General features: G+C 55.3%; 49 protein-coding genes and 1 pseudogene (1 of these 50 running past the window's edge). 40 read left to right on the forward strand and 10 right to left on the reverse strand.

Annotated features, from left to right (window positions below; genetic code table 11):
* Positions 1 to 444 precede the first annotated feature (444 nt).
* From DRW39_RS21265 to DRW39_RS21275, 3 genes are all read left to right on the forward strand, one after another.
* Positions 445 to 1290, forward strand: coding sequence for a hypothetical protein (locus DRW39_RS21265; RefSeq protein ID WP_157976286.1), 846 nt, complete (start codon positions 445 to 447; stop codon positions 1288 to 1290).
* Between the two features lie 241 nt (positions 1291 to 1531).
* A complete protein-coding gene (locus DRW39_RS22405) occupies positions 1532 to 4252 on the forward strand; it encodes a hypothetical protein (RefSeq protein ID WP_157976287.1) in 2721 nt (906 codons plus the stop codon).
* Positions 4237 to 5283 (forward strand): NAD(P)/FAD-dependent oxidoreductase, encoded by a 1047-nt coding sequence (locus tag DRW39_RS21275; protein ID WP_157976288.1) that lies wholly within the window; start codon positions 4237 to 4239, stop codon positions 5281 to 5283. Before DRW39_RS22405 ends, DRW39_RS21275 begins: the two co-directional genes overlap by 16 nt.
* A 293-nt stretch (positions 5284 to 5576) precedes the next feature.
* On the opposite strand, the gene DRW39_RS22815 is transcribed toward DRW39_RS21275, so the two are convergent.
* Complete coding sequence (locus DRW39_RS22815; RefSeq protein ID WP_255419274.1) at positions 5577 to 6002, reverse strand: transposase; 426 nt, start codon at positions 6000 to 6002, stop codon at positions 5577 to 5579.
* A 211-nt stretch (positions 6003 to 6213) separates the two neighbouring features.
* Positions 6214 to 6447, reverse strand: a pseudogene (locus DRW39_RS22965) (hypothetical protein); the annotation flags it as partial.
* Positions 6448 to 6567: 120 nt separating this feature from the next.
* Between DRW39_RS22965 and DRW39_RS21290 the strand changes: the two are divergent.
* From DRW39_RS21290 to DRW39_RS21325, 8 genes are all read left to right on the forward strand, one after another.
* Positions 6568 to 7383 carry a helix-turn-helix domain-containing protein gene (locus DRW39_RS21290; protein WP_116109174.1) on the forward strand — a complete coding sequence of 272 codons (816 nt, stop codon included), beginning with the start codon at positions 6568 to 6570 and terminating at the stop codon, positions 7381 to 7383.
* A gap of 206 nt (positions 7384 to 7589) precedes the next feature.
* Positions 7590 to 8054 carry a hypothetical protein gene (locus DRW39_RS21295; protein WP_116109175.1) on the forward strand — a complete coding sequence of 155 codons (465 nt, stop codon included), beginning with the start codon at positions 7590 to 7592 and terminating at the stop codon, positions 8052 to 8054.
* A 181-nt stretch (positions 8055 to 8235) separates the two neighbouring features.
* Positions 8236 to 8694 carry a hypothetical protein gene (locus DRW39_RS21300; protein ID WP_116109177.1) on the forward strand — a complete coding sequence of 153 codons (459 nt, stop codon included), beginning with the start codon at positions 8236 to 8238 and terminating at the stop codon, positions 8692 to 8694.
* Between the two features lie 92 nt (positions 8695 to 8786).
* Complete coding sequence (locus DRW39_RS21305; protein WP_198664975.1) at positions 8787 to 9821, forward strand: TlpA disulfide reductase family protein; 1035 nt, start codon at positions 8787 to 8789, stop codon at positions 9819 to 9821.
* A 246-nt stretch (positions 9822 to 10067) separates the two neighbouring features.
* Positions 10068 to 10748 (forward strand): DUF2625 domain-containing protein, encoded by a 681-nt coding sequence (locus DRW39_RS21310; RefSeq protein ID WP_116109269.1) that lies wholly within the window; start codon positions 10068 to 10070, stop codon positions 10746 to 10748.
* Positions 10749 to 10947: 199 nt separating this feature from the next.
* Positions 10948 to 11829, forward strand: coding sequence for a hypothetical protein (locus DRW39_RS21315; RefSeq protein ID WP_157976289.1), 882 nt, complete (start codon positions 10948 to 10950; stop codon positions 11827 to 11829).
* Between the two features lie 229 nt (positions 11830 to 12058).
* Complete coding sequence (locus DRW39_RS21320; protein ID WP_116109181.1) at positions 12059 to 13039, forward strand: hypothetical protein; 981 nt, start codon at positions 12059 to 12061, stop codon at positions 13037 to 13039.
* Positions 13040 to 13116: 77 nt separating this feature from the next.
* Positions 13117 to 14388: a serine hydrolase domain-containing protein gene (locus DRW39_RS21325; RefSeq protein ID WP_116109183.1), complete on the forward strand. Its 1272-nt coding sequence runs from the start codon at positions 13117 to 13119 to the stop codon at positions 14386 to 14388.
* A gap of 287 nt (positions 14389 to 14675) precedes the next feature.
* Here the strand turns inward: DRW39_RS21325 and DRW39_RS21330 are convergent, their stop codons facing one another.
* Positions 14676 to 16043 (reverse strand): rhamnogalacturonan acetylesterase, encoded by a 1368-nt coding sequence (locus DRW39_RS21330; RefSeq protein WP_116109185.1) that lies wholly within the window; start codon positions 16041 to 16043, stop codon positions 14676 to 14678.
* Between the two features lie 521 nt (positions 16044 to 16564).
* On the opposite strand from DRW39_RS21330, the gene DRW39_RS21340 reads away from it, so the two are divergent.
* On the forward strand, positions 16565 to 17182 hold the full coding sequence (locus DRW39_RS21340) for a hypothetical protein (protein ID WP_116109188.1): 618 nt from the start codon (positions 16565 to 16567) through the stop codon (positions 17180 to 17182).
* Between the two features lie 100 nt (positions 17183 to 17282).
* Here DRW39_RS21340 and DRW39_RS21345 read toward each other — a convergent pair whose 3' ends face one another.
* A complete protein-coding gene (locus DRW39_RS21345) occupies positions 17283 to 19310 on the reverse strand; it encodes an ArnT family glycosyltransferase (RefSeq protein WP_116109190.1) in 2028 nt (675 codons plus the stop codon).
* 239 nt (positions 19311 to 19549) lie between these two features.
* On the opposite strand from DRW39_RS21345, the gene DRW39_RS21350 reads away from it, so the two are divergent.
* The 5 genes from DRW39_RS21350 to DRW39_RS22410 all read left to right on the forward strand — a co-directional run bounded on the left by DRW39_RS21350 (position 19550) and on the right by DRW39_RS22410 (position 22893).
* Positions 19550 to 20836, forward strand: coding sequence for a serine hydrolase domain-containing protein (locus tag DRW39_RS21350; RefSeq protein WP_116109191.1), 1287 nt, complete (start codon positions 19550 to 19552; stop codon positions 20834 to 20836).
* Entirely contained in the window at positions 20836 to 21276 is a 441-nt protein-coding gene (locus tag DRW39_RS21355; protein ID WP_116109193.1) for an FKBP-type peptidyl-prolyl cis-trans isomerase, read from the forward strand. Before DRW39_RS21350 ends, DRW39_RS21355 begins: the two co-directional genes overlap by 1 nt.
* A gap of 293 nt (positions 21277 to 21569) precedes the next feature.
* Positions 21570 to 22103: an Hcp family type VI secretion system effector gene (locus tag DRW39_RS21360; RefSeq protein ID WP_116109194.1), complete on the forward strand. Its 534-nt coding sequence runs from the start codon at positions 21570 to 21572 to the stop codon at positions 22101 to 22103.
* 68 nt (positions 22104 to 22171) lie between these two features.
* Complete coding sequence (locus DRW39_RS21365; protein ID WP_157976290.1) at positions 22172 to 22594, forward strand: T9SS type A sorting domain-containing protein; 423 nt, start codon at positions 22172 to 22174, stop codon at positions 22592 to 22594.
* Positions 22595 to 22743: 149 nt separating this feature from the next.
* Entirely contained in the window at positions 22744 to 22893 is a 150-nt protein-coding gene (locus DRW39_RS22410) for a hypothetical protein (protein ID WP_157976291.1), read from the forward strand.
* Positions 22894 to 23035: 142 nt separating this feature from the next.
* Here the strand turns inward: DRW39_RS22410 and DRW39_RS21370 are convergent, their stop codons facing one another.
* The gene (locus tag DRW39_RS21370) at positions 23036 to 23695 is read right to left on the reverse strand and encodes a hypothetical protein (RefSeq protein WP_157976292.1); all 660 of its coding nucleotides are present in this window, start codon (positions 23693 to 23695) and stop codon (positions 23036 to 23038) included.
* A gap of 397 nt (positions 23696 to 24092) precedes the next feature.
* On the opposite strand from DRW39_RS21370, the gene DRW39_RS21375 reads away from it, so the two are divergent.
* The 7 genes from DRW39_RS21375 (at position 24093) to DRW39_RS21405 (ending at position 32795) form a co-directional block, all read left to right on the forward strand.
* Positions 24093 to 24731, forward strand: a complete 639-nt coding sequence (locus DRW39_RS21375) for a CPBP family intramembrane glutamic endopeptidase (RefSeq protein WP_116109200.1) — start codon at positions 24093 to 24095, stop codon at positions 24729 to 24731.
* Positions 24732 to 24856: 125 nt separating this feature from the next.
* Positions 24857 to 25555: a hypothetical protein gene (locus tag DRW39_RS21380; protein WP_157976293.1), complete on the forward strand. Its 699-nt coding sequence runs from the start codon at positions 24857 to 24859 to the stop codon at positions 25553 to 25555.
* Between the two features lie 428 nt (positions 25556 to 25983).
* On the forward strand, positions 25984 to 27177 hold the full coding sequence (locus tag DRW39_RS21385) for a thioredoxin family protein (RefSeq protein ID WP_157976294.1): 1194 nt from the start codon (positions 25984 to 25986) through the stop codon (positions 27175 to 27177).
* A gap of 252 nt (positions 27178 to 27429) precedes the next feature.
* Positions 27430 to 28560 (forward strand): alkaline phosphatase, encoded by a 1131-nt coding sequence (locus DRW39_RS21390; protein WP_116109204.1) that lies wholly within the window; start codon positions 27430 to 27432, stop codon positions 28558 to 28560.
* Between the two features lie 3 nt (positions 28561 to 28563).
* Complete coding sequence (locus DRW39_RS21395) at positions 28564 to 29016, forward strand: hypothetical protein (RefSeq protein ID WP_116109206.1); 453 nt, start codon at positions 28564 to 28566, stop codon at positions 29014 to 29016.
* A gap of 71 nt (positions 29017 to 29087) precedes the next feature.
* Positions 29088 to 29732 carry a class I SAM-dependent methyltransferase gene (locus DRW39_RS21400; protein WP_116109207.1) on the forward strand — a complete coding sequence of 215 codons (645 nt, stop codon included), beginning with the start codon at positions 29088 to 29090 and terminating at the stop codon, positions 29730 to 29732.
* Positions 29733 to 30020: 288 nt separating this feature from the next.
* On the forward strand, positions 30021 to 32795 hold the full coding sequence (locus DRW39_RS21405; protein WP_116109209.1) for a TonB-dependent receptor: 2775 nt from the start codon (positions 30021 to 30023) through the stop codon (positions 32793 to 32795).
* A gap of 161 nt (positions 32796 to 32956) precedes the next feature.
* Here DRW39_RS21405 and DRW39_RS21410 read toward each other — a convergent pair whose 3' ends face one another.
* Positions 32957 to 33601 (reverse strand): hypothetical protein, encoded by a 645-nt coding sequence (locus DRW39_RS21410; RefSeq protein WP_116109211.1) that lies wholly within the window; start codon positions 33599 to 33601, stop codon positions 32957 to 32959.
* A gap of 227 nt (positions 33602 to 33828) precedes the next feature.
* On the opposite strand from DRW39_RS21410, the gene DRW39_RS21415 reads away from it, so the two are divergent.
* The 5 genes from DRW39_RS21415 to DRW39_RS21435 are packed head-to-tail and all read left to right on the forward strand — an operon-like array spanning position 33829 to position 39297.
* A complete protein-coding gene (locus tag DRW39_RS21415; protein WP_157976295.1) occupies positions 33829 to 35073 on the forward strand; it encodes an efflux RND transporter periplasmic adaptor subunit in 1245 nt (414 codons plus the stop codon).
* On the forward strand, positions 35073 to 35804 hold the full coding sequence (locus DRW39_RS21420; RefSeq protein ID WP_116109215.1) for an ABC transporter ATP-binding protein: 732 nt from the start codon (positions 35073 to 35075) through the stop codon (positions 35802 to 35804). Before DRW39_RS21415 ends, DRW39_RS21420 begins: the two co-directional genes overlap by 1 nt.
* A complete protein-coding gene (locus DRW39_RS21425) occupies positions 35804 to 36157 on the forward strand; it encodes a PadR family transcriptional regulator (RefSeq protein ID WP_116109216.1) in 354 nt (117 codons plus the stop codon). The genes DRW39_RS21420 and DRW39_RS21425 overlap by 1 nt, the downstream gene beginning before the upstream one ends.
* Entirely contained in the window at positions 36157 to 36615 is a 459-nt protein-coding gene (locus DRW39_RS21430; RefSeq protein ID WP_116109218.1) for a toxin-antitoxin system YwqK family antitoxin, read from the forward strand. Before DRW39_RS21425 ends, DRW39_RS21430 begins: the two co-directional genes overlap by 1 nt.
* An 18-nt stretch (positions 36616 to 36633) precedes the next feature.
* Positions 36634 to 39297 (forward strand): FtsX-like permease family protein, encoded by a 2664-nt coding sequence (locus tag DRW39_RS21435; protein ID WP_116109219.1) that lies wholly within the window; start codon positions 36634 to 36636, stop codon positions 39295 to 39297.
* An 834-nt stretch (positions 39298 to 40131) separates the two neighbouring features.
* On the opposite strand, the gene DRW39_RS21440 is transcribed toward DRW39_RS21435, so the two are convergent.
* Positions 40132 to 40662, reverse strand: coding sequence for a hypothetical protein (locus tag DRW39_RS21440; RefSeq protein ID WP_116109221.1), 531 nt, complete (start codon positions 40660 to 40662; stop codon positions 40132 to 40134).
* A gap of 686 nt (positions 40663 to 41348) precedes the next feature.
* On the opposite strand from DRW39_RS21440, the gene DRW39_RS21445 reads away from it, so the two are divergent.
* From DRW39_RS21445 to DRW39_RS21455, 3 genes are all read left to right on the forward strand, one after another.
* Positions 41349 to 42152 carry a ParA family protein gene (locus tag DRW39_RS21445; protein WP_116109222.1) on the forward strand — a complete coding sequence of 268 codons (804 nt, stop codon included), beginning with the start codon at positions 41349 to 41351 and terminating at the stop codon, positions 42150 to 42152.
* A 10-nt stretch (positions 42153 to 42162) separates the two neighbouring features.
* Complete coding sequence (locus tag DRW39_RS21450) at positions 42163 to 42585, forward strand: hypothetical protein (protein ID WP_116109224.1); 423 nt, start codon at positions 42163 to 42165, stop codon at positions 42583 to 42585.
* Positions 42586 to 43159: 574 nt separating this feature from the next.
* Entirely contained in the window at positions 43160 to 46732 is a 3573-nt protein-coding gene (locus tag DRW39_RS21455) for a hypothetical protein (protein WP_116109270.1), read from the forward strand.
* A 1097-nt stretch (positions 46733 to 47829) separates the two neighbouring features.
* Here DRW39_RS21455 and queA read toward each other — a convergent pair.
* Positions 47830 to 48894 carry a tRNA preQ1(34) S-adenosylmethionine ribosyltransferase-isomerase QueA gene (gene queA / locus DRW39_RS21460; protein WP_116109226.1) on the reverse strand — a complete coding sequence of 355 codons (1065 nt, stop codon included), beginning with the start codon at positions 48892 to 48894 and terminating at the stop codon, positions 47830 to 47832.
* A 499-nt stretch (positions 48895 to 49393) separates the two neighbouring features.
* On the opposite strand from queA, the gene DRW39_RS21470 reads away from it, so the two are divergent.
* Together DRW39_RS21470 and DRW39_RS21475 are read left to right on the forward strand one after the other, a co-directional pair.
* Positions 49394 to 50644 (forward strand): ABC transporter permease, encoded by a 1251-nt coding sequence (locus DRW39_RS21470; RefSeq protein ID WP_116109229.1) that lies wholly within the window; start codon positions 49394 to 49396, stop codon positions 50642 to 50644.
* A 39-nt stretch (positions 50645 to 50683) separates the two neighbouring features.
* Entirely contained in the window at positions 50684 to 51145 is a 462-nt protein-coding gene (locus DRW39_RS21475; RefSeq protein WP_116109231.1) for a DMT family transporter, read from the forward strand.
* Between the two features lie 3 nt (positions 51146 to 51148).
* Here the strand turns inward: DRW39_RS21475 and DRW39_RS21480 are convergent, their stop codons facing one another.
* Positions 51149 to 51901, reverse strand: a complete 753-nt coding sequence (locus DRW39_RS21480; protein ID WP_116109233.1) for a septal ring lytic transglycosylase RlpA family protein — start codon at positions 51899 to 51901, stop codon at positions 51149 to 51151.
* 343 nt (positions 51902 to 52244) lie between these two features.
* On the opposite strand from DRW39_RS21480, the gene DRW39_RS21485 reads away from it, so the two are divergent.
* From DRW39_RS21485 to DRW39_RS21505, 5 genes are all read left to right on the forward strand, one after another.
* Entirely contained in the window at positions 52245 to 52805 is a 561-nt protein-coding gene (locus DRW39_RS21485) for an RNA polymerase sigma factor (RefSeq protein WP_116109234.1), read from the forward strand.
* A 5-nt stretch (positions 52806 to 52810) separates the two neighbouring features.
* Positions 52811 to 53566, forward strand: coding sequence for a tetratricopeptide repeat protein (locus DRW39_RS21490; protein WP_116109236.1), 756 nt, complete (start codon positions 52811 to 52813; stop codon positions 53564 to 53566).
* Between the two features lie 9 nt (positions 53567 to 53575).
* A complete protein-coding gene (gene folB / locus DRW39_RS21495; RefSeq protein WP_116109238.1) occupies positions 53576 to 54052 on the forward strand; it encodes a dihydroneopterin aldolase in 477 nt (158 codons plus the stop codon).
* 81 nt (positions 54053 to 54133) lie between these two features.
* Positions 54134 to 54853, forward strand: a complete 720-nt coding sequence (locus DRW39_RS21500) for a DUF4197 domain-containing protein (protein WP_116109240.1) — start codon at positions 54134 to 54136, stop codon at positions 54851 to 54853.
* A gap of 18 nt (positions 54854 to 54871) precedes the next feature.
* Positions 54872 to 55762: a neutral zinc metallopeptidase gene (locus DRW39_RS21505; protein ID WP_116109241.1), complete on the forward strand. Its 891-nt coding sequence runs from the start codon at positions 54872 to 54874 to the stop codon at positions 55760 to 55762.
* On the opposite strand, the gene dusB is transcribed toward DRW39_RS21505, so the two are convergent.
* Positions 55759 to 56748 (reverse strand): tRNA dihydrouridine synthase DusB, encoded by a 990-nt coding sequence (gene dusB / locus DRW39_RS21510; protein WP_116109243.1) that lies wholly within the window; start codon positions 56746 to 56748, stop codon positions 55759 to 55761. The two genes, DRW39_RS21505 and dusB, sit on opposite strands and share 4 nt — an antisense overlap.
* A gap of 116 nt (positions 56749 to 56864) precedes the next feature.
* Here dusB and DRW39_RS21515 point away from each other — a divergent pair, with 116 nt between their 5' ends.
* A protein-coding gene (locus DRW39_RS21515) for an L-dopachrome tautomerase-related protein (protein WP_116109245.1) crosses the window boundary here: on the forward strand, positions 56865 to 57671 show its 5' portion. The gene runs 270 nt beyond the window's last position; only the first 807 of its 1077 coding nucleotides appear in the window; it begins with the start codon at positions 56865 to 56867; its stop codon lies beyond the right edge, outside the window.

Genomic DNA, 57671 nt, shown 5'->3' on the forward strand with positions numbered 1-57671 from the left:
CTGGCGAGCCTCTGCGTTGAGATCGGGGAAGGCACGTAGAAAGGAGAGGAAGCGGGTCAGGGCGCGGGTCATCCGTCTAAGATCAGGAGAAACCTAATGTTGTGAAATAACTTAGCTTAATGGCCGTGTAAACCGCATAGGTGTAAATTAGGGAGACAACTATCTCACAATTCTTGTAGTCGTCACTTTCTTATCCGCTACCTTAAAGTGAAGACCAAATTAAGCTTAATCAATATGCATAAAGTCGAATCTCTATAAGCAATATGTTTATGCATTCAACATTTGTTCAACACCCTAAAAATTTTTCAGGCCAAAGGGTTACAAATATTGTTGACTAGAATTAACTTATACGTTGGATTGAATGCAATTCTGATCACACTAGTTAAAATGGACTGCGATCGAACGCAGTACTAAAATTCTGAACCTTTTTAACTCCATACTACGATGGCTAATTTCGAAAAACGATTTTTTAAAGATATCTATAAAAATTCAGGTGGATTCTTGCCAACTTGGCCATTAGGTAGACAAGTAAAACTTGGCGATGTGGTTGACATCAAGCATCGACGAATGGACTATCTGGGGAATTTGTCTGACCCATTGCTCGATATTAAAATTACCCCTGGGCCTGATGAATCTCAAGATGAGACCAAATGGCAAAGCTCTAAAAGTGTTACAATTACGTTGAAGGCAGCTGGTGAAACAAATCCTGAAGTATCAAATTTACCCATTGATAAAGCTGGGATCAAAGTTGAATTCAGTAAATCCGGTGGCTTTTTATTCCAGCCTAAGGGAATGAATATAAACCGAATTGAGAATCTTGTTTCAGTTCGTAGCGAAGCAATTAAAAAGTTAAGCGCCGAATTGTTCAGTATGAGATCAATATTCATGATAGTTGAAGTCGGTATAGTTGAGTCTTATGCGCTGACGATATCAGAATCTGATTCCAGTCTATTAGAACTATCAGTCGAGGGTGAGCAGTCAATCTCTACTAAGGATTTGGCAAGGACGGATTTAAATTTTCAGTATAAAACTGAATCTCAATTGGACTTTAATAATATTGGTGCCGAAGGTGGATCGATATTTTTTAAATGCGAAAAAATGCGGGTGAGAAGAGACAAAGTAGTAGAATTGAGGCAGGAGTTACCTTCTTTTTTGGAGGCTCCTGATGATGTTCAGGCAATGTTAATTCCTAATTCAAGAATTACTCCTGAAAACGCTTTGGAATATTTCGAATTTACACCTTTAACCTTGGATGACTTGGAAGTTTTTTTGGGCACATTAGATGAATAGATAGATTTTATAAATTAAGTGATTTAATATGATGCAACTTCATCTCAAAGAGAACCTATTTCAATTTGCTCGAAGTTGCCAATAGAGTCAACATTCGACACAATTGCTCAACGACATTTCACCTTGCGTAACTTAGTTAAATATTGTATCTAACGCTAATTCTAAAATCTGAATTCGAAACTGGCATTTATCGCTCTTCATCCGTCAAAATATTATTGTAATTTAGGCTAAATATCTTACCATGGAAAGACGAAGGTTTTTGAAGGATTCACTTCTATCGTTAGGCGCACTTACCAGTCTACCTGTTCTGTCCATGAATGAGGTCTGCGGAAATCCATTTATACCGTATGTACTAAGGGATATGCCAGATTACTTACAAGATAAATTTTCAAATGTACTTGAATGGCTAAAAAATAACGGTTGGGGTGAATTTATTGCCGATGAATTGTCAATTTCCGCCACCCTAAGCATAGATAGTTTCCAAAGTTTAACAAACGAGGTGGACCATATTTCGGATGTTAAACTCCTTAGTGGATTTGAAGACTTTGGCGGAAATAAATTAGTCGAGCCTGGATATCCCAGTTTAAGCTTGTTGTATCATATGTTGGCATCAGCAAAGGTAAGGCCCGCATCTGTGAAAGAATATCCGCCATTAGAAATTCTAGATCAGTTAGAAGACGTGATATACGGTTTTATACCTACTGATGAGTATGTCAATAATAATAGTATCGATAAATCGAAAATATTTGTAGCAATGTTAGCCTACGAATATAGATCTGGGGCAAATACACCGCCATTTCAAGATGATAAGAATGGTAAAGGAAAGAGTGCTGGTTTTGTTTTTTCTCGATGTGGTATAGCAAGAATTGGCGAACTCCCATACTCATTTAGCAATATTGACAGGTGTTTTACAAACTTACCGGATAAAGGCTCCGAAGCAAAAAATGTTGCAGCTATGCCATGCAGGTATGGAGTGTTTGTAGTCGAATTAGTTGATACATTTGATTCTATTAATGTAATGAATAGGTTGAAGATTGAACAAACGAAGCTTAACGGGACGGTTAGAAATAGATTTTTTATCAACCCGATCAAAAAACTAAGTTTTGACACATCGGACAAATCTATACAATTTGGTCATTACCACATAAATGATAAGCTGAAAAGGTTGGTTGACTATGAATATGGGAGCCATAAAATGGAACCAAATTATACTAATTTCAATTTCGATGCACCACCATTTATTCGAATCGATTCACATTATGATGATGGTTCTTCGACGGAATACAATAATACTTCGGAAAATGCGGTAAATATTAGGCGGATTGGGTCTAGCGTATTGGTTATTCCAGAACCTAAACAGTTAATTTCTGTCGCCAAGCAAAATGGGAAAACTATTGCTATAAAAGTTGTCGATGAGTGGAAAAAACATGGCCATTATAATCGGAGATACGCAGCCTTAAAGTTACCTAATAAAGATGGCCACGAGATCACAAATGTTCTAATTTCCGATATCTTTGGCCGAAGACGTCGAATTACAACTGGATTCAAATCTCCCAAAGTAGCACCTCTTTTTGTGAACATCAAGTACGCAATTAAAGGAGAGAATACAACCCACGTCGATGGGGAGAACCATCCTGGAAATAGCTTCGACGACTATATTGAAAATGGTGGATACTATGCGTCATTGTTCAATGATAATATATTTGACGGTTGTATAACAGTTAAAATTGATGATTTAGACAAATTATCTAAAAATCTGATAAACAGAGAAATTCTCCCTGCGTTTTCACTTGTTACTGCACCGGACTTTTTTCCCTTGGTTAACAGTAATGATATAAGAAATAGTTATTACAGAGATAACTTGAGTTTAAAGGTCGATGAGGACTTTTTTGAAGGCGGGACTATTAACCTTAGTGGAATACGTCAACGTGGTAATCCAGCAATTCTGAATCCATTTACCGGTGACAAAGCATTTCACAAGGATTGGTCAGGTAACCACTCATTTGATACTTTAACTGCCGTGGTTGGGAAACAATTAGATAACGGGAAGATTGTTACTCAAACTGGCTCTCCTCACAATCAATTTTCTACTAGCTATATGCCAGATACTGGAACCGGAGTTTTTTATCCAGGTTGGGACGTAACTTATTCAGGGGAACAACGGAATCCATATTTTGCGACATTTGGACTAGGGTCACCATTTCCAGAAGATATTAAACTATGTGCGGCTGCTAATGGAATGTGGGTAACATCTTCGCCCGATGCAGGTAGAACTTTTCAAGGTTCATTAAAGAATATATTCGGGAAGCGACCCAATACTGCCGTTCCTTTGATGGACATTGAACTTGGACTTCATAGCATGTCGGCGTATGTGCAAGATTATGGCCAGTCTGAATCATATGGATGGGATGGAGAACAAGGCCCATTCATTCAAATAGTTAATGACAATATAGTAGTAAATTATACTGACATCGATCGTGCTGATTATGTGTATAATCTTATGGACCCTTTGATCGGATTTGATTTTTCCAAAGTGCGTGATTTGACTTCAATTGAGTTAATCGAAAGGATGGATGTACATAGGAAATGCGTAAAAGCTATTGACGGTAAGAGAGTCTGGTCAACTAAACTTTGGTTAGTCGGTGCCCAGCAAATTCGAGATTGGGCATCACTAAGCCAAATTATTTGCATTCCAAAAGTTGAGATGTTTGATAAACTTAATATCGGAATCAGAAAAAGCGCAAAACTTTCAGGCCGTGGATTTCTCTTCGTATATGCAAAGGCTAAAAGAGAAGGTCCAGATAAAAAAGGCGTACTCGATTCTTCACCAGAAAATTTCCAGAACAAACGAAGAATCCTTAATATAAATTCACTATGGATCTGCCAAGCGACGCTTAACACAGTAGCAGTTATCAAGCTTTCCTCATCCGGCAAAATTCTCTCCGATTGGATAATAGAATAATTAATGAATTGTATTATGATGTTATAATCATTGGCGCAGGACCAGCGGGTATATCTGCAGCTCTAACTTGCCAACGAAATGGACTGAAAGTAATCGTGATTACTAGAAAAGCTACAAACCGAGACGTGAAGGAATCTGTTTGCTATAGTTTGCACCCCGGAGTTGAAGTTTTATTCTCTAGGCTAGGTATTATTTCAGTACTTAACAAAAGCACGATAAGTCGTTATTCTAAAATTGTAGTGAATGGCAAAAGTAATACTTTAGGTAATAGGAATGAAAAATGGAGCGGTTTCCATGTATGCAGAAGTAAATTTTATAACGAATTGCAAAGATGCCTTGAGTTACATTCAATTCCATTATACAAAAAATCACTAAAGCGCAGCGACATAATTATTACAGAAGATTCAGTTTCGATTTGTTTAAGTAAGTCGTCGCACCTAAACGCTACTTATTGCCTTGATTGTTCAGGAAAAAGCAGAATATTATCGCATCAATCTTCATTTCATTCGATGTATTACTCTGTTCCTCTGTACTGTTGGTCAGGGACACAGAGAAACCGTAGTATTAATGATAGATTTGATAGTAGGGGGAGATTATCTATTGATGGTTCCTTCATCACCTGGCAAGCTCAGCACAGTAGAGGTATAGATACTTATTTACGAATTACTAAATGTAAGGACCTTTTAAAACACGATATCAATCAGGGAAAATATTTTGGAATAGAATTGGACAGCGTCTATAATGTCACATGGCGATTATTAAGGCCTACAGTTGGCAAAAATTATATGTTCGCTGGTGACGCTGCAGCCCTTATTGATCCTGGTGCGGGTCAAGGAGTAATGAATGCTATGATTACTGGTAGCGTTGCTGCCAAACATTTATATTTATGCATGCAGCAGCATTCCCAAGCCGAACTTTATAAATTTGAGTATGATAGGTGGCTTATGAATTATTTTGAGAGTAAAGTTGAAATCCTACAGAGGGAATATTTGAATCTGGGATTTAACGTTACCATGCCGGTATATGCATAACATCGCCCAACATAGCGCCAACACCATTAAGTTAAGGCGCAGCCTTGTTTTTCTCATCTCTAGCCAGGGCCCGTTTTCCAGCTATACTAGCCTGCCTTATTTTCATTGATTCGGTGTGAACACACCCCTGGCCCGCCCTCGTTGTACGAGGGCTACTGTGACGGTAGATATGCGGGTGTTTACATCGCTTTTCTATAATTTTTTTAGCTACGCTGCTGCCTCCGGCGGTCGTGGATATGGCGGTTATTCATCCGCATTATTTTCCGCTCCCGTTCCCGCCGGCGATCCGGACGTTAGGGCTCGGTGTAGCGGGGCATCAGTTCCAGTAAGACGAGCATTTTCCTTCGCCAGGTAGCCGGGCCGTCCAGGTAGATGTGGTAGAGAAAACGCTGCAGCATCCCGGCCGTCACGTTCCGGTTGATGCGGTAGGCGTACTCGCGGTGGGCGGCACCCCGTTGTACCTCCTCCTCACTGGCGGCGACCAGGACGCTCTGCCGGTTGTAGAAGGCGAAGTTTGCCAAGAGATCCTGTTCCACCCCGGGCTGGGTGTAGGCCGAGATCAGGGCCAACTGCAGGAAGGATTTCAGGGTGAAGATGGCCGTTTCCACGCCCCAGCGTTTGGCGTATAGCCACTTGAAGACACCGTGGGGGTAGCGCCGCCGATCGGTCAGGGAGGTCAGGAGCATCTCCACGGTACCGTCCTCCAGCTCTACGCGCACTAACCGTACCCGGAAGGGCGCGCCCCGTTCCGGGTCGCAGCCCCAGTTCTTTGAGTTTGCTGTACCCCCGCCCGGTACGGAGCCGGCTGGTTATTATACACTCTTTATCAGCACTTTGCACAAAGTCTTTAACCAGGGTCGACCCGCCGTCCGTCTTCATGCGAATGAGGTAATCCGATCCCCGACGGTCGTGCAGATACGCCAGGGCGAAGCTGGCGTAGTGACGATCGTAGATGTATACCGCGTCCCGGTCAGCCTGGGGGACCAACTGGTAAGCGTGGGCGATCTCGGAGCTGTTCTGGGTGTGGAAAGTGACGTCGTTGATGTTGTTCAGCACGTCGTGGCAAATGAGCAACCGCATGGAAGGCCGGTTAGCGTGCTGGTTGAGGTGGAAGCCGAAGACGCGGCCCAACCAGGCAAAATTGGATAACCCATTTAACACCATCTTATAAATGCGATCAACGAGTTGATTCCTTTGGAAGGAATTGGCCTAGATTGAGCGAGCGTTCGAGCGTAGCCGCCCAGTGGCAAGAAGCAGCAGCCAACAACCAATACGACCAAGGAAATGGACCCCGATTCCCCATTCATCATACGAAAACCCAATGATCCGTTCCTATCCAGCATCGTAGAAAGCTACTTCTACCTCGATACCACGGTCACTCAATTATCCCGGCAACCCGAACCGATCATCCCCTTCCCCAGGATAACCTTCGGCTATTTCTTCGGCGAGCCGTTTACCGTGACGAACCACACGATCAACCAATCGGCCTTGGTTAACATCGCCATCTCCAAGATCTCTACGCAACAGCTAAGCGTGCAGCCCAGTGGGGAAACCGTCAAAATATTGGGGGCGCATTTGCGGCCCTACGGCTTGGCTTACTTTACCACGCAAGCCATTAACAAACTACCCTGGCTAATCGACACCGAGGAGCTCTTTGGTGACGTCGCCACCAATTTTGTCCAGCGAATCCATGCCTGCCAAACCACGGAGCAGCTATTTGACGAAGTGGAAACCGTCTTCGTAGATAACCTCCTTACCCGCGATATGGAACTTATTACGGAAGCAATCGACCTGATTGAAGCAAATGCCGGAAACATCAAGGTTGCCGACCTATCCAAACAGCTAGGAACGACGAATAGAACCCTACGGAATCATTTCAATGACAAGATTGGCTGCTCGCCCAAGGAATATCTGCGCATCGTAAGGCTGAAACAAGTCGCCTACGAGCTCAAGCATTCGCCAGAATCCCTCACCCACATTGCCCACGGGAACGAATACTTCGACCAGGCGCACCTCAATCACGAAGTGAAGGGCATCACGGGACGATCGCCCAAGGAGCTTAAAAAAGAAATCCCGTCTTTCCGTTTTTTACAATTCTAGGCTAGCTACCGGCGGGACCTTTGCCTCATCAATCTTAGATCGTAAGACCATGAGGCTAATTTCCATTTCAGCGTTGTCGCTTTTCGCGGTTGCAATCTTTTCGCTATCCAGTCAGCAATCGTTTGCTACGGGTGGTGGATCACTTCCCCTGTTGGCAGGGCCTGCAGTAACGGCTAAATGGAATTACCCTTCCAAAACCAGTCCAAATGAAGCGTAATACCCTATTAACCGCGCACCTGATTGCTACTATCGTAGCGGCCCTGACCATCGCTACCTTCTTCTCCCTGTCGCTCTTCGCGGAACTCAAGGGCGATGACGGGCTTATCCGCAGCGTAAAGGCATTTATTTTATATGCCTTACCCATTATGATCCTGGCTATGCCCACTCTGAAGATCACCGGTGACAAACTCGCCGGGAAGTCAAAAAGCCCGCTTGTCTTAGCCAAGGTCAGACGAATGAAGATGATGCTGGTGAACGGTATTTGCCTGGTATCCTTAGCCATCTTTCTGTACTACCGCTCGCATAACCAATCCATCGACAGCGTTTTCTTCCTTGCGCAGATCGCCGAATTCATCTTCGGCTTAGCTAACCTGACGCTGATCGTTTTAAATGCGCGGGATGGAATGCAGCTTTCGGGTAGGCTGCGGATGAAGGTGGAAGGGTATAGCTAGTTGCCAAACGGAAAATTAGTGCAGCGTATATTGGGGGTGATTCCTCATGTAAGTAGCTTTTTATAATGAGTCCAATCAGGAAATCAAATGGATACCTCTTTTTCCGGATATAACTTGGAAGGTGCGCGTTCTTCCAGCTTAGGTAGCAACCGATTGCGCAAAAAGGCCTAGCTTAAAGGGCATGAGCACCTTGTCTTTCAAAAAGAACGAATATTTCACACTGGGTAATCGACACTTAGTGAAATTATGGGGGCTAACGCTTCTGTTTGCACCCTTTGTCTATGCCGTAATCGACTTGGCAGATAGAACGGGTGATCAGGTCAGGGCTTCGCTGGATATTCTCCTCGTCATGTTTGTCTTTTCCGTTGTCCTGTCTTTGCCAACGCTGGTTATAGCATTTGCCACTACCAAATTTGTACTGCGTAACAGGCTGTCGATCGGCATGCAAAAGGCAGTCAATGTCGTGATAGCTGCAGCCGGCCTTATCTGTACGTTGCTGATGATGGATGGATCACTCGTACCCGCTTTGATCAAGACGTACGTTATATCCTTAGGTGTGGCCGCAATAGTTTTGGAAATAAGTAGCCGGATAATTCAGGGTAGGAACACGAAAGTTCAACCACTGGCTGATAATCATTGAATCTGTTCCAGGTAGTAGCAATCACCTTTTTTCGTGGCTTACCACTACTAAACGCCGTACCTTCTAAGCGCATCCCCACCAAAATCTATTCCGTGCGCGCATCCGTTGTACTGTCGCTCCTGGCCCTCCTCTTCACCACCTGCATCTCCCTCGAAGAAGAGAAAAATGACGCCTTCCAGCTCACGGGCATAATCACCGGCCCCTATACCGACTGGGTTTATCTAGTTTACGGCGAAGTACGAGACAGCGCCCGGGTAAATGACGGCCAATTCTCCTTCACGGGCGAGCTCGATCGGCCGGTACAGGCCTCCCTCATCCTGGAAGGTACTTCCAACCTTACTCGTGTTTATTTGGAAGGCGGCGACGAGGTCCGGATCACGGCTGATTACCAACTACAGGGTGAGGAACCCAATACGGTCAGAACTTTGCAGGACGCTGTCATCACCGGCTCCGCCTCCCAGGATCTTTATACTTCTATGCGATCCCGCTACATCGAGGCTTACAAAGCGGACAGCACCGGGCAAGCGGTGTACGAGCTGATGGCGCACCTCATCGATTCGACCGGCTCCCATCCGGCTCTGGGTACCCAGCTGGCTTCGGCGGCCATCTCCTCCGACGTGTTTACCGCGGCTCAGCTCGATTCCCTGTATGGGCGCTTCGATACCACGCGCATGGACGCCCAGGCCAAGGAGGTGTACGCCATCGGCATGGCCAACCGTAGTCGCTACGGCGTAGGCGACGCCTTCCCGGACATCCCCGTCGAACGCCCTGACGGTACGTCTGCCCGCTTGTCTGAACTGCGGGGAATGCAGGTGTACGTAGACTTTTGGGCTTCCTGGTGCGCGCCTTGCCGGCAGCAACACCCTCACTTGAAGGAGATCGCGGGGGAAGTAACGGGGAGCAGCCTGGCGATCGTGAGCATTTCCATAGATAAGAATCGGGACAACTGGGTCCAGGCCTCCGAGGAGGACGGCGTCAGCTGGTCCAGCTACTGGGACGCCGATGGTTTTCTGAAAGAGGACATGGCGATTAACGCCATTCCCAAATCCTATCTGCTGGATGAAAACGGCATCATCGTACAGACCAATCCGCAGCTGGAGCAATATCAGCGGTGGGCTAGCCTGTGACTCTGGAGCGTCAGACCAAGCGTATGAAAATCCGGACACCATATACTGGCTGACAATACGGGTGCGTACGAATGGTTACTCCACTATCAAGTTTGAAAAGTCCATCAGGGCCGGCAGCAGATGCCTGCTGTCCCTGGTGGCTATCGATTTTCGTTCACTTATAATAAACGTTAACTTTAGATGAGGTCCCTGCTTATCTCGCTAGTGCTGATTTCATTTCAAAACGGGTATTCCCAACAAATGAAAATGAGACCGCTAACGGAGTTGATCAATTTGGAGGAACCCGGTTGGGAGGTAGTCGAAGAATGGATAACATCGGCAACGAATAAGGTTGAGATCTTGCCGAAGAACGAGCAACGGGCGGGATCCGCTCTGTACCGGACCCAGGTAACCACCCGATCACCGATGGGAGCGATCATTTACGAGACGGGCGGTATTTTGGTAGACCACGGCTGGATCCGGATTTTAGGCTCGGGCTCGGACAGATTGAGTAGAAGCCTGCCGGAGTGGAACAGGGGTAAATCGTTCGAGGCTTACGGTAAAGCTGCTTCCTTCTTACTCATCGCGGATGATGCCATCGGGGGATTTTTCGCCCTGAACGGTGGAGCATTTGGAGACGATGATATGGGGATGGTCTACTATCTGTCGCCGGATAACCTGGAATGGGAACCGCTGGATATTGGCTATTCCGATTTCGTGTACTGGGCTTTTACGAATGATCTGGATGCCTTTTACGAAGGATTGCGGTGGAAGAGATGGAAGAAGGAAGTAAAGGAAATGGGCGCGGATCGAGCGATGCTATTTTATCCATTCCTGTGGACTGCCTACGATCTGGAAAAGCGAAGTAAAAATGACGTGCCGATCGAAGAAATATGGACCCTACAACTGGATGTAAGGGACCAACTAAAACCATCGGGAGAAAAATGACAAGCGCACATGGACGACCTGCCGTGCGCGCACCTATCCTCCTGATTCTTTTAGTCCTTTTCCTCATCACCTGTACCTCCCCCTGAGGAATCGATTGATGCATTTTAGCGACAAGTGAGATTAGCCGGAGTATAAATTCATGTTCCGGTCCCGTATATTCAAAAAATATTTCCTTCTCCTTACCCGCAAACACCAACCCATGAAACTAAGACTGACCGTTTTCCTAGCGCTTTTTTCAATAGCCCTTTTCGGGCAACGGGCTCAAACCGTCGACCTGGTCTGGAAGATTGGGGATGGCGATTCGCTCACCTATGCCACGGTGATGAGTGACATCGATGCCGCCTCGATAGAAGTAAACTTCGGTCAGCTATTCAACTCGCCTGCCGATGACCCGGAGGGTGGAAGCGGGGATATGAGTGCGTTCTTCCAGAAATTTAATGAGGCTTTCGGAAATTTGGACTACGTAACGACGCTCACCAACGGCGATGACGGCGTGGTGAATATCGTGATGACCACCCAACCTAATGACGATACCCAGCCCGCTGATATCGCTTCGGCAGATAGCGAGGACGTGGGTTTACTGGAAACGATGCATTTGATGACCGGCGGGATTGTGCTGCGGGGATCCGTGTACGAAACAGGTAGCATCCATAGCTTCTGGTTAAAGAATAATCAGAAAAACCTAGTCGCCCTTTTCTTCCAACTCCCAACCAGCCCCGTGAGCACGGGAGACAAGTGGGCGCTAGATGTAAACCTGATCTCGAATGACGCAAATTTTAAGTGCGACAGTTCCTATAGAGTAAATGAAGCAACCCTGGCTGACATCAAAGAAGTAAACGGGGAGACCATTGCCGTTATTCAGTACAATATTGTCGAATATGTGAGCGGTGAATTTAGTATGCCGGCATTTCTGGGCGGTGGAGGAAAGTCGGAAACCGAGATGGACATTTCATACCAGGGCATAGCGGAGTTTTCCATTGATCAAGGTCATTGGGTTGCGTACGATGGCATCATGAGCATGAAAACCAAGGGAGTGATGACGACCGATAAGAAGACAAAATTTACCCTGATTAAAGAGTAAATATGCTGCGTAAGCGGCCGGGCCTACTTTGGTAAAAAGGCTTACCGGCTTATTCCGATCCGTAATAGGAGCCGCAAACCCAGTATAAACCGTACAACCCCCGGCGAAAGAACTGCCTCTTTTGCATTGGAAAGGCGGCGTATTTCGCAAATGAATCGTTGCATTCGACGGTTCTCCGGTGTCCATCAGCCGGAAGACACGGAGCACGGCGCCACCTAAATCCTAATTTATGCGCATACTTCTACTCCTCTCTACACTCGTCTTCGCGTCCGTCCTTTCCGCCCAGGACACCCCTGTCGACTCCCTGACCCGAAAGGGCAAGGTTTGGCTAGATGGAACGATCGACGACGATCTGGTCACCGACCAGGCACGGGCCGGGTACTTCTTCACGGATCGCTTACTCATGGGTAGTGGCTTGTCCATCATCGGCAGCGACGGCGTCTACCTCAGCCCCTTCGTACGTTATTACCTCAACGGCTCGGCGAACAGGTGGCGTCCGTACGCGGAAGCGGGGCTGGAGCTCCAGGTAGGCGATTTCGATATCGGGCGGAAGTACGGCGCCCTGGGCCTCGAACGGACCTTCAACGCCACTACCCTACTTAACCTGGAACTGCGCTATACGGACCAGACTCGACGTGGGCAAGCCTACCGGCTGCGGGGAAATTTCAACACCCTGCTCGGCGGACCGGCCGGAAAAAGCGCGGCCGAGGGGCAGTTCCGGGCCGGATCCTTCGTACTGGGTAACCAGCTATTCGAGGCATCCCTTAGTACGGCCAACGCCTATGCTTTCAACTACCTTAATTTTACGCCTTCTATCGACTACTTCGTCACCGATCGCTTAGCACTGCAGGCCAGCGTGGAAGTAATTGCCAACGCTTTCGATCAATCGGAGGCGTCCGGCATCAAGGATTACCAGGCACTTTACGGGCAGGCCCGGGTCGGAGCGCGCTATTACCTAACGACTAAATCCCTGTTCAACCTCTTCGGTGAGGCCGGCCTGACCTACTCGTACCAATCGATCAACCGCGAACTGGCCTCCGGTGACCAGCGCATGTCCTATGATGCGCTACGCGCCGATCTGGGCATAGGTAGCAGCGTCTTCATCAACCAGCACACCTCCCTCGATTTTGGCGTCAAGCTGGTGCAGGATTTTGCCCGCGGCGAGAATCTCGGCATCGACGGCTTTGCCCGGCTCAAATTCTGGTTTTAGCCCGCTCCCTGGCATTAAGTGCTCCCGTTGGAAGACGGGCGCGATCTTCGGCCCTTCTGGCATTAAGCACATACCGAATGTACAAAGTGACGCTTCTGCTCCTGCTGGCAGCTACCGCCCTGGCGTGTAGTCCGCAGCACCGGGACCCCGCATCAGCCCCCGGGCCGGGATCGGCCCGGGATTCCCTGACGACCGAATTAGATTCCATCCGACGAAGCGGAGAAATCAACGGATTCGGCGTAGCGATGGTGGACGACCGGGGAGTGCTTTATTCCCAAGGATTCGGAGTTGCCGACCGGGAAACCGGGGAAGCCTATACGGAGCACACCCTCCAGCACATAGCTTCGGTTTCCAAAACCCTGATCGGCATCGCCCTGATGAAGGTTGCAGAGATGGGTAAACTGGAACTTGACGACCCTATTGGGAAATACCTGCCGTTCCGGGTAGTCAACCCCAACTTCCCGGACGAAGCCATCACGGTACGGCACCTGGCTACGCATACCTCGGGCATCAACGATACCGAGCAGTATATGAAGCGGGCCTGGATCATCACGGAAGGCCAGGACCTGACCGGTATCCGCACGGATTATCCCGCCCAGCAACTCAACCTGCCCGAAAAGGACATTCCGATGGCGGATTATCTCAAGGATTACCTGGAGCCGGAAGGGGAATACTATCAATCGGATAATTATACCGGCTTCGCACCCGGGGAGCGGTACAACTACTCCAATATCGGCGCTACACTCTGCGCGCTGATCATCGAACGGGTCAGCGGGCAGCCGTTCGATCGTTTTACGAAAGAGCATATCCTGGCGCCACTGGGGATGTCCGCGACCGGCTGGTCACTGGAAGCGGTAGACGTGAAGCGGCATTCCAGACTGTACCGCAACGACCATTCCGTCCTGCCCTTCTATACCGCTATCACCTATCCGGACGGCATGCTCATTTCTTCCAGCAGCGATATGGCAAAGTATTTGGCGGAGCTCATCAAAGGGTACACCGGGGAAGGAAAACTACTTAGCCGGAATAGCTACGCCGAACTTTTCAGGCCGCAGCTCAGCGAGGTAAACTTCGCGTCGCGGGATGCCGGTAATCCCTACAACGAGGATTACGATCCGGCGATCTTCATCGGCCACAGTGGACAGGGCTACGTCGGGCATTCCGGCGGTGACGCGGGCGTGGGCACCTGGATGTTCTTCGACAAAGAGACAGAGAACGGCCGATATATCGTCATCAATACCGACTTCGGAGGGGACGAGCGGGCTAAAGAACTCGAGTACTACGCCATATGGGATCTAATGAACGAGTATTTCGACCGGCTAAGGGCGCAAAGACGTGCCGATCAGTGACCCTGGCTCCCGGTCATTTCGGTTCGGCTAGCAGATTGGCAATAGCACGGGAGAGGTTTCAAGTCTGATACGCCGAAGGGGCTTGCGACTGTCCGCGCTGGTTATGGTTCGGATCATCCAGACCGATCCGATTGCAGAAGGGCATTTTACCTGCGCTCCGCCGCCGTAAAAGAAGCACTTTGGAAAAGGGCGTGCGGGTTGGCTTACTCCATAAGCGCGTGCGCGGTCGACGACATACCGATACGATTATGTATGGGCAGGCGTATCCAGGTATGTACCGGTAAAGATCAGTTTCCGTCCGGCTTCACCAGGCTGGAGTTGAGACTAGCGGGCCAGTACCAGGTGTCTACAGGATCGGGGTGCGCCGGATCGAAGGACTGCACCTCATCGTGGAAGAACCTTACCAGGTCGAGATGGCTGTTTTTGATACCTTCCAGTACGCACCGCGCCAGCTCGTAGGCCCCGTAGGGGTTGAAGTGGGTATCGTCCGCCAGCACCTTTTCCTGGCCGGGATAGGTACCCGCCGGATAGTGTACAAATGCCCGTTTGGATCCCTCCGGCCCTAGTGCTTCGAAAAGATCTTTACTCATCGCGTTGAGATCGATAAGGGCTACCTTCTCCTGCGCGGCCAACTGCCGCATGGCCTCCGGATATTCTTCTAAGGTGTTGACGATCTTTCCCGCATCGTCGAAGCGGCGGCGGTGCATGGAAGTGACCAGCACGGGGGTGGCACCGCTGTCGCGGGCCATATTGATGAAACGGAGTAGCTCCTCCTGGTAGGTGGTGAACGGCTCCACGTGCGCGCCACCGGGCTTTTGATCGTTGTGGGCGAACTCCACGAAAAGGTAGTCGCCCGCCTTGATCAGACTGGCGATCTTGGCGAACCGCTTCTCAGCGATAAAACTCCGGAGCGCCTCGCCCGACTCGGCGTAGTTGGCCACTGAAACGCCTGGCTTCAGGAAGCGCGGTAACATCTGCCCCCACGACGCCCAGGGTTCGTTCTCCTGATCGGTGACGGTGGAGTTGCCCGCCAGATACACCACTACCGGATCCGTGGCCGGCGTAATTTCAATGGCGTTGATGCAGGGCCGTTTCCCGTTGAACTCCAGCGTGAGTTGGTGATCCCAGTTCAGGTAGCCGATCTCCCGCGACTTGAGTCGGATACTTTCCGTGTCCGTGATATCGGGCGTGCGCACGTTGACGGTGAAGGAGGCGGACCTGACCTTGCCCTGCTCTGTTTCAACGGCTTCCAGCATCAGGCGGCGCGACTCCGCTTTCACGGTGGTTACGCTTTCCCCATCGGTATCGCCGAGTGTTAAGCGGATATCGTAATGCCCCTCGGGCAGGTCGATGACGAAGTAGAACGGGCGATCGGACGTGAGAAAGTCACCGGTCAGGGCACCCTTTCCCGCGCGGCTCACCCCTTGCACCGGGGATTCGCTGATGAGACCGAAGCCTCGTTCCGGCGTGTAGGAGGTGGTGTCCCTAACGGCCGCGAAGCCTTCGGCGACCGGTCCTGGTCCGAAATCGAATTTGAGCGGTAGCTGGGATTGGGCCCGAAGCGACCAAATGCTCAGTAAAAGGAGCAGCAACGTACCGGAGGACCCGCTGAATGGCTGATTGACTATCCGGTATAATTTTCCTCGTATACGCATCCGTATCTGTTTTGCTTACTGATCGACTATCGCATCAAAGCTAGTTATTACCGATCGTAGTCCCGGCGGCGCGGCATTTCGGGAAAGACATCCTGGATACCCATGTTCGGCACGGTAAGCCCGGGTCTTATTGTCCTGCGTTTCGCTCTCCATCTGCCGTTCCGCTGCGAATCACCGATGCCCTTAATCCCGTTGCCAGCAAACATCATCCATACAAGATCGTTACACGGCATCAGCAGGAAGCAATCGTATTCCATTATGGCTGGATATCAGCACCGGATCGCCCGGCAGGTATTTAAATGGAGCCGGAAGAACCAACCTGCTCACCGCTGAACCTGCTGGATCAAACTTAACAAGCAGCGTCGCGGCTATTAAAAGACCGGATGCTTCACCCCCAAGCCAAAACCCGGAGCGGTATCTATCCGGCTAAGACCTGCACCAACTCCGGGTTAGGGAAGTTTCCGTGACGTACGGCAGGAGTATATATCGTGGATAACTACTATCTTAATTGAAAACCGGAAATGATCTTTCGATTTATAGCGGCTTCCCTGCTCCTGCTTTTTATGAGGGGGTGCGACATTTATTCCACCAGCCTATGGTTCTTCCAAACCGAGGGGTACAAAGATGAGACCAACCCGCTGGTCGGTTTGGGGATGGATTGGAATGTCCTCCTCGTCGCGAATGTTATAGTTGTGATAGGGGTATTGGCATTGTATTACGTACACCTGATCAACCGACAGAAGGTACCGGCGCTTCCCCGGCTGCAAGGCGAATACCGATCTACCTGGGACTTTGCTGCTGACCTGTATTACGGTAGCCGAAAGCATAAGTACAAACTGCTCTACAGGCTATCGGACGATAAAAGGATCGCCCTAGGCCACTACGGCGTCGTTCTGCTCAGCACGATCGTCTTCGCCAGCGGCGTGGCTACCGCCCACAACTTGCTGAGTTACCACCGGGTAGGGTTTTACGTTGACCTCAAAGGCTCAATAAATAACCTCCTGTATCTTTACTACCTTGCTTTTGCCCTTTTTGCGTTTTTCTCCTACCGAAGCATCCTGCGGGAGGACTATGGGCTTGTAAAGCTATTGAATAGCGCAGACGCTTGGTCAGCAGGAGCCAAAACAACGAAGGGATGACGAAGACCCCGGATGAAGCGCCCGAACCTCACCGCCCAGACCGCCTCCCCACGGCCGATCCGGCTGCGGCGGGAATGTCCGCGGAGCGGCTGCGGTCAACTCAGTAAAGCGAGAATTCAACGTTATCGTAGTAAAGATCAGACTTCCCCCTGTTCCATACGTATATGGCCAATTCGTAGGTATCCCGCTGTATTCTGGGTAGGCTAAACACCAACGACGCTTCTTTCCACTCGCCTTTTTGCTTCACGAGATTTTTAATACTGTAGGATTGATAATAGAGGTTTTCACCGCCCCCGTCAATGGAAACTACGATTTCGCAATTCGCTTCCCGGGAGGTCAGGAAATACGAAGAGAAGGCCAGCGTCCGGCTAGCCGTTCTTAGCTCCGGCAGATTTTTCGATCTATACGTCAGGCCATAGGTCATATCACTTGTCACATGTCCCGAATATTCACCCCTATACGCTTGATCGGCGACCGGATGGAAATTTTGCCACGATGGGTCGGGGTCATTTTCAAAATCGACGAATTCTTTCAGCACCGGGCCGGTATCTTTTACCCCCATGAAATCAAGCAGGCTTTGCTCGTTGTTTTCCGTGAATCGGCAGACGGCAAGCCGGCCATTGTCTGCGATCTTATCTAATTTTGACAAAATCTGCGGATATGCATTATATACTTCCTCAACGAAATATTGCTTTTCCAAAACGATAAACTGGTAATCCCAGCCGAGCGATTTTTCGACGATTTCCGCAGTAGGTCGCATCACGGCATATCCTTTTCGCTGCATTAGGATAAAGGGCAAATTTGGAGCAGCGGGATTCATCACGAGCATTTTTGCGCTTCTCGGGACCCGTAAGGAATCTAACCATTCGGCAGCCCCTTGGTAATTCCGGATCGTGTGTTTCGTTCTGTCCAAATAGTGAGCCTCCTGGACGTTGTCGTGCAAAGCGATTGTATCCAGCGTCATCATCACGGAAAACACCGCCACCACGATGGCCGAAATTACCTGGTAGGCCTTTAGCTCGATGACCGGGAGCAAAGACAGAACGACCAGCAAGAACAGCAGCAGGGGGAAGAGGAACGTATCCAAAAAATAGTATTCGTGCGCCGGAAACTGCCTGAGCATGAGCAGCGCAAAAAGCAGGCAGCCGAACACATAGGCCGACCACAAAATGCCAAGGTACCCGGTAGCTTGGTTCGTGTTGAAATTTCGGGTGAACAGGGAGTAGACAGCCGCTGCTACCCCTGCCGCGAACACGATAACGTAGTGGTATACCGTGAGGTACTCGAGCGCCCAGGTGTCGTAAACGTACACGATGATCTCCTTCGCCTGCTCGATACTGGTAGCCGGTAACGGGTAGTTCAGAAACATAGAACCATATTCTTCCCGGAGATATCCGTTGTACAACCAATACGCAAGTATGGACAATATGGAGCCGCTTACCGGTAGCAGAAGGGAAGAGAATTTAGTTTCCCCCCTCAACAAGCGGATGAACTCCACGCCCAGCATAGCAATCAGCGGAATGGCAAAAGTCGTTCTCGACAAAGCGGCGAGCGTGACGAAAAACAACCCTATCCGAAAGTCCCTTTTCTGGTGTCCGCCCAAAAACAGGTAATAGAAATACATGCCTATGATAGCATTGGCAAGCGAGGGTATGGTAGGAAGAAATCCCGCCTGGTAGTACACGAACACCGGGGAGGTCGCGGCAAATGCGACCACCAACGCGGATTTGATAGAGTCCTTGGTAACGGCAAAGGATAGCCTATACAAAAAGAAGAGTCCGATAAAGCTATACAACAAAATGTACAGCCGAAATATCCAGGGCGAAGTGCTCCCGAATACCTTCATCAATACGGCGGGTAGATAATCGTGGAGCGGAAAATCCACTGCCGTAATGGTGGTACGACCCGGCACCTCCCAGTTGTGCGGAAATTGGTGGTTGTAGATGAATGTCTGCGGTTCAAAAAATTGGAGCCCGTTTTCGACAAACCCGAGCGAAAGGGCATATCGATCGGATTCCGCCCAGGCGTGCCTTTGGGAAGGCAGTCCCGTCAAATTACCAAGGTGAAAAACCCAGGCTAAACCAACGATCAGGCCCAGAATGACCAGCTCATTTACTTTAGCCTTCATCGCGATTGGTTATACATCTTGGGAGTAAGCGTTTGCCTTTCGTAAGCCGGCTTCGTTCTAGGGGGGAATATTTGGGGTTTCCCATGGTCATCTGTTCTCAAAGCTACACCCATCCCGGGACAGTCCGGGCTGAGCGGTATCCTTCCCGGGTAACCATACTGCACTTCGGCTCCAGCAACGATTCGTGCTATAGTGACGCACGAAAAATGGCTACCTTTTCCCAAACCAATCTCCTCCCGATGCTCGCTCGCGTCCTTGTCGCCCCGCTTATCCTGCTGTTCTCGCTCGGCCTGACCGCCCAGACCGCCACCAGCCAGGACTCCCCTACCCTGACTACGGCCGATCCGGCTACGGTAGGCATGTCGGCCGAACGGCTGGCGCGGATCGACGAGATGCTGACCACCGCCATCGAGGAGGACGAGGTGCCCGGGGCGGTGGCCCTGGTCGCCCGACGGGGCAAGATCGTCTACCATAAGGCTTTCGGGGAAGCCAGCGCCGACGGGGAAGAACTGGAAGCCGGCGCCATTTTCCGCATCGCCTCCCAGACCAAAGCCATCACCTCTACCGCCGTGATGATGCTGTGGGAGCAGGGGCTGTTTCAGCTCGACGATCCGATCGCGAAGTACCTGCCCATGTTTGCGGAGACGGGGGTGCTTGATACCCTGTACGAGGACGGCACCTTCGAGACCCGCCCGGTCAGCACGCCCATCACCATCCGGCACCTGATCACCCACACCTCGGGGCTGGGCTACGGCGTCATCGACGGAGACCCACGCTTCCGGCGCATGTACGAAGCGGCGGGCGTGACCGACCTGTTTACCACCGAGGACATCTCCATCGAGGAGAGCGTCCGCAAGCTCGCTACCCTACCCCTGCACCACGATCCGGGGACGAAGTACACTTACAGCGAAGGGCTGGACGTACTGGGCTACTTCATCGAGGTGATGTCCGGGATGCCGCTGGACGAATACTTCCGCACCCACATTTTCGAGCCCCTGGGCATGGCGGATACCTGGTTTTACCTGCCGGAAAGTAAGGCCGATCGCCTGGTGTCCATCCAGCGGCCGACCGACGACAGCTGGGAGAACTTTCCGACCACCTTCTACGACCCAGACTACCCCATCAAGGGCGCCCAACGCTTCTTCTCCGGCGGGGCCGGCCTATCGAGCACGGCGGAGGATTACGCCACCTTCCTGCAAATGTACCTGAACGAGGGCGAGCTGAACGGTACGCGGTTACTCAGCCGCACCACGGTACAGGCGATCCTCTCCAACCAGATCGGTCGGCTGCGGGGCGAGGGCGCCGACTACGGATTGGCCTTCGGCCTGGTCAACGAGGTAGGGGAAAGTATGGGCGGCAAGAGCAGCGCGGGCAGCTTCGAATGGGGCGGCTACTTCAACACCCAGTACTTCGCGGATCCGGAAGAAGAACTGATCGGCATCCTGATGAAGCAGACGCAGGGCACTTCCAAGGACCAAACCTCATGGAAATTTCGCATCCTGGTAGGGGCGGCGATAGACGATTAATGAAAAAGCCCACCAAAGCCAAATTACGGGCCCGCGCCGCGGACCGCATCGCCTTCGCCCGGGAGGTGCGGCAGATGTACTTAGACGGTGAGCTGGAACCGGAGCGCACGGAATCCGGCCTCGGCTACGTCATCCACGAAGCGGGGGAAGGCCGCCAACCGCGTAGGGGGCAGCGGGTGGAGGTGCACTACGTGGGCATGCTGGCCGATAAACACGGCGTATTCGAGGAATCGTTCAGTAGTCCCCGCGGGGTGCGCTTCCTGGTCGGTGGCGGCGAGGTCATCCCGGCCTGGGACGAAGCCATGGAGCTGTTGCGTTGGGGAGACGAGGCCACGCTTTTCGTCCCCGCCAAACTGGGCTACGGACCGAAGGGTCGCGGGCAGGGGATTCCGCCGAATAGCGACTTGATCTTTTACGTGGAGATTGCTTCGGTGGGATAGCCCTCTACCTGCGCTCCGCCGCAAAAAATCGTTCTGAACCCTCAAGCAGCTTCCGCTTCCGCGAGGGGTTACATTTGCCAGGCTACGACCGCCGGCCAGCTCTCAAAGCGTATGGATATTGCTGGGCAATAAAAATGATGTCGAGGCCGGGGAGGGCGGCGGCCGCGACGATCGGCATTCCCCTCCACTCGCATAGTCTACGGGTGATGCGACCTACCTTCTGCCAAAAAAAATATGAACTACCGTGTAACGGAGAAATGCGGGCGCGGATATAGGGTAACAAACGCATTCCTATGATCCACGTTACCTCCTTTCGTTGGCTCCTTGGCCTGATGGCACTTGTCTTGCCCCTTTTCCTTACCGCGCAACTTAGTTATACACTAGATATTCCGGAAATCCCCGGTGAAGTACGGAGAGCCGGTTTCGAGGATCAAATTGAGATCACCAGTTTCTCCTACGGCATTTCCACGGAAGAGGAGACGGGGAGGACCAGCCCCACGGTCACGCAAGGCTGCTTCCTGTTGGGAAAAACCACCGACCGGGCGACGCCCTTGCTCTTCGAGGCGGTAACCAAACACACTAGATTCAATGAGATGACCCTCACCGCTTACCGGACCGATGCGAGATCATCCAGAATCGTGATTACCTACCAACTCACCAACGTGGTAGTAAAGAAATGGGAAACCGGCGCTGAAAACGGGGAGGGTATCCAGGAAGTCATCGGTTTGGTGCCCGCGGAAGTTGAAATCACGTATTACTACTACAACGACGATGGCTCCCTCTCGGGAGAGTATAGCTATAGCTACGACTTTTCTACCGGAGTATGAGAAAGCGTAATTGCACGGTCCTTTACCGCTTCGTTGTCGCCGGGTGGTTGGTTGTTGCTTGCAGCGGTTTGAGAGCACAGACCCCCACCTTTACCGGCCCCTCGGTGACCCCGATAACCCTCACTCCGGCCGGAGGTATAGCCGACGTAAGCGCCCCCCGCATTTCCGTGGCCGACGAACCGGCGGGTTGCGGGACAGCCGTCGGAGGAGTTGTTTCGGTGTACAACCCAGTCCGTACGGTGGGCCTGCGGGTGTACCCCAATCCGCTCGGGCGTTGGGCAAACGTGGAACTCCCGACGACCGATCGGGCCAGCGAGCTGCACCTGATCAATCAGTTGGGCCAACGCGTCCGGTCGGAAAGGTACCCGGCCGGGGTAAGTAATCCCGTCAATTTGCAGCTCCCCGATCTGCCGCCCGGCGTATATACGCTGCGGTGGCTGGTGAACGAGGAAGTGCGGGCTGCGGGGCGGGTGGTGAAGGTGGGTGGGTGACGACTCGCCTACTTTGACCGGCGGAAGGAAGGCCCACTAGCGGAAAAGGATAAAAGCTGGCGGCATGCGGTATCCCATGGGCCGACGTACCCATCGATGACGAAGGCCTTGAGTACGCCGTCTGTTCGGGCTAGGGATTGGTTGGCGTGGTGGGTCTGGCCCTCGGTGACGGGACGCACTATTACCCCGTAATCACCGACGTGGCCGTCCGCCCGGACCTGATCGGCAGCGGACTGGGCTCCCGCATCCTGGACCTGGTATACGAGCGGCACCCCTGCCCGCCGGGCGGCGGTACGTGACCTACGTGGCCTCCCGCAATCAGCTGGCGAAGCGCTTCTTTGAAAAGAACGGCTGGGATCGGACGGAAGCGCCCGGGCAGGAGGGTATGCTGGAGTACGCGCGGGTGGCACAAGTTATTTCCGTCCGCGCCCCGGCGCAATATCAGTTCACCCGCACGAACGTCATCGGGTACTCGTGCCGAAACTCCTCCGGGAAGGGCTCTCCGGAATTTCGATCGTTGCAGCCGATCAGGCGGAATACGCCACGAATCGTGTCCCGCCCCACGAACGCCCCCTCAAACGAATTCAGGCAAGCCCATGACCCGCTATAGCAGTATTCCTTAGTTGGTCCGAAGATATCGGTGATGTACAGGCTGTCCGCTCCCGTATCCCTTCCTTCGGGTCGAATAAGCATGGCCCCGGCGGATCCCGGCAGATACAGGTTGGGATTCCGGTTGTACCCATAGGTAGCCAAAGGACGGTTAGCCTCCTGTGCACCCCAGGTTACCGTAAAGGGGTCATCAAGAAAGGAAACCAGGGTGGTATCGCTGCACCCGAGAATTTGGTCGTAGGTCACGAAGGTGTTGCGGAATTGATTCTGTACGCAGAAGCCGGGAGCGAGTTGGCTCGCCTGATCCAGGCAGGCGCAGGTCCCGTCTTCACAGGTAGACTCGCCCGCGCAACCGCTGCCATCCGGCCCGCGACAGATAGGTTCAGGTTCGTAGACGTCATCGTCGTCGTAACAGCCGGATACCATTACCACGGCGGCCACGAGACTGAATATTATAAGAATGGAAGGGTGGAAAAGTGGACACTGCTGCATACGGGCTTCGGATGTATAGTCGGTGTAATACCCCAAATGTACCGGACGATCGCCGGGCTTCCTCCTACGGAAAGGTTAAGGTTGCCGCCAGCTTATAGCTTGTTTGGCGTCGAAGCGCGGCTGGGGAATCGTCGACCGACGGAAAAAATAATTGCCCGAATCGACGAAGCCGGCGGAGAGCGCAACGGAGGCGGGCCGCGATCCGATCAACGGTCACCGTGACCGGAAAAGAGGGTGTCGGTTTGCCGGATGGCCGGGCGGATTACCCACCATAAACCGCTATTATGTTCAACCCCGGTAATGCATACCGGCGGATAGCGAACCCACAGAAGGCAACTGAAAAGTGACTAACCGACTCTTCCCATTTTTATCCCGACCCTATATCGTGGTCTGTGTAATGGCCATCGCCCCGGTACTTTCCCTGGCGGACCGAAATTTCGGTTACTTCTTCGGCCTGGCCGTCGTCGGGCTGCTCCTGTGGGGGAGCCACTGGGATTGGTCGCGCTTCGGGTGGGAAAGGCCGGTGACCTGGCGGACGGCCGGTTACGCCCTGCTTATCGCCCTTGCTACCTTCCTGGTGGTCGATGTCTGCATCCAGCCCTTTTTGGAGATCTATTTCGGGCGTATTGATCTGCATTCGGTGGAGGATATTCGCGGCGACTTTACGAATTTCCTGATCCTCTACATCATCATGTGGGTATTCGCGGCCTGCGGGGAGGAGTTGCTCTTCAGCGGCTACTATATGAAACACCTCGCCGAATGGTTGGGCGATACGGACCGAGCCTGGTTAATGTCCGCTGCTGTTCTCTCCGTCTACTTCGGTATTTCCCATAATTACCAGGGGCCGGCGGGCGTGATCGCGGTGGGTCTGGCGAGTACGGCCTATTTTTTCGTTTTTGCCTACCACCGAAAGAACCTGGCGCTGGTGATTCTGGCCCATGGCTTCTACGACACCATAGGGCTCACCCTTATTTATCTCAACCGGGATGATATCTTCTACCGAACGGCAGCGGGGATACTGGACGAGGTGAGTTGACTGCACGGATGATTATAAATTTACTTTTGCGGCGGAGCGCAGGTAATACAGCTTGTCATAAGGAGGGTTGCCATAGTAAACCCCTCATCTTGACAATGCCCCGCCACCGCTTAATTTCCCGGATGATGAAACGATCAATAATTCTTATCGGAACACTCGCGGTGTTAGTCGGCTGCCGACCGGGCGAACCGACGCCGGCCGCGCAGAAAGCACCTGATAGCGTACCGCCCTCCGCTGCGATTGCCCCATTACCGGCATCACCATCGCCGCTCAACCAATTTGTCGACACCGAATACCGCTACGCGGACGCCGGCGGCCACACCGCCCTGATTCAGAATAGCCTGCCCAAGGGGGGAAGCTCCATTGAGCCCGGCGGACAAGTCGGGTATACCGATCCATCCGGCGTACACTACGGGGTGGGGGTGTTCTGGAGCCGGATCGTGAATACATCGGACCGCCCCCTCACGCTTGCGCTGGAATTTCCGGGGGATTCCATACCCCTTCCCACGGCACCCGACACCTACGTGCGCCTGACCCTTCCGGGCGATACGATGTCCGTCGATAAGCTCACCGATTTCAACTACGGGATCGAAGGCCTCCGGGAGCATCTGGATAACACCTTCGGCAAGCCGACGAAGCTGCAGCGCACCATCGCGCCCGGCGGCGAAGCCCTCTTCTACACGGCCATGCTCGTACACCGACCGCTCGACGGATCTATCCGCAACGGCATCCGGGTGGCGGCGGGGGGCGAACTGACCTACCAGGTTAAGCTGGGCACCTTACATACGGCAACGGTACCGGCTGGCAAAATCGCGATTCAGTGATTAGCGTGGGATCAACTTATCTTTTTAAACCGTGTCGGGTGCTTATTCCGCTAGTACAGTAATCCCTACGAACTCATATACCCCAATACTTCGACGGCAAGCAATTCCGGCACTGACCATCCGCCCCACCTTCGCGTGATTACCCGATGATCCATTTTATCGAGACTATCGGAAGTATTATAGGAATGGGAGTACGAGAGTAACCGCTCCTCCGTCAAGATCCATATTACCTGCGCTCCGCCGCAAATTGCATCTTGCGATTGCTCCGCCAACTACCGCCTATCGGTGGGGGAAGCCGCAGCTGCCCACGGGTGGGACAACGTATACCGGGCAGCTCCGTGACAAATACGACCGGGTAAAAGTCTATTATGTACCTCCGACCTATCTTACATCAGCTAAGATCCTCAGCCTGCCCTAACTACTCTCCGATGCGTTACCTGCTTATTCTTCCCCTACTGTTCGTATGCCTCTGCCTTACCGCCCAGGGTGACCGGAGCATCGCCTTTGCCGGCGGTTCCTGGGAGGAAGCGCTGCAGCAGGCCAAAGCAGCCGATAAACCCGTATTCCTTTTCGCCTATACGAAGTCCTGTCACTTCTGCCGCCAGATGGAGCGCGATGTATTTACGGACTCCACGGTAGCGGCTTACTACAATGACCACTTCCTCTCCTACCGGATCGACATCGAGGACGGCGCCGAGGGGGAAGCCCTTTCGGACCAGTATGGGATCAATGCCTTTCCCACCTACGTTTTCCTCAGTGCGGAAGGCGAAATGTTACACCAGAGCGCATCGGCCAAACCGGCGGCGGATTTCATCCAGGATGCTAAGGACGCCGGCGACCCGGACAGGGCCATATTCAGTCTGATGCGTCGTTACGACGGGGGGGACCGGTCGCCCGATCTCCTGTTCAACTACGCGACCGCGCTGATAGATTACAAACGAAGGGATAGCCCACAGGAAACGGTCGTAGGCGAATACCTGGCCACGCAGTCACCGGAGCAATTGACATCGGACGCAACCCTCCGGCTCCTGTTTGACACATACCTTCCCTTCGCCTCTCCCGCAACCCAGCACTTCCTCGAACACCACGAGGCCTACCTGCCCCTTTTCGGGCGGGAGGAGGTAGACCGCAAGCTTCGTTACACGATCCGAAATGCCGCCTCAACGGCCGGGCGGGACCAGGATGACGAGCAGCTCACGACCATCAAGGCGACGCTGGCTCAGCACTTTCCGGACGAGCCATCTATGACCGCGCTAACCGAGATCTACTACTACCAGGGAGCTGCAGACTGGCTGGCCTACGCCCGGGCTACGCTGCGGTACGCTTCCGCCGCGGGGAAGGTCGACGAAGCCCCGCTGATCGAAACCGCCAAATACCTCCGTCATTTTGCTGAAGAGCAGCAAGTCTTCGAACTGGGCGCCCAGCTAATGCGACAAATTACGGACAAAGAGCCCACCTACGAAAATCTCCTGCTGCTGGCGGAAATGCAGGACGGCGCCGAACAGCCCGGCGAAGCCCTCCAAACCGCGGAAGAAGCCCTGCGCGTAGCCGCCGATAGCGGCGAAGACGATGCCGCGGCGCGGGAGCTGATCGTCAAATTAGCATCGGACAGGAAGGGGTAAGTCGGCCCGGCCGGTAATTGCGGAAAAATGGGTTTTGATCAACCGGATCGGTAGCGGGGCTGCCCCGTGAGGGAGGTTCCTGTGTCATAATCTGCCAACCGGCTACACTAGAGCACCTGGTAAGCAGCGTTCCCTATATCGCTAACCTTCATTTGCCAGCGGACTTCATTCCAAGCCGTTCCGTATTCAGAACTTATGCTTTGAATAGGATGCGTGGCAAATCTTGGTCCACACTCACAAGCACTGCATACCATGGCCTCCCGCCTAACTTCCGTCCTCTGTCTATTGATTTGCCTCCTGGCGTCCCGCGGCTACGCACAGGATACCCTGGCGCCACCGGAACCGGTTAGCGTCATCCTACTCATCGGAAACGGGCTGGGAACGGCGCAGGTTTCCTCGGCCTTTTACTACGGCGAGGAGACATCGCACTTCGCCCGCTTCCAACGCATGGGCCTGGTCAACACGAGCAGCGCCAGCCACACGGTGACGGACCCCGCCGCGGCGGCCACGGCCATGGCAACCGGTGTGCAAACCTATAACCGGGCGATCGCTTACGGCCCGGATACGGTGCCGGTGCCCTCTATCCTGGAGCAGTTACGGTACGACGAAGGGTATAAAACCGGCCTCGTCAGCCTAACTTCGATCACCCACGCGTCGACCGCCAGCTTCTACGCCCACGCCCAGGACCGGGACCACCACGAAGACATTGCCTCCCAGCTGGCCACCTCCGGCGTGGACTTCTTCGCCGGTGGCGGACTTAATTATTTTACCCACCGTAAGGACGGGCGTAACCTGTACCGCGAATTGGAGGGAAAGGGCTATCATCTGGACACCATCGGCCTATCCCCGACGAACATCAACCGGAAGAACGGCTACCTGCTCGCTCCCGAGTCGCTGCCAACGAAGGCCGAGGGACGCCAGAACTTCCTTCCCGACGCCACCCGCGTGGGGCTGGACTACTTCAGCCGACAGGAATCGCCCTTCTTCTTCGTACTGGAGGGGCCGTACATCGACCGGGCGGGGCACGCCCAAAGCGATACCCTACTGATGCAGGAGATGGCGGACTTCGACGCAACGCTGGGTATCCTGCTCGACTACGTGGATGCACACCCCAATACCCTGCTGGTGGTGGCGGGCAACCACGAAACGGGTGGGCTCCGCATCGGCAAGCGCTACGAATCTACCTTGCTGGGGCCGAAGAGAGAAATTCCTACGGACGTCGCCCTGGAGTTCAGTACCCGGGAGCACAGCGCGGGGCTCGTCCCGATCTTCGCCCGCGGGCCCGGGGAAGAGCACTTTTCGGGGATTTACCCCAATAATGAGATCTACCATCGCCTACTGAAGGCACTGAATAGCGGGAAGGAGGAAACTGCCGCGCGGTAGAGGGTGCGCTATCTGGAAGAACATAAAGTGGAGGATGCCCGGAGCAACTTGCGGGCCTTCGCGTGGCTGAATTTTCTCCTGGCCTTTTGTCTTGTGGTGCCTGATATCGTGAATGTCACCTTCGATTACCACCTGGCCGTGCTCCTGCTCCAGGGTGGTTTGGTGCTGCTCTACCTCAGGTCACGACCATTGCAGACCCGGGTTATCACGACCGGCATCTTCCTCTTCGTGCTGCTGACCACCGTGCACGAGGCGGGATGGTGGGCGAGTCAATTGGACGGGGTCATACACGGGGGCGAAATCGGCGGAAAGGGCGCTCCGTTTGCTTTCGTCTTTCAGTCGCCGCCCTATCTCTATCCCGTGATCCGCATCGGCTCCCTGGGTCTTTTCGTGCCCATCCTGCGCACCTTCGGCCTGTCCCCATGGGACGATAATGCGCGCCTCGGAAACCAGTAGCCACCGAACCAAAGTAGCGTCTCCCCATTTCTGAGGATAGTAGCCGAAATTCGGCATGTTCAATCTGTGAGATGGCAAACGACTGGCTAAACCTTTGGAACACCCGATTTACCGAGCCCGGCTACGCCTACGGTAGCGAGCCGAACGTGTTCCTGGCGGAGCAACTGGAGCGGCTCACGCCCGGGACGATACTCTTCGGCGCGGAGGGCGAAGGCCGTAACGCCGTACACGCCGCCCGAGAGGGATGGACGGTATCCGCCTTCGACATCAGCGAGGCGGGGCGCAGCAAAGCGCTACAACTAGCAGCGGAGCAGGGCGTGAACGTCGATTACCGGGTGGGTCATTTGCCGGAACTGGGTTTCTTCGCCGGGCAATTTGACGCGGTGGCCCTCATCTACGCCCACTTCCCCCCGAGCGTCCGCACGAATTTCCATGCCCTATTGCACACTTACCTCAAACCCGGCGGCACCGTCATCTTCGAGGGCTTCGGAAAGGACCACCTGCCCTACCGCGAGCGCAACCCCGCCGTCGGAGGACCCTACGACGAGCGGCTACTTTTCTCCACGGACGACCTGCGCCGCGATTTCCCCCACTATACCATCGACCTGCTCGAGGAGCGTGAGGTCGAACTCAGCGAAGGGAAGTACCACAACGGACTGGGCTCCGTGGTCCGATTCGTGGGGCGAAAACCAAAAGGTGGCGGAACCGAGGGGTAGCACCGCAAATGGGCTTCAACCGTAAAACGAGGCAAGTCCGGAGCTTGTATCCAAGCGTTTAACAGGGCAGCATTTCTTAGGTGTTAATTTCGGGCGGGTTGGCTTAAAATAATTTTAAATTATATTTTATTTTTTGTCAATTTTACAAAACCCTATTCGCGGTAAGCGTCTTTAGGCACACATAGCATTCGACAAAATCCCTTTTCACCAAACACAACTCAACACACCTTCAGACTTTTCTAGCTACCCTCCCGCTACCAACCCATAACTCACTCACTACTTCCCTTTATGATTCGATTTCTCCTGGCCGCCCTGTGCGTGCTACCCCTATCCGTTGTGGCCCAAACCCTCAACGGCACCGTCACCAGTGACGGTGACCCCGTCATCGGAGCCAATATTCTCGTCAGCGGTACCAGCAGCGGTACGGTGACCGACCTGGACGGCACCTATTCCCTGACCATACCCACCGGTCCCCAGACCATCGAGGTGAGCTACATCGGCTACGCCACCTCCGTGATCGAGGTCGACCTGGCCCCGGGCGAAACCCAAACCGTGGACGTGGAACTGGCCGGCGGCCTGGATCTGGTCGACGTCGTCGTCACCGGCTCCCGCACCGCTCCGCGCACGGCGACCTCCACTCCCCTGCCGATCGACGTCATCAGTGCCGTAGACCTCGTGGCCACGGGGCAAAACAGTTTCGACAAGGCCCTCAACTACAAGATCCCTTCCTTCAACTCGGTCAATACGCCGGTGAACGATGCCACCTCCCTGCTGGACCCCTACGAGATCCGCAATATGGGGCCGAGTCGCACCCTCATTCTGATCAACGGCAAGCGGAAGAATACGAGCGCGCTCTTATATACCCAAACCTCCCCCGGCCGGGGAGAAACGGGGGCGGACATCTCCGCTATCCCGCAGTCGGCCATCGAACGGGTAGAAATCCTGCGCGACGGGGCTTCGGCCCAGTACGGCTCCGACGCCATCGCCGGGGTGATGAACATCATCCTGAAGGACAACATCGACGACGGGAGCATCATCTTCAACGCCGGCATCACCTCCGAGGGCGACGGCGAAACCTACGGCGTGGCCCTGAACAACGGTGCCTCCCTGGGCCGGGACGGCTTCGTCAACTACACCATCGACCTTTCCAAGCGCGAACTGGCCAACCGCCCCGGCACGGTAGACGCCGCCGGTGAAGCGGGCGACTTCGGGGCGGACATCGAGGATGTCCGGGACTTCCTGAGCCGCTACCCCGACGCCGGTAACGTGAACGGATCGCCGGAAACCACCGCCGCCAAGTTTTCCATCAACGCCGGATCCAACATCTCCGCCGACGCCGAGATCTACGGCAACGCCGCCTACGTCTACAAGAAGGTCAACAGTTTCGCTAACTACCGTACGCCCTACTGGCGGACGCTGGACGACTTCCCCTACCTGGCCGACTTCTTCCCCAACGGGCCCAACGGCGAATACATCGGTTACGTGCCCACCTTCGACGGCGACCTGAACGACTACAACGGCACCATCGGCCTGCGCGGCAGCAAGAACGGGTGGATCGCTGACGCCAGCTTCACCGTGGGCGGCAACCGGCAGACCTACATTGTCCGCAATACCCATAACCGCAACGAAGTACTCATCGAGAGCTACCTGGGCGACGACAACGACAACGGCATCCGCGAGATCGACGAGTTTAGCTACTCCCAGAAATACCGCGAGAACAGCCCCATCCTCTTTGACGTGGGCGGGACCCAGTTTAACCACTTCGTCGGCAACCTCGACGTCACCCGCCGGCTCTCCGATATGGTCGGCATCGCCTTCGGCAGTGAATTCCGCAGCGAAACCTTCACCGTCATCGAGGGTACCGAAGCCGCCTACGAGGCGGGGGGCCCCGACTCCTTCGCCGGTACCGACCCCCGCAACGCGGGTGCCTTCAACCGCTACAACTTCGGCGGTTACCTAGACTTCGCCTTCGACTTCACGGAAGACTTCCTCATCAACGCCACCGGCCGGATCGAGAACTACAGCGACTTCGGCAGCGCGGCCGTCTGGAAGGTCAGCAGCCGCTACAAATTCGCGGACGACAAGGTGACCCTGCGCGCCTCGGCCTCTACCGGTTTCCGGGCCCCGTCTCTCCACCAGATCTACACCCAGAAAGCCCAGTACAGCTTTGTACCCGGCCAGGGCATCCAGGTCGGCGGACTGGTCAATAACGTATCCCGCGAAGCGCGCCTGCTCGGCCTGCCATCCCTGCAGCCCGAGAAGTCGACCAACATCACCGTCGGCGTCGGTCTGCGGCCCAGCGACAACCTGCGCATCACGCTCGACTACTACAACATTGCGCTGAAGGACCGCATCATCCTCAGTACCGAGATCGGCGCCACCGACGCCGGTGATACCGCCCTGGACGACATCCTGACCGCCAACAACCTGTCTGACCTCAGCTTCTTCGTCAACGCCCTCGATACCCGTACCTCCGGCATCGACTTCGTTGCCAGCTACCGCGACCTGCCCATCGGCAACCGGTCCATCGACCTGAACTTCTCCGGGAACTACACCCTGCAGAACGAGCGCGAGGGAGAAGTCAAAAACCCCGCGCTGGTGGAAGCGGCCGGACAGACGGTCAGCAATCCTACCCAGGAAGCGCTGTTCTTTACCTCCCGCCCCGAGTACAAGGCCATCCTGGGTATCGACTTCCGGGCCAACAAACTCGGCATATCACTGAATAACACCCTCTTCGGGCCCACCACTTTCCGGCAGCAGGGCCTCGATTCGCGGCTCTACACCGAGTTCCAGCCGAAGATCGTCACTGATCTGGCCCTCACTTACCCGATCACGGGGAATTTGCTGGCCGCCCTCAATGCCAACAACATATTCAATGTCCTCCCGGAATGGGAATTCAAGGCGGATGCCGGCGCGGACGACCTCCTCAACGACGAGGCCTTCCTCATGAATCAGTCGAACCTCATCACCTTCAACCAGCGGTACTCGCAGATGACCTACGACGGCTTCCACTTTAGCCAGCTCGGCACCATTTTCAACCTCTCGCTGACCCTGCGGCTCTAGTCGCTAGCCGGCGACTTGGGATCTGCCCCGAAAACCGCGCTTCGCGGTTTTCGGGGTTTTTATTTGGCGGCGGAGCGCAGGTAGAAGACCGGTTCGCGCGGTCAGGCTGCTAACGAACGACCGGCCTCAGACAGGGGCGGCATTCCCATTCCTATTGGCACTTAATCGGGCAGGGAGTAGCCCAGGGTCAAGACGGCGAAGCGCCGTTGCTTATTGGTGAACTGGAAGCCCTGATCCAGGGCCGTGAAGAAAGTCTGACTGGTGTAGATCGGCCAGCCGAAGGCAATCTGGAGATATACGACGCGCCCACCGGTTCTGGCTCCGAGGGAGAGATGGGAGGTGTAGACGTTCTTCGACAGATCGCCGCGGAAGTTGGCACTATTCATCAACTCCACGAATAGCCCGCCCTGTTTTTTTATCAGGCCCTTGCCCTTCTTCCAGCCGTCGAAGAATAACCGGAGCGGAACGCCCAAGCCGAGCTGGTGAAGGGTCAGATCGGACCGCTCGGCGTTCGGTCCGCGTACGTCCAGGCGGGTGGTTTCCTTGAACAACCGCAGCCCGTACTCGAAGGAAAGCGGCTTACCCGCCGTAGAGTAATGCCGCCGCAGCGCGGACAGGCCAAAGCTAAGGTTGGAGGACGCATGATCGACTACGTAGCCGTTGTCGTATAGGTTGAGTCCCTGCTTATTCATCAGTATCGTTAGATCCGGCGCGATGGAAATGATGCTGTTGTGCTGCGCGACCAGGGGGCTACCGATCAGGACAAACAGGACGAAGAAGGCCGTTAGGCACTTTGAGGTATGCATCTTTCAGGGTCAGGTGAATAGGTAATGGGCGGAAAAGCCACGGAAGAAGGATGGGGTAGGTCTTTTACCAACGCAAGATTAGGTGATTTCTGTGGAGACCACCTTGGAAAATGGCCGAAAACGAACGGCTCCGCCAAAGTCCGCCCTTCCGGGGTAAAATATTTCGGCCTCCGGTAAACCAAAACTACCCTAATAGCATTAGGTATATACCTAACAGCATTAGGCACATGGACAGAACCATCCGGAAAAAGAAAAAGTGGCCGCTGCTACTTGGTATCGGCACCGTCGCGCTGCTGGCCGCGGGAGCGTACTACTTCCTCGGCACGCGTTACGCTTCCACGCTGCAGGTTCCGGCCGACCGACTGACGGTGAATGCCGTCACCAGCTCTCCCTTCACGGAATACATTTCGCTGACCGGGCGGCTGGAACCGACGGAAGTGTACTACCTCGACAGCCGGATCGGCGGCGTGGTGGACCGGCTGTTCGTCCAGCCGGGCGCGACCGTCGAGCGGGGAGATACCTTGCTGCGCATCGCTAATGCCGACCTGGAACTGGAGGTCCTGCAACGCGAAAGCGAACTGCTCGAACAGCTCAACGCCCAGCGGCAGACCGCGCTCCTGCTTAACCAGAACGACTTCACTCGCCGCGAACAGCTTGCGGAAACCGACTTCCTGCTCGCCCTGGAGAATAAACGCTACGACCGCGAGCGCAGCCTGGCCGCCGACAGCCTCCTCGCTCCGGCCGACTTCGAGCCCACCGCCGCCCGCTACGCCTATTACCAGGATCGTCGCCGGCTGCTCGATGCCGCCTACCGCGAAGACAGCATCAGCCGCCGGATCCAGCTGGCCCAGATCAACGCCAGCGAGCAACGACTTACCGACAATCTCCGTGCCGTACGCCGCATCCTCGACCGGCTTTACCTCGTGGCCCCACTCACCGGTCGCCTCAGCGATTTTACCGCCAAGGTGGGCCAGGCCATGGAAGTAGGGGATCGCCTGGGCCAGATCTACCGGCTGGATGACTTCACCGTCGAAGCGGAGGTGGATGAATTCTACCTTGGCAAGGTCGCCATCGACCAGCCTGGCACCATCGCGCTGCGGGACGGAGACGTGCCCGTGCGGGTATCCAGCATCCTACCGACGGTGGAGGATGGTCGCTTTCGCATCCTGGTGGATTTCAATGACCCGGAACGGATACCCGACGACTTGGTACGGGGCCAGTCGCTTCGCCTCAAACTCCGCTTCGGGGAACCCACCGAATCGACGCTCATCGCGGTCGGGGAGTTTTACGCCAGCACCGGCGGCAACTGGGTCTACGTCCTCGAGGGCGACCGGGCCCACCGCCGACCGATCCGGCTGGGTCGTCAGAATCCGCGGGAGTACGAGGTACTGGAAGGCCTGCGCCCCGGCGAGCGCGTCATTACTTCCGGCTACGAAGAATTTCAGGATTACCCCACCTTACAACTACGCTAATGTCCGCTTCCGAACCCGTCGTCGACCTCCGGCAGATCTACAAATACCACTACACCGACGAGGTGGAGACCACGGCTATCAACGGCCTGGACCTCCGCATCGACCCCGGCGAATTCGTAGCCATTATGGGCCCTTCCGGTAGCGGGAAGTCTACCCTGCTGAACCTGCTGGGCCTCATCGATGAGCCCTCGCGGGGCCAATACTTCTTTCGTGGACAGGAGGTGACGCAGATGAACCGGCGCCAGCGGGCCGACCTCCGCAAGCGCCACATGGCCTTCATTTTTCAGAGCTTCAACCTGATCGACGAGCTAACGGCCTTCGAAAACGTAGAACTTCCCCTGCGCTACCTGGGTGTCGGCCGGCGCGAGCGCACGGAACGCGTTGACATGGCACTGGCCGAGTTGGAAATGGCCCACCGTTCGGGCCACTACCCCTACCAGCTCTCCGGCGGCCAGCAACAGCGCATTGCGATTGCGCGCGCGATTGTCACCCGCCCCGATCTCATCCTCGCCGACGAGCCCACCGGCAACCTCGATTCGGTGAACAGCGAAAAGGTGATGGACAAGATCTCCGGCCTCCACGAGCAGGGCGCGACGATCGTCATGGTCACCCACTCGCCCGAAGACGCCGCCCGCGCCGGTCGCATCGTCGAGCTGTACGACGGGATGCCCGTCCTCTTCGAGCGCGACCACCTTTCACCGAACTCCCCCACCCCGCAAACTAATGCCTGATGGCTACCAAAGCACTCGTAGCGGCCTCCACGAAGCCGCTGATCCTCAGTATTCTTTCCCACCGTGAAAATTACGGCTACCAGATCATTAAGGAAGTCGAACGACTCTCCGACGGTGAACTGCAGTGGACGGACGCCATGCTCTATCCCGTACTCTCGCGCATGGAAAAGGAAGGGCTGGTCCGCTCCCAGTGGGTGAAGACCGAAGCCGGGCGCCGCCGGAAGTACTACCACATCACCGACGAAGGCACCCGCCAGCTCGCCGCGGAACGGGAGCAGTGGATGCGCGTCAACCAGGTTTTCCTCTCCCTCTGGGGACTAGGTGGTAAGGACCCCGAACTAAGCATCGCATAATGACCAGACTGCCCCTATTCTGCCTGCTAATTCTTGCCGTCTCCCTTTTACAAGCGCAAGATGTACCGTTTCCCGATACGACGGGACGGGCCTTCCAACCGATGTCGGCCACGATTCAACAGCCGGCCAACTATGGCATTCGCTACTTTCTCCGCGGCGCGGATACGTCTTTCACGGGTGTCCTGTACGGACGCTACGACAACGGAGAACTCTTAACCGTGCAGGAGTACGAGGACGGTCTCGGCAACGGAACCTGGATCAACTTTAACCCGGACGGCACGAAGTTCGAACAGGGCACCTACCGCAACAACCGCGTAGAAGGTCCGGTGGTCCGCTACTACGACGACGGCAGCGTCAAGGCCCGCGGGCAGTACCGCCACTGGAAGCAGCCCATCGAGGAATGGACCTTCTACGACCGGGAAGGAAATGTAGTCCATACCCAGGTATACACCCGCTAACGTAAGAAACCACGGACTATGCCCCACTCACCGAGGAAATTCGATTTTGAGCAGGCCTTGCTCGACTGGCGCACTTTACACCTGCGCTCCGCCGCCCTGGAACCCGAACAGCTGGATGAGCTGGAGAGTAGCCTGCACGATCGCTACGAGGAAAATCTCATCAGGGGGATGGCGCCGGAGGAGGCTTTTGCCGCCGCCCGCGACCGCGTAAGTCCGGACCCGGCGGCTACCGGCCGGGAATTCAGCAAACTGAACCGCCTGCTACCGGGCAATCTGCGCATTGCCGTCCGCATGCTGTACCGCCGCTGGGGCTACAACCTGATCAACTTCGCCTGCCTGGCCGCCGGCATCTTTACCGTGGCGCTGGCCGTACTCTATCTGAACTACGAGACCGGCTACGACCGCTTCGTGCCCGACGCCGACCGCAAGTACCGCGTAGGGCGGATTTACCGCTCACAGGGCTATAGCATAGTGGGCTTCCCCCGCTTCTTCGAGACCACCGGCGAGGAACAACTGCGGCAACTCGAGGGCATCCGGGGATTCCGTGGCGTACGCTCCGCCACCCAGTTCATGACCTACCCGGACCCAACGTACGTTACCGTCGAACGGCGGAAGCTCCCCGTTGCCGATGTGTTGGAAACGAATACCCCGGAAAGCTTCCTCGACTATTTCGGCTGGTCGTTCCTACAGGGAAATACGGAAAGCTTCGCCGGCCAACCGAATACGGCCCTGCTGACCGCCTCCCTGGCCGAGCGTTACTTTGGTGCCGACTGGCGCGGCGCGAGCGTCCTGGGTCGGGAGCTAACGATTGATACCATCATCTACAAGATTGCCGGCGTGCTCGAAGACGTGCCCGCGGATGCCCATTTCACCTTCAGCCTGGCCCTGCACCGCGACCGCATCGATTACTGGGGAAGCCGGCTCTACGTGGAGGTGGAGCCAACGGTCGACCCCGAGGCCCTGAGCCGCCGGTTGAATGCGGACATCGGTCGGATCGACCCTTCGCTGGCGGGCGACGAACTCTTCGGGGGGCTGGTCCTGCAATCTCTGCCATCACTCCACCTGGGATCGGACTTGCTGTACGAAATGAAGCCACCGGGTGACGTCCGCTATCTGTACATCATCGGAATTATCGCGCTGGTGGTGCTCCTGCTGACCATCAGCAACTACACCAACCTGGCCATGGCCATGAACGCGGGGCGGGGCCGGGAGATCGGCATGCGCAAGCTCTTCGGCGCGCGACGGGGCCAGGTGGCGGGTCAGTTCGTACTGGAGGCGGTGGTAATGAGCTTGCTTACCGTGCCGGTTGTCCTGCTGGCTTTGTGGTTGATCCTGCCCGTCTTTAACGCCCTTATGGACACGGCGATTGCCGAAAACGCCTGGTCGCGGCCGGACCTCTGGAGTGTCATCCTGGGAATTGGTGTAGGGGTTGGATTGTTGGCCAGCATCTATCCGGCGCTGGTACTGTCGGGCCGCCAGCCGCTGCAGCTACTACGGGGCAATACGGCCGGCCGGGGCGGGAGTAAACTGACCCTGCGGAAGGGGATCGTGGGACTTCAATTCGCCCTCCTGATCGGACTGTGCAGCGCCACGCTGATCGTGAACCGACAATTTCGCTTCCTGCAGGAAAAGAATCTCGGATACACCCGCGATGGCGTACTGTACGTCAATATGGACGGTGACAGCACCCGCTTTGCCACCTTCCAGCGGGAAGTAAGCCGGCTGCCCGGGGTGGAGGCGGTCGGGGCCGACGGCTATATGGGCGGGCAACCCTATAACCAGACCACTTATAATCTGGATGGCACTACCGAGGTCTACGACGATGCGTACCTGGTGGAAATGAGCACCGCATCGGCCGAACTACTCGGTTTGCAAACCTCGATTGCACTGGTTAGTGACGGTCCTGCCTCCCGTACGCTCATCAACGAAACGTTGGCCGAGCGGCTGGCGGCGCGCGAAAACCTGAAGCCCACGGAACTGATAGGAAGAATGCTAATCACGGAACCGGAATACAGCGACGAGGAGACCGGGCAAGTCGGGTTTCCGGTGACGATCGCGGGTACCTTCGCCGATATCAATATGTTTAGCCTGCGGAATCGGGTCGATCCCATGATCCTGACGCTGCGCCCGTCGCCCCGCTATGTGTACTGGGCCGCGGTGCGCTTCGAGGGGGCGGGGACGGCCGAGGTGCGGGAGTCGGTGCGCGGGGTATATGAATCGTTATTCCCGGATCGCACGTTTCGCGCCCGCCTGTTATCCGGCAACCTCCGCGAGCTCTATCGCGCGGAGGAGCGGATCTCGCGCCTGAGCATATTCTTTAGTCTGGTGGCCTTCGGAGTGGCGGCCATCGGCCTGGTAGCGCTGACGGCCTACCTGACTACGCTGAAAAGGCGGGAGATCGGGATCCGCAAGATTCTCGGTGCCTCTACCCTGTCGCTGCTGCGGCGGTTCAACGGGGAATACTTACCGCTGCTGGGTGTAGCCCTGGTAGTGGCAGCTCCCCTGACCTTCCTGGCCCTATCGGCCTGGCTGGCGGGCTTTGCCTACCGTACGACGGTGAGTCCGTGGCTCTTCCTGCTGGCCGGTCTGGTCACGTTGGTGATTACCGTAGTGGCGGTCAGTCTTACTACGCTGCGGGCCATCCGGAGCGTACCGGCGGAAGTATTGCGGGATAATGGGTAAAATCCCTGCTCGCAAGTCACTCATGCGGGTATCGCGGAGGCGGTTAAGAAAGCCTATGCCTGATTGCGATGACCCCCTATTTGGTGTGTCTGGAGGCTACGATTCTACGCTGACCAGAGCAGCCAGATCCGCATCTGTTTGCCGACCGAGAACGGATTGTTCGACTTGCTTAGCGGGATAGGGCTTTCTTAAGATGGGCCGAGGTTCTTCCACCGGTGAGTCATCATCTTCATAGCACCCGGGGACGAGCGCAATAAAGGAGATCAGGCAGTAGAATAGCAGGATCAACTGCCCCTTGTAGGGTTCAGATCGAGATTTCACGAGAGATAAGGTCTAATCCTAAAATGAGGCGTAGTTCGCCAGGGTTTCAAGCTACATTCAATATAAAGTTAAGATTTACGTCTTGAATTAAGCCAACTTTAGCCCCATAATTTGTCTGTTTTTCTTACATAATTTTACTTCACATGTGTAAACACCGGGGCCGGTATTGCCGTTTGGAAGTGCTTGAATCGGTAATAATTGATTAGCCGGAAAGCAATATCAGGTATCGCTCATTTATTGAGATTGCAATATCAGCTGAATACACATTTATATCATTTGATATATAATAAGTCTGATATTTATTTCCCGTTTGATTTTATGCAGACTGTAGAATAATTTGCAGTTGGAGTAAGCCATTGAGACGACGGGCATATTTGCTCGAAATGCTTGAATTGGTCGGGAAACAGGAAATCGACTTGGCCATACAGGTCTTGGAGCCCGGCATTATGAAACCTGATTCAGGCATTTCTCCAAGCGAGTTTCCCGTATGTTCCATTCCATTGGTAGCGATTCTCAGGCTCTCGTCAGGAAGTATTCGGCTATGCGCAGACCCACGAACAGGATAAAGGAAAGCGTACCGATAAGCAGTGCCCTTTTGCTGAATTTCAGCTCCGGCCCCTGCCATAAGGCCCGTATAGCGTTCACCACCTGCTCCCTCCGGAGGATCAAGATCAGCAGCACGGAAAACTGATAGACCAAAGCGGCCCGCAAGGCACCGCTATGCACCTCGTAAAAAATGTCTTGCAGAATGATATTGACCAGGACAACCGAAACCAGCAGGCATCCAAACAGCCGCAGACGCGGAATCAGCAAGAGGACACCACCGGTGATCTCGAGCGCCCCCAACACTAGGGCGAAAGCCGGCGAGTAGCCGTAAAAGGCCCACATCAATTGCATACCGGTCATCTCGGAAACCAGCACCTCCTTCGCCGATGCGCCCTCAAACTGTATCCACTTACCTGCACCGTACACCAGCATGCCGAAGGCGGCCAGGTAGGCAAAGGCATTTTCAATGATGAGTCTGCGCTCCGCGGGATTGATCATGGGATGAAATAGCTGATTGTAGCGATCAATGAGGACGGGGGAAGATCAAAAGCGTTGCCCGGCTATGATCCACGGATTTTATCCAGGAATTGCTCTTGTGCTGCGCACTGGGGCCGGGGTTGGAGCAAGTTGGGGCGAAGCAACATCCGTGGCGCATATATCTCACGAAAGTAAAGGGTAGCGGTTACTCTGGCGGTGTTGGGCTGTACCGGGAGTGGAATTTTTCGGCGTGTGCATTAGAGAGAAATAAGGGAAGTCAGCGGAGGTGAAACGGCCGGACCGAACAGACGGCTCCTCTGAGTGGGTGGGAGAACCCACCCGGCCGCCGCCGCACTGGCTCCCCCCGCTCCGCCATACCACCGCCCACGCCGGTGGCCTTTCCCACCGCGGCAGGAAAGCGGTCGGAGGAGGGGTTAACGGATTGTCCACCGGCATACCGAGCGGTACCGGATTCGATACGGGGGACGATCTATGTACGCTATCTGGATTTGCCGACGGAACTGGTGGATGCGAAAAAGTGTCGTGTGATCGATCTCCGGCGACGTACCGTAAACTTAGTGCATTTGTGAATAAGAAACAAAATATTTTTAATATACCTGTCTACAAAAATTTGTTTATCCTGCGCCCCGCCGCCCAAGTCCATTGAATAATATTCCCTACCTTCGCCGCAACACCAAGCACCTTGCATGGCAACTGTATTAAGCTTACTGAACCATAAAGGCGGGGTTGGGAAAACCACCAGCGCCATCAACATCGGAGCCGGACTTGTAGAACTAGGAAAACGGGTATTACTCGTTGACCTGGACCCACAGGCGAACCTCACGCTGAGCCTCGGCATCCCCCGGCAGTCGGTCACCATCTACGAGAGTATGATGGGCGAGTCCGATCTGGTCCCCTTCGAGGTCAAGCCCGGTTTTGACGTCGTCACCTCCAGCCTGGACCTGTCCAGCGCGGAAATGGAACTCGTCAACGAAGCCGGCCGGGAGTTCATCCTCCGGGAGCTTTTCGCCGCCGTGGATGAGGATTACGACTTCATCATCATCGATTGCCCCCCGAGCCTGGGTCTGCTCACGCTCAATGCCCTGACCAGCAGCCAGCAGGTCATCATTCCGCTGCAGACCGAATTCCTGGCCATGCAGGGGCTCGCCAAGATCAAGCAGGTGATCCAGAAGGTAAAACTTCGCCTCAACAAGGAACTGCACATCAGCGGCGTACTGGCCACGATGTACGACCAGCGTAAAGTGCTGAACCGCGACGTCGTCGAGACGATCAAAAAGTACTTCGGCCCGCTCGTCTTCGAAACTTATATCCGGAATAACGTTTCCTTAGCGGAAGCACCCTCGCAGGGACAGGATATCTTCACCTACAGCGGCTCCAGCAACGGCGCCAAGGACTACCTTAAGGTATGCAAGGAGATCATCGACAGGACGGATAATCCGATCCACACCCGGCCCCGCATGAAGGAGCAAACCGCAACGACCCCCCGCTAAGCAACCCGAGATGGCCAAGAAACGCTTTACCGACAATCTATCCGGACTCTTTGAGGACAACGACTACCTCATCGGCGACGACCCCATGGCCGTTTCGGAGGAAGTGGTGGACGTAGACGTTCCGGTCAAGACCAAGAAGGCCAAAAAGAAGATCACCAGCAAGAATTTCACGAAGAACCTCGACGTCTTCATCAGCGACGATAATCGCCGCAGCCGCAGCCGTCGCCGCAGTGGTCTCGACTACCTCATCCGCAGCACCGTCCAGGACGACCCCGACCGCGAGCCCGACGAACCCGCCAAGCCCGAAACCAAGCGCGTCACCCTCGTCTTCAACAAAGAACACCTCGTCACCCTCAAGGAAGAAGCCAAGGAACGCAAGATGTACCTCAAGGACGTCGTGCAGGAAATGGTAGCCAAGTACCTAGAAGGCTAGGTTGTAAGTCTGTAAGTTCTTTGGTCTTTTAAAGGGTTTGCGGCGGAGCGCAGGTAATTAAGCCATTCTAGTTCCCGCATAGCTCAATTATTCTCCCGCTCCTTCCACGAGGCAGCTATCCGCCAATTTATCCTTTGATCTCCCCTCCCCCTCGAGCGGAGCCGTGCGGCAGCCATTCCCCAATTCAGCTACTCACTAATCCACTCCTCCCCACGAGCGAAGCGAGCAGGGCACCACCCTTTACCCCTTAACTCCCTATCCCCCTTACCCCTTCCTCCAAAAGCCACGCGGCAGCCATTCCCTAATTCAGCTACGCACTAATCCACCCCTCCCCACGAGCGAAGCGAGCAGAGCCACCACCCTTTACCCCTTAACCCCCTATCCCCCTTACCCCTTCCTCCAAAAGCCACGCGGCAGCCATTCACCAATTCGCTGATTCACCCATTCACACCTTCCTTCCCCCCGACCAAATCGAAGTTAAGGCCTAACCTATCGCGGGCAATTCCGTTATCTTGCTTGACGGCCTGCTCTCACGTGCGGGATGCGGCCGGACAAACGATGTAAACGGTCTTCCATGCGTATTCTTCTTTTCTTGCTCGTTTGCTGCGCCACTTCGGTTTTGCCGGCCCAAACTTCCCGCGTGGAGTTCGGGAAGAACCGTGTGCAGTATCACAATGATTTTGACAACTGGGAGAAGTACGAATCGGATAATTTCATCACCTACTGGTACGGTAACAACCAGGGCATCGGGCAGGCGGTCGTGCAGTTTGCGGAGTACGACTTCGCCTACATTCAAAAGATGCTGGAGAGCCGGCTGAACGAGAAAGTACAGCTGATCACCTATCAGGACATCACCGACGTCAAGCAAAGTAATATCGGAAACGAGGAGGTATTCGAGTTGACGGGCAATCAATCGCTGACGACGAATACCAGCTACCTGTCGGGTACCCAAGCTAAATTTTTGGGCAACAAGGCTTTCGTCTACTTCAACGGAGATCATACCGACCTGCGGCGCCAGGTACGCGAGGCGATGGCCAGTGTGTACATCGAGCAGTTGCTTTACGGCTCTACCGTACAGGAAGTAGTGCAGAATGCGGTGTTGCTGAATTTACCGACCTGGTTCAAGCCCGGGCTGGTAGGCTACCTGGGGCAAGACTGGAGCTCCGAGCTTGATGACCAGCTGCGCGACATCCTCGCCACCGGTGAGTACGATGATTTCGACGACCTGGCTGCGGACTATCCGCGCTTGGCCGGTCATTCCATGTGGTACTACATCGCGGAGAACCTGGGACGGCCTACCGTCTCTAATCTGCTGTATCTCACACGCATCAACCGATCCGTAGAAAACGGCTTCCTGTACGTACTCGGAAGCAATTACGAAACGGTGCTCTACAACTGGCAAGAGTTCTACCTGAACCGCTACAATGAAGATAGCCGGGGCCGGAGCCTTCCCACGGAAGGGGTGCTGGAAGTAAAGAATAAAAAACAGCTTCCGGTTACCCAGTTGAAAGTGAGCCCCGACGGCCAGCGCGTGGCATACGTGCTCAACGAGATTGGCAAATACAAAGTCTATTTACAGGATGTGAATACCGGCGAGCGGAAGATGTTGCTCAAAGGTGGCCAGCGCAACCTGTTGCAGGCGACGGACTACGCCTACCCGATCATCGACTTTTCGCCCACCAACCAGGAATTGGCGATAATGTATGAGTTCCGCGATCAGCCGAAACTGATGCTCTACGACCTCAATACCGGTAAATCGACAACGGACATCCTGGGCATTCGCCTGGATCGGGTACTCAGCATGAAATACGCCGACCCGAGTAACTTTCTGATCACGGCCATCGCGAACGGATTCAGCGACGTCTACCGCTACCTTCCCGCATCGCGTCAGGCGGTGAATATTACCAACGACCATTGGGATGACCTGGACGCCACCCCGGTCAATGTAAAGGGACGTCGCGGTGTGGTGTTTGCCAGCAATCGTCCGGACACGTCTCTGCTGGCCACCCGGCTCGATACGCTCTTGCCCATCGACCATTTCGACCTTTTCTACTACGATCTGGAGAATACGCCGGGAGAACTGGTTCGCATAACGAATACCCCGCTCGCGGATGAGCGACAGCCCGCCCCGATTGACGACGAGCATTTTGCCTACCTCAGCGATGCCAACGGCATTTATAATCGCTACCAGGCGCACCTGGAAACCTACCTCGATCATTACGAGCAGACGATCTACCTGCCGGACGGCACGGAAATCGTAATGCATGGTGATTCCGTCCTGGAAGCCCTCGACACCATGGAGGTCGATTCCATCGTCATTAACCCCATCTATAAAGAGCGGGCCATCACGGAGGCAATGACCGACTATGCGACCAACATTCTCAAGTTGGATGGTAGTCAGACGATCAATGTCGGAGTGGAAAGCTACATCGACCAGGGGACGACCTACATCCGCCGCTTTAACTTCGACACCACTGCTGCCCGGAACCTGACGCCCACGGCCTACCGCCGCCGTAGCTACCAAGCCGCCGGACAAATCGTACCGCAATTCACCAACCAGGTGAAGCGGCCCCAGGACGGCATCATGCGTCCGAATAAGATCAATCCGGAAAACAGCCTCAACGACGAAGGGCTGCTGTTCCAAACCCGTTTTGAGGACACGGTCGCCCCGCCCCCCGTAGAGGAGGTCCCCGAAGATATTCTAGCGGAACCCGAAACCACCGACGTTCAGGGTATACCCGCGGCACGGCCGGATTCGACCGGCACCCGCCCCCCGCTGACGGTAGTCGGCCGGGATCGGCAGCGACGGAGCCCCGGTTCCATCTTTCAGGGAGAGCGCCCGGTTGCGGAACTAAACCGCATCTATCGGTTCCGCCCGGGCCAGGTCACCTCCTACCGGACCACCTTCCGCGTAAATTACGTGAAGACGACGGTCGACAACGAGCCACTCTTCAACGGCATGAACGTGCTGGTGGCCAATCCCGACGGCTACACGCAGCAACCGGTCGGCATCCTGCTCAAGGGGAACGTAACGGATCTGCTGGAAGACTACAGCATCACGGGTGGCGTGCGGATCCCCACTAGCTTCAACGGTACCGAATACTTCCTTACCGGCTCCGACCTCAAGCACCGCCTCGACCGAACCTATACTTTCTACCGTCGTAACCGGCGGACGCAGCAGGGCACCTACACCAACTCCTTCTTCGACCGCCCCCGGCTCGTCGAGGAAAACACCCTGATGGCCCAGTACGGCGTACGCTATCCGCTGGACATCTTCCGCAGCGTACGGGCGACCGGGACTATCCGCCGCGACCGCGTCCAGACCCTGCCGACGGAACTGGCCGCCCTCCAGAGCGAACCGCTCAGCACCGAGCGGGTAGGATTACGATTGGAATACGTCTTCGATAACACGCTGATCCTGGGCACCAACCTCCGGATGGGCACCCGCTATAAATTCTATGGGGAGGTATTTAAAAGCTTTAACCTTTCCTTCGACGAGGGCTTCGATTCCCAGTTCGAGCCGGGCATTCTCGGTATTGTAGGGGTGGATGCCCGGCACTACCAACGTATCCTGAAGCGGAGCATCATCGCCCTGCGCGTGGCGGGTGCGACCAACTACGGTCAGCAAAAGATTCTGTACTACCTCGGCGGCGCGGATAATAGCGTCATCAACAACTTCAACGACGGCATCCCTACTCCCCAAACCGGCGGCTTTGTGTTCCAGGACCTGGCGAATCCGCTCCGGGGATTTGACATCAACATCCGCAACGGGGGAACGTATGTGCTGTCGAACGCCGAGTTACGGGTCCCCGTATTCAACTATCTGTTCAACAACTTGCGTTCCGCTTTCCTGCGCGACTTCCAGCTCGTCGGATTTTTCGACGTCGGCACAGCCTGGGCGGGTAAAGATCCCTTCGACGCGGATAATCCCGTCAACATCACCGAATACCCGGAAGAAAATGCTGACGGTTACAGCCCGGTCCGCGTTCGCGTGCGTCGCTTCCGCGAACCCATTGTCTACGGCTACGGCGGGGGTATCCGCACCACCCTATTCGGCTATTTCATCCGTGCCGACTACGGTTGGGGCGTTGAAACAGGCAACCGGCAGGCAGGGAAGTTGCACCTTTCTTTGGGGCTGGACTTTTAGGGGAAGGGTTGAATTCGTGAATTCGTGAATTACTGAATTAGTGAATTACTGAATGGCTGCCGCACGGCTCTGGCTTGGCAGGGGGTAAAGGGGATACGGGGCTAAGGGGAAAAGAATGGCGACTCAGCTCGCGGGATAGGGACTGAATTGGTGAATTATTGCATTAGTGAATGGCTGCCGCACGGCTTTTGTAGGAAGGGGTGAATGGGATACGGGGTAAAGGATGGTAGCTCTGCTCGCTTCGCTCGTGGGGGAGAGATTGAATTGGTGGATTAGTGGACATTTGAATTAGCTACCGCAGTCCGCTGCTCGCTGACGCTCGCTGTCTGACAGGTACGTACTGCTAGCGTGATCACGAACGAGTAGTCATCGCTATCCCAATTGTCCGCTTTTGGAAGTACCTCTTTGCTCAACTAGGGGATGCAAAGAATATTTCTTACTGTTTCCGCGGGCATGGCCTCTGAAGAACTTTCGTGTATCACAAATAGTGAACCCACTACGATCGACTATCATAATTGATCGAGAAGATACAAGCAGGTTGCTTCCAGGCTGCTGCGTATTTATGCTGTCAGGAAGCCCCCCCCGATAGCTGGCCAGTCTTTATAGCGATTGAAATGTGTGTCCAGCGTGTGCCTTCAATTGCATATTGATTCAATAGGGCGGTTTACACCGGCAAAAGAAGGTAAGCTTGCGACCTCTGGCTGTGGTACACCTTCAACGTGCGGCAGCCATTCACCAATTAAAAAGGCAGCGCCTTCACCAATTGAATCCGGCAGTGCCTCCAACATGCGGCGGCTATTCACCAATCCAAAAATTCAGCCCTTCACTAATTGAATCCGGCAGCGCCTCCAATGTGCGGCAGCTATTCACTAACTCAAAAATTCAGCCCTTCACCAATTGAATCCGGCAGCGCCTCCAATGTGCGGCAGCTATTCACTAACTCAAAAATTCAGCCCTTCACCAATTGAATCCAGCAGTACCCTCAACGTGCGGCAGCCATTCACCCATTCAAAAATTCAACCCTTCAACAATTAAAAAGGCAGCGCCTCCAACGTGCGGCAGCCATTCACCCATTCAAAAATTCACTAATCCAGTCCTTATACAATAAGCATCGCGTCCCCGTAAGCGAAGAACTTATACTTCTCCTTCTGGGCCTGAGCGTAGGCTTCGAGGATTAGATCGATCCCGCCGAAGGCGCAGGTGGTGATGAATAGGCTGCTCTTGGGGAGGTGGAAATTGGTGAGCAGGTGATCGGGGATGTGGAAGTCGTAGGGGGGGAAGATGAATTTGTTGGTCCATCCTTCGTTGGTGGCCAGCAGGCGCTCGGCGCTAACGCTGTTTTCCAGGGCGCGGAGGGAGGTGGTGCCTACGGCGCAGACCAGGCCACCGTCCTTCTTGGTCGCATTGACGGTCTCGACGGCAGGTTGCTCGATCTTGTAGTACTCGGCGTCCATCTTGTGCTTGGACAAGTCCTCGACCTCGATGTCGCGGAAGGTACCTAGCCCCAGGTGAAGGGTGACCTCGGCCTTCTTAATGCCGGCCAGTTCCATGCGCATGAGGGTCTCGCGGCTGAAGTGTAGTCCGGCCGTGGGGGCGGCTACGGCTCCGACTTCCTTCGCGAAGACGGTCTGGTAGCGCTCGGCGTCGCGGCTATCCGCTTCCCGCTCGAGGAGTTTGGGGAGGGGCGTGTTGCCGAGTCCGTGGAGCTCCTTGGTAAATTCGTCGTTGGGTCCGTCGTACAGGAAGCGGATGGTACGGCCCCGACTGGTGGTATTGTCCACTACCTCGGCGACCAGGCGGTTGTTGCCCCGCTTATCGTTGAAGTAAAGCTTATTGCCTACCCGAATCTTCCGGGCGGGATCGACGAGGACGTCCCAGAGGCGGGCCTGGCTGTTCAATTCCCGCAGCAGAAAGACTTCGATGCGGGCCTGGGTTTTTTCCTTCAGTCCGTACAGACGAGCGGGAAAAACTTTGGTGTTATTAAATACGAGCGAATCGCCTTCACCGTAGTAATCCAACAGATCGGTAAATTGCTTGTGCTCGATCTCACCCGACTCCCGGTTCACCACCATCAGTCGGCTATCGTCGCGGCGCTTACTTGGTGTGCGCGCGATCAGTTTATCGTTCAGCTCAAATTTGAATTGCGACAGTTTGGTCCTCATCCCGGAAATATGTTTTTCTAGCGTATATACGAAACAGCGCGCAAAGGTAAGGGATTCTCACGAAAGTAGAGCTCCCTGCGGTCGTGGTAGAGGCCTGCGGCGGTAGAGCTGCCTGTGGTCGCAGTAGAGGACTACGTCGGTAGAGCTCCCTGCGGTCGCAGTAGAGGACTACGTCGGTAGAGCTGCCTGTGGTCGCGGTAGAGGCCTGAATAGTGACGATGAGCAAGTACATAACCTACCGGCATAAGCCTCTACCGCGGCGATAGCCGCTCTACCATCGGCAAGCAAAGCAAGCCTATCTCTACCGGCGTAGCCCTCTACCGCGGCGATAGCCGCTCTACTATCGGCAAGCGAAGCGAGCCGATCTCTACTGGCGTAGCCCTCTACCGGCGTCAGCCCTCTACCAGCGTCCTCCCTCATCCGCTCATTCCTCCCGTTCGTCGAGAACATTTTACCTGCGCCCCGCCGCCCCTTACCTTTGTCGCTCAACTTAGCGCACATGGTTTTATCGAAGGTTATCGCGGAGAGCTTCCGGCAGGCGCGGGCTCAGTTGTTTGGAAACAAACTGCGGACCTTCCTGTCCTTGCTGGGTATTTCCATTGGCATCTTCTGTATTATTGGCGTACTGTCTGCCGTACAATCGTTGCAGGATAACGTATCGGGCAGCCTGGCCAAGCTGGGGGATGACGTAATCTACATTGATAAATGGCCCTGGCGGGATAACAGCGACGACTGGTGGGAATATTTCCAGCGCCCCTACCCCGACTACGCCGACTACGAAGCGCTGCGCGACAATCTGGCTACCGGTCAACTGGTCAACTACTGGACGGTACCCGATACGCGGATCATTAAGTACCAGGGTAAAGCAGTGGAGGGCGGCTACCTGTTCGTGACCACCTATGAACTGGACCGGCTCTTCAATATTGAAGTGGACCGCGGCCGCTACTGGTCGACTACGGAATACCGCAATGGTAGCGACCGGATTTTGCTGGGGCATTCGATTGCCGAGCAGCTATTCGGTCCCATCAACCCGATCGGAAGGGAGGTGAAGATGCAGGGCCGTAAGTACCAGGTGATCGGCACACTGGCGCCGGCGGGAGACGACCTGATCAATCCGCTCGACTTCGACGACGCCATTATGGTGACCTATAACAACGCCGCCCGCTTCATTAATCTAGACAACCGGAACCGCTACGGGGGGACCATCGGCGTCAAGGCCAGGGAGGGAGTAGACATTCAACAATTGGAGGACGATATTCGGGGTATCCTTCGCGCCAACCGGCAGCTGCGCCCCCGCGAGGACGACAATTTCGCGCTCAACAAACTCAGCATGACCGCCGATGCGCTGGGCAGCTTTTTCGGCGTCCTGAACCTCATCGGCTTAGTCATCGGGGGCTTTTCGATCATCGTGGGAGCCATTAGCGTGGCGAACATCATGTTCGTCAGCGTAAAGGAACGCACCAGCCTCATCGGCGTCAAGAAGGCACTCGGGGCACGGCAGTACATCATCCTGCTCGAGTTCCTCACCGAATCGGTTATCCTCTGTATTATCGGCGGTATGATCGGGCTGGCCATGGTCGTGGGGGTTACTTCGATCCTGAATGTCTTTCTGCCAACCTTTCAAATCACCCTCAGTCTGTTCTACGCCGTTACCGGGGTCGTCATTTCGGCGATCGTTGGCGTGCTGGCCGGGCTGATACCGGCTCTGCTGGCTGCCCGGATGGATCCGGTAGAAGCGATGCGCAGCTAGTGCCGAACAATCTACCGGCCGGCCGGGGTTGCTCTGACCATGCAGCAAGCCTTATTCGTTGCGGGGGCCTTCGGCGCCGGCGCCCTGGTTTCTCTTTACCTGACGGTCAATTCCATGGTGACCGAAAAAGTGGGTTCCCCCGTGCAGGCCAGTTTACCGTACTTTCTTCTCGCCTTTACGGTGACGTTGATTGTCTTTCTGATCCGTGACTCGCCGGGGAGCCTGCCCAAATTTTCGGAAGTCCCCTGGTGGGCGCTACTAACCGGGATCGGCGGAGCGACGGCCGTCCTGCTGTCCAATTACCTGATCGAGGAGATCGGCCCGGACCGCTATTTCGTGGCGGGGGTGGCCGGCCAGGTGATCGTTTCGGTCGCGCTCGCGCACTACGCCTGGCTGGGCGTGGAAGAAAACGCGATCAACTGGCAGAAGGTAGTGGGCGTACTGCTCTCCATTGGCGGCGTACTGCTGGTCGCTCTCGGTAACGCAGCCTCGGCGGAGTAGCGGCTACTGGACGCGGCGAACGGCGGCGTCGGAGAAACCCGCCTGGCGGACCCGCTTGCGGAGCGCTTTGGCCTCTTCCTGAAAAAAGAACTTGCCGGTAAAGACCCGATTGACCTTCCCGACCTTCGCCATCCACGCGTCGGTAAATCCGGCAGCGCGTAGTCGCTCCAGCATAGCTTCGGCGTTGGCCACCTTGCCGTAGGAACCTACCTGAACGCCGAACAGCATAGCATCTTCCGAAAAAATTTCGGGTGTTTCTTCAACCTCTTCAACGGGAATGGAGCCGGCCTTGGCGGTCACCTGGGTTGGAGCTACGGGTGGTCCGGCTTCCGCCTTTTCCCGCTCGGCCCGGGCCCAGGCACCGCGTTCGCAGGTCGGCCCGTCAGTACCCAGTTCGATAACCCGTAAGCGAACTTTGGCTACGCCCATGCGGAGGAGGCCGATGTCGTCGGCGGCGGCACGGCTCAGGTCGAGGATCCGTTGCGGGTGGTGGGGACCACAGTCGTTCACGCGTACCTCCACGGATTGCCCGCTAACCACGTTCGTGACTTCCAGCCGGGTGTTGTAGGGATATTCCTTACTGGCGGCGGTGTAGGCTTCCTTATCGTAAGTTTCTCCCGTACTGGTCGGGAGAGCGTGAAAGCGATCGGCGTAATAGCTGGCCATGCCCTCCGTCTGTTGGGCACCGGCGGGTATGACCATCGCCAGGAGGATCAGCAGCGATAGGATACGGGCAAGGTGGGAAGAGGTAAGCATGTACTGGTATTAAGAAGGAGAAATAGCTCATTAGAGCTTCGTGTAGATAAATAATGTACGTACCTGTAACAAAATGGTTCGCCCGGTCATTGAGGGGAAAGCGCTTGATCAGGTCTGAAGCATCGGCTGGCAAACAATCAACTTCAACCGGTTCGGCATTCAAAACAGGGAATAGTAGCCAGGCTGCATTTTCCCAAACACGGATGAAGAGCCGCTTGATATTGTCTCGATTTCAGTCAGCTATTCGGAGCCGAATTAAGCGGCAAGCCTACCGAAGGTGGGAATTAGTACACGAAAACACTACATTTGAGTTAAACCATTTTCATCACGTAACGGCAGTCCGATGCAGACGCAACTAGAGGATACCCCCCTGTTCGAAGCCATCAAACGAGGAGAACATCACCGTATTGATCAGCTTTATCTGCAACACCGGGATGCCTTCGTTACCTACGCCCAACGTCAGTTGTACGCTACGGAAGCGGATGCGGCCGATTGCTTTCAGGATGCTGTCATTGCTTTCTATAAAAATATCGTAAGCGGCAGATTAACGGAACTAACGTGTTCCATCCGGACTTATCTCTTCAGCGTCGGAAAACGGCTTGTCTACCGGCGCAATCAAAAGCGGCAGCGGGAACGCCCGACCGACCACGAAGAGGGTATCAATCCGGCGGACGAGTTGGACTGGAGCCTGATCGATCGGTTCGAACACGCCCACCAGCGGGAAATACTGCAGGCGGCCATGGATAAGATCGGTTCTCCGTGCCGGGAAATTCTGACCCTGTACTACTACCACCACTATCCGATCGAAAGCATTGCGGAATCCGTAGACCTACCGTCGGCGGGCGCCACGCGTATCAAGAAAATGCGTTGTCTTAAAGAGCTGAAGAAGCTCGTCAAACCCTGACCCTCATGAAACCTGAAGACCAGCAAGACCGAATCGATGCCTACCTCAATGGCCAGCTGGCCGACCCGGAAAGCTTCGAGCGGGAAATGGAAGCGAACCCACAACTGCAAACTGAAATGGAAGCTACCCGTATGGCCCTGGACGCCATCCACATCAGCGAAACCGCCCGCCTGAAGCACCGCCTCCAGGAACTAGAAGCCGGGCTGCGGGGAAATCAGGATCAGCCCCAGGCCAAGGTCGTATCCATCAACCGCCGGCGCGGCAAATCCTGGTATTCGTACGTCGCCGCCGCGGCAGCAATCCTCTTATTGGCGGGCTATTTTATCCTGCGCCCCGCCGCCCAAAACGATGCCGTGCTGGCCATGGCGGCCTACGAGCCCTACGACAATATTGCCTTCAGCATTACCAAGGGGGGATCGGACGAGGTAGACCGGGCCGACGCCTACATCGCCTACGAACGGGCGGACTACCCGGCCGCCGAAGCTGCTTTCCAGGCCCTGTCGAACCCTTCCCTCCCCGACCGCTTTTACCTGGCCCAGAGCCTCCTCGCCCAGCAGAAATTCGCCGAATCGGCCACCCTATTCGAGGAGCTTTCCACGATGGACGACTTTAATCTCCACGAAGAGTCCGAGTACTACGCCGCCCTGGCCCGCCTCGGTATGGGCGAACGGCAACGCGCCGTGAGCAGCCTGGAACGCATCACGAGCGACGCCAACCACGCCAGCTACGCCGAAGCCACCGAACTGCTCGAGCAGCTGTAAACCACCCGTATGACCTCCAAGATCGGACTCGAAGACGTCCGTTTCCACGCCCCCCACGGCTTCTTCGACGAGGAGCAGGTGATGGGCAACGAATTCAGCATCGACGTGACCGTGGAGGCCATGGTTATGGACGCCGCGGAGCACGACGACCTCGGCGGGACGGTCAACTACGCTACCATCTATTATCTGCTGCAGGCGGAAATGAAAAAACCTACGCGGCTGCTGGAGGCGCTCGCCCACCGCATGGCCGGGCGGATCAAAAACCAGTTCGACGGGGTGCAGTCCGTTACGCTGAAGATCCGCAAACTGCACCCCCCGCTCGGTGGGCGCGTCGGGGCGGCCTTCGTGGAGGTGACGCTATCCGATAATGCGCCGGGCATGGCTGCCGTCCCCGGCCAACATACCTTCGAGGACGACCCGGACGATTACGATGATTCCGGATTCGGAGACGGTGGAAATTTCGACTTTAGCAAGTTCAATCTTTGATTCGCCTCACCGGCATTCGTCGGGCTTGCAAACCAATGGGGTGATTTCCGGCTTATATGAAGGCCTCACCGAATTCACTTTATGCGCCGCAGCCTTCTCCTACTCCTTCCCCTCCTCCTGTTCGGATGTACCAGCCAGCAGATCAATCAGACCCTGCAGACGGTACTTAACGGCGGGTTATCCTCCCAGGACATCGCCAGCGGTCTTAAGGAAGCACTACGCATCGGCGCGCAGGAAGGAGCCTCGGAACTTTCCCGCGAGGGTGGATACTACGATGACCTCACCTACCGCATCCTGCTCCCCGAAGAAGTGCAACGCGTGACGCAGCGGCTGCAGGCCGTACCGGGCTTCAGTGACCTGGAGGCCGTCATCCTGCGGAAGATCAATCAAGGTGCCGAGGATGCCGCCACCAAGGCCGCCCCCATCTTTGTAGACGCCATCCGGTCCATGTCGATTCAGGATGCAGTGGGTATCCTCCGGGGAGACAACAATGCCGCCACCACCTATCTCCGGCAGAATACCTCCCAGGCGCTCACCGCCGAGTTCGCGCCGGTCATCAACAACAGCCTGGATAAATACGACGCCAACAAGCTCTGGCTGGATGCGGCCACCGCCTACAACAATTTCCCCCTTACCCGAAATAAGGTGGAAACCGATCTGGGGGCCTACGTGACGCAGCAAGCTCTGGACGGCTTGTTCAAAAAGGTAGCTCTCAAGGAAGAAGACATTCGGGAGAATGTCTCGGCTCGCACCAGCGACCTGCTGCGGCGCGTATTTGCGCAGCAGGATGCCGTCAATTAATCACAACCAACACACACTATGAAAATTAAGGGTAGAAGAAAAAGCAGTAACGTCGAAGACCGCCGCGGCAGCGGGGGTGGCATGATGGGCGGCATGGGTAAGACCGGCAGCTTCGGCATCGGCACCGTCATCATCATGATCGTCGTTTTCTTCCTGGGCGGCAATCCGCTGGATTACCTGGGGATAGGTGGCGGCGGCGGCGCCGCGCCAGCACCCACCGAAACCACCCGGTCGGAAGGCGGAATAGCCACCGGCGAATCGAACGCCGATATCGTGCAGGTCACCCTGCAGGAAACCGAGGACACCTGGAACCGGCTCTTCCCCCAGCTTTACAACGGACAGTACCGCGAGCCCGTCCTCGTCATGTTTGAAGGCCAGGTACGCTCGGCCTGCGGCTTTGCCAGTGCCGCTACCGGACCGTTTTACTGCCCCGCGGACCAGAAGGTCTACATCGACCTCAGCTTTGCCGACCAGCTGCGACAGCGCTTCGGGGCTCCCGGCGACTTCGCCCTCGCCTACGTGATCGCCCACGAGGTGGGGCACCATATCCAAAATCAACTCGGCTACAGCCAGCGCGTCAGCCAGGCCCGTAACCGGATGAGTGAAGAAGATGCCAACGCCATGTCCGTCCGCCTGGAGCTACAGGCCGATTACCTCGCCGGAGTGTGGGCACACGACGCCAAGCAGAACGCCGACCTGCTGGAGCAAGGCGATATTCAGGAAGGCATCCAGGCCGCCACGGCTATTGGCGACGACCGCCTGCAGATGGAATCCCAGGGCTACGTGGTTCCGGAAAGCTTTACCCACGGCACGTCAGAACAACGCGTCCGGGCCTTCACCGCGGGATACCAGACGGGTGACGCCAGCAAGGGGGCACTCGATAAGTACTTCAGTTCCCGGAACCTCTAAGCATTTACTTCGCCGTACACCTCCCCGATCTCTTCGAGGGTACCGTAAAGCTTTTCGGTGTCGAACTCCGTGACCAGCACCTTACGGTACTGCTTGATGTGGGGTAGCCCCCGAAAATAGTTGGTGTAGTGGCGGCGCATTTCCAGGATGCCCAGGGTCTCGCCCTTCCAGTCAATGCTGCGATCCAGGTGCTCGCGCGCGGCGGCCACCCGCTCGGCTACCGTAGGTGGATCGAGGTGCTGACCGGTGGCGAAGTAGTGCTTTATCTCCCGAAAGATCCATGGATTACCGATAGAGGCCCGGCCAATCATGATGCCATCCACGCCGTAGCGATCGCGGTAGGCGGCGGCTTTTTCAGGATTGTCGATATCACCGTTACCAAAAATGGGAATGGTGACGCGGGGGTTCTCCTTGATCTTGCCGATGAGAGTCCAGTCCGCCTCCCCCTTATACATCTGCTTACGGGTACGCCCGTGGATGCTTAGTGCCTTGATACCGACGTCCTGCAGGCGTTCGGCGACTTCCTCGATGTACTTGGTTCCGTCGTCCCAGCCCAGTCGCGTCTTGACGGTGACGGGCAGGTCGGTGCGGTCCACGATCGCTTTCGTTAGCTCGACCATCTTCGGGATGTCCTGCAGGATACCGGCGCCGGCCCCCTTACAGACGACCTTCTTGACCGGGCAGCCGAAGTTGATGTCTAGCACCTCCGGCCGCGCTTCGGTGACGATATCCGCCGCCTGCACCATGCTGTCCAGGTTGGCACCGAAGATCTGTATGCCTACCGGCCGCTCGTAGTCGTAAATATCCAGTTTGGCGACGCTCTTGGTCGCATCCCGGATCAGTCCTTCCACACTGATGAACTCGGTGTACATCATGTCGCAGCCCTGTGCCTTGCAGAGGGCACGGAAGGGTGGATCACTGACGTCCTCCATAGGAGCGAGCAGCAGGGGGAATTCACCCAGTTCAATATCGGCGATCTTAACCAAGGCGGAAAGCTTTTCGGGGTTGGGGCAACACGTAAAAGTACAAATGCGCGGCGGCAATGGTTGGACGGACCGGGAACCCATAAGCTCACGAATGAGTTAGGAAGCAAATATCACCCGTGACCCCTAGCAAACTTTACCATCTCCCCTTCCTGCTTAGCCTCTTCATTTTTGCCTGCGGCCCCGCGCCCGAGACGACTGACGACGCCGGGTCAGGCTCCCCGCAACCGGAAGCAGCGGCTACCCCGGAATTGGTCGCGGAAATCGAAGGTGTCCAGGTGACGGGCATCACGGCGACCGACGGGGGGCGGATATTTCTCACCTTCCCCCGCTGGCGCAAAGGCGTGCCCTATACCCTGGCGGAACTCGTCGACGGCTCCCCCCGCCCCTACCCCGACGCGGCGATTAACAGTTGGGACGTCGGGCAACCCGCCGGCGATAAATTCGTCAACGTACAGAGCGCAGTGGCCGCCGGCGACACCCTCTACGTGGCCGATACCCGCAACCCGCTGATGGAGGGGCTGATCACGCCGCCACAGATCCACCTGTACGACCTGAGCACCAACGAGCGGGTAGCTTCGTATGACCTTCCCCCGGGTACCACGGTTCCGAGTACTTACGTCAACGACCTGCGTATCGACCAGCGGCGTCAACGGGTTTACTTCACCGATTCCGGGCAGGGAGCCCTCATGGTGCTGGACCTTACCAGTGGCGACAGTTGGCGGGTCCTGGACGGGCACCCTTCGGTGCAGGCCACGCTCGATAGCCTGATCATCGACGGCACCCCCTGGACGCGGAAGATTCCTTCCGACGGCATCGCAATCGACTTGGTCAACGATCGCTTGCTGTACCATGCACTCTCCGGTTATACGCTATATGCCATCCCCCTATCCGTCCTGGCCGACCCGGACGCGGAAGATCCAGGG

It is taken from the genome of Lewinella sp. IMCC34191, from assembly GCF_003390935.1.
Taxonomy (GTDB): Bacteria; Bacteroidota; Bacteroidia; order Chitinophagales; family Saprospiraceae; genus Neolewinella.

Bases quoted from the DNA above. Each gene is read 5' to 3' on its own strand.
- DRW39_RS21265 (WP_157976286.1), top strand. From the start codon at position 445: ATGGCTAATTTCGAAAAACGATTTTTTAAAGATATCTATAAAAATTCA.
- DRW39_RS22405 (WP_157976287.1), top strand. From the start codon at position 1,532: ATGGAAAGACGAAGGTTTTTGAAGGATTCACTTCTATCGTTAGGCGCA.
- DRW39_RS21290 (WP_116109174.1), top strand. From the start codon at position 6,568: ATGGACCCCGATTCCCCATTCATCATACGAAAACCCAATGATCCGTTC.
- DRW39_RS21295 (WP_116109175.1), top strand. From the start codon at position 7,590: ATGAAGCGTAATACCCTATTAACCGCGCACCTGATTGCTACTATCGTA.
- DRW39_RS21300 (WP_116109177.1), top strand. From the start codon at position 8,236: ATGAGCACCTTGTCTTTCAAAAAGAACGAATATTTCACACTGGGTAAT.
- DRW39_RS21310 (WP_116109269.1), top strand. From the start codon at position 10,068: ATGAGACCGCTAACGGAGTTGATCAATTTGGAGGAACCCGGTTGGGAG.
- DRW39_RS21315 (WP_157976289.1), top strand. From the start codon at position 10,948: ATGAAACTAAGACTGACCGTTTTCCTAGCGCTTTTTTCAATAGCCCTT.
- DRW39_RS21320 (WP_116109181.1), top strand. From the start codon at position 12,059: ATGCGCATACTTCTACTCCTCTCTACACTCGTCTTCGCGTCCGTCCTT.
- DRW39_RS21325 (WP_116109183.1), top strand. From the start codon at position 13,117: ATGTACAAAGTGACGCTTCTGCTCCTGCTGGCAGCTACCGCCCTGGCG.
- DRW39_RS21330 (WP_116109185.1), bottom strand. From the start codon at position 16,043: ATGCGTATACGAGGAAAATTATACCGGATAGTCAATCAGCCATTCAGC.
- DRW39_RS21340 (WP_116109188.1), top strand. From the start codon at position 16,565: ATGATCTTTCGATTTATAGCGGCTTCCCTGCTCCTGCTTTTTATGAGG.
- DRW39_RS21345 (WP_116109190.1), bottom strand. From the start codon at position 19,310: ATGAAGGCTAAAGTAAATGAGCTGGTCATTCTGGGCCTGATCGTTGGT.
- DRW39_RS21350 (WP_116109191.1), top strand. From the start codon at position 19,550: ATGCTCGCTCGCGTCCTTGTCGCCCCGCTTATCCTGCTGTTCTCGCTC.
- DRW39_RS21355 (WP_116109193.1), top strand. From the start codon at position 20,836: ATGAAAAAGCCCACCAAAGCCAAATTACGGGCCCGCGCCGCGGACCGC.
- DRW39_RS21360 (WP_116109194.1), top strand. From the start codon at position 21,570: ATGATCCACGTTACCTCCTTTCGTTGGCTCCTTGGCCTGATGGCACTT.
- DRW39_RS21370 (WP_157976292.1), bottom strand. From the start codon at position 23,695: ATGCAGCAGTGTCCACTTTTCCACCCTTCCATTCTTATAATATTCAGT.
- DRW39_RS21375 (WP_116109200.1), top strand. From the start codon at position 24,093: ATGGCCATCGCCCCGGTACTTTCCCTGGCGGACCGAAATTTCGGTTAC.
- DRW39_RS21380 (WP_157976293.1), top strand. From the start codon at position 24,857: ATGAAACGATCAATAATTCTTATCGGAACACTCGCGGTGTTAGTCGGC.
- DRW39_RS21385 (WP_157976294.1), top strand. From the start codon at position 25,984: ATGCGTTACCTGCTTATTCTTCCCCTACTGTTCGTATGCCTCTGCCTT.
- DRW39_RS21390 (WP_116109204.1), top strand. From the start codon at position 27,430: ATGGCCTCCCGCCTAACTTCCGTCCTCTGTCTATTGATTTGCCTCCTG.
- DRW39_RS21400 (WP_116109207.1), top strand. From the start codon at position 29,088: ATGGCAAACGACTGGCTAAACCTTTGGAACACCCGATTTACCGAGCCC.
- DRW39_RS21405 (WP_116109209.1), top strand. From the start codon at position 30,021: ATGATTCGATTTCTCCTGGCCGCCCTGTGCGTGCTACCCCTATCCGTT.
- DRW39_RS21410 (WP_116109211.1), bottom strand. From the start codon at position 33,601: ATGCATACCTCAAAGTGCCTAACGGCCTTCTTCGTCCTGTTTGTCCTG.
- DRW39_RS21415 (WP_157976295.1), top strand. From the start codon at position 33,829: ATGGACAGAACCATCCGGAAAAAGAAAAAGTGGCCGCTGCTACTTGGT.
- DRW39_RS21420 (WP_116109215.1), top strand. From the start codon at position 35,073: ATGTCCGCTTCCGAACCCGTCGTCGACCTCCGGCAGATCTACAAATAC.
- DRW39_RS21425 (WP_116109216.1), top strand. From the start codon at position 35,804: ATGGCTACCAAAGCACTCGTAGCGGCCTCCACGAAGCCGCTGATCCTC.
- DRW39_RS21430 (WP_116109218.1), top strand. From the start codon at position 36,157: ATGACCAGACTGCCCCTATTCTGCCTGCTAATTCTTGCCGTCTCCCTT.
- DRW39_RS21435 (WP_116109219.1), top strand. From the start codon at position 36,634: ATGCCCCACTCACCGAGGAAATTCGATTTTGAGCAGGCCTTGCTCGAC.
- DRW39_RS21440 (WP_116109221.1), bottom strand. From the start codon at position 40,662: ATGATCAATCCCGCGGAGCGCAGACTCATCATTGAAAATGCCTTTGCC.
- DRW39_RS21445 (WP_116109222.1), top strand. From the start codon at position 41,349: ATGGCAACTGTATTAAGCTTACTGAACCATAAAGGCGGGGTTGGGAAA.
- DRW39_RS21450 (WP_116109224.1), top strand. From the start codon at position 42,163: ATGGCCAAGAAACGCTTTACCGACAATCTATCCGGACTCTTTGAGGAC.
- DRW39_RS21455 (WP_116109270.1), top strand. From the start codon at position 43,160: ATGCGTATTCTTCTTTTCTTGCTCGTTTGCTGCGCCACTTCGGTTTTG.
- queA (WP_116109226.1), bottom strand. From the start codon at position 48,894: ATGAGGACCAAACTGTCGCAATTCAAATTTGAGCTGAACGATAAACTG.
- DRW39_RS21470 (WP_116109229.1), top strand. From the start codon at position 49,394: ATGGTTTTATCGAAGGTTATCGCGGAGAGCTTCCGGCAGGCGCGGGCT.
- DRW39_RS21475 (WP_116109231.1), top strand. From the start codon at position 50,684: ATGCAGCAAGCCTTATTCGTTGCGGGGGCCTTCGGCGCCGGCGCCCTG.
- DRW39_RS21480 (WP_116109233.1), bottom strand. From the start codon at position 51,901: ATGCTTACCTCTTCCCACCTTGCCCGTATCCTATCGCTGCTGATCCTC.
- DRW39_RS21485 (WP_116109234.1), top strand. From the start codon at position 52,245: ATGCAGACGCAACTAGAGGATACCCCCCTGTTCGAAGCCATCAAACGA.
- DRW39_RS21490 (WP_116109236.1), top strand. From the start codon at position 52,811: ATGAAACCTGAAGACCAGCAAGACCGAATCGATGCCTACCTCAATGGC.
- folB (WP_116109238.1), top strand. From the start codon at position 53,576: ATGACCTCCAAGATCGGACTCGAAGACGTCCGTTTCCACGCCCCCCAC.
- DRW39_RS21500 (WP_116109240.1), top strand. From the start codon at position 54,134: ATGCGCCGCAGCCTTCTCCTACTCCTTCCCCTCCTCCTGTTCGGATGT.
- DRW39_RS21505 (WP_116109241.1), top strand. From the start codon at position 54,872: ATGAAAATTAAGGGTAGAAGAAAAAGCAGTAACGTCGAAGACCGCCGC.